59 protein-coding genes, 1 tRNA gene and 1 riboswitch (2 of these 61 only partly in view) are annotated in these 52250 nt (G+C 74.1%); of the genes, 21 read left to right on the top strand and 39 right to left on the bottom strand.

The annotated features are described in order from the left end of the window. Both crtI and ACPFP2_RS18525 read right to left on the bottom strand, forming a co-directional pair. Positions 1-1147: the 5' portion of a phytoene desaturase family protein gene (gene crtI / locus ACPFP2_RS18530; RefSeq protein ID WP_424090426.1), read on the bottom strand. Its footprint begins 335 nt before the window's first position; 1147 of the gene's 1482 nt are visible here — the first part of the coding sequence; its start codon is at positions 1145-1147; its stop codon lies off the left edge, out of view. Between the two features lie 28 nt (positions 1148-1175). Next, positions 1176-2330: a polyprenyl synthetase family protein gene (locus ACPFP2_RS18525; RefSeq protein WP_424090425.1), complete on the bottom strand. Its 1155-nt coding sequence runs from the start codon at positions 2328-2330 to the stop codon at positions 1176-1178. Between the two features lie 65 nt (positions 2331-2395). On the opposite strand from ACPFP2_RS18525, the gene ACPFP2_RS18520 reads away from it, so the two are divergent. Both ACPFP2_RS18520 and ACPFP2_RS18515 read left to right on the top strand, forming a co-directional pair. Beyond that, positions 2396-3313, top strand: coding sequence for a phytoene/squalene synthase family protein (locus ACPFP2_RS18520; RefSeq protein ID WP_424090424.1), 918 nt, complete (start codon positions 2396-2398; stop codon positions 3311-3313). After that, complete coding sequence (locus ACPFP2_RS18515; protein ID WP_424090423.1) at positions 3310-4632, top strand: cryptochrome/photolyase family protein; 1323 nt, start codon at positions 3310-3312, stop codon at positions 4630-4632. Before ACPFP2_RS18520 ends, ACPFP2_RS18515 begins: the two co-directional genes overlap by 4 nt. A 3-nt stretch (positions 4633-4635) precedes the next feature. Here the strand turns inward: ACPFP2_RS18515 and ACPFP2_RS18510 are convergent, their stop codons facing one another. Together ACPFP2_RS18510 and ACPFP2_RS18505 are read right to left on the bottom strand one after the other, a co-directional pair. After that, entirely contained in the window at positions 4636-5487 is an 852-nt protein-coding gene (locus tag ACPFP2_RS18510; protein WP_424090422.1) for a hypothetical protein, read from the bottom strand. A gap of 201 nt (positions 5488-5688) precedes the next feature. Further along, positions 5689-6789, bottom strand: coding sequence for a serine hydrolase domain-containing protein (locus ACPFP2_RS18505; protein WP_424090421.1), 1101 nt, complete (start codon positions 6787-6789; stop codon positions 5689-5691). Positions 6790-6881: 92 nt separating this feature from the next. On the opposite strand from ACPFP2_RS18505, the gene ACPFP2_RS18500 reads away from it, so the two are divergent. Then, positions 6882-8366, top strand: a complete 1485-nt coding sequence (locus ACPFP2_RS18500) for a dihydrolipoyl dehydrogenase family protein (protein WP_424090420.1) — start codon at positions 6882-6884, stop codon at positions 8364-8366. Between the two features lie 10 nt (positions 8367-8376). Here the strand turns inward: ACPFP2_RS18500 and ACPFP2_RS18495 are convergent, their stop codons facing one another. The 3 genes from ACPFP2_RS18495 to ACPFP2_RS18485 are packed head-to-tail and all read right to left on the bottom strand — an operon-like array spanning position 8377 to position 11068. Beyond that, entirely contained in the window at positions 8377-9723 is a 1347-nt protein-coding gene (locus ACPFP2_RS18495) for a hypothetical protein (RefSeq protein WP_424090419.1), read from the bottom strand. A 48-nt stretch (positions 9724-9771) separates the two neighbouring features. Beyond that, positions 9772-10539 carry a crotonase/enoyl-CoA hydratase family protein gene (locus tag ACPFP2_RS18490; protein ID WP_424090418.1) on the bottom strand — a complete coding sequence of 256 codons (768 nt, stop codon included), beginning with the start codon at positions 10537-10539 and terminating at the stop codon, positions 9772-9774. Positions 10540-10594: 55 nt separating this feature from the next. After that, positions 10595-11068 (bottom strand): hypothetical protein, encoded by a 474-nt coding sequence (locus tag ACPFP2_RS18485; protein WP_424090417.1) that lies wholly within the window; start codon positions 11066-11068, stop codon positions 10595-10597. Positions 11069-11196: 128 nt separating this feature from the next. Then, positions 11197-11396, top strand: a riboswitch (cobalamin riboswitch). Positions 11397-11429: 33 nt separating this feature from the next. Here ACPFP2_RS18485 and bluB point away from each other — a divergent pair. After that, the gene (gene bluB / locus ACPFP2_RS18480) at positions 11430-12056 is read left to right on the top strand and encodes a 5,6-dimethylbenzimidazole synthase (RefSeq protein WP_424090416.1); all 627 of its coding nucleotides are present in this window, start codon (positions 11430-11432) and stop codon (positions 12054-12056) included. Between the two features lie 118 nt (positions 12057-12174). Here the strand turns inward: bluB and ACPFP2_RS18475 are convergent, their stop codons facing one another. Then, positions 12175-13245: a DNA glycosylase AlkZ-like family protein gene (locus ACPFP2_RS18475; protein WP_424090415.1), complete on the bottom strand. Its 1071-nt coding sequence runs from the start codon at positions 13243-13245 to the stop codon at positions 12175-12177. 172 nt (positions 13246-13417) lie between these two features. Here ACPFP2_RS18475 and ACPFP2_RS18470 point away from each other — a divergent pair, with 172 nt between their 5' ends. The 3 genes from ACPFP2_RS18470 to ACPFP2_RS18460 all read left to right on the top strand — a co-directional run bounded on the left by ACPFP2_RS18470 (position 13418) and on the right by ACPFP2_RS18460 (position 15971). Further along, positions 13418-13933 (top strand): SigE family RNA polymerase sigma factor, encoded by a 516-nt coding sequence (locus tag ACPFP2_RS18470; protein WP_424090414.1) that lies wholly within the window; start codon positions 13418-13420, stop codon positions 13931-13933. Further along, complete coding sequence (locus ACPFP2_RS18465) at positions 13933-15051, top strand: hypothetical protein (protein ID WP_424090413.1); 1119 nt, start codon at positions 13933-13935, stop codon at positions 15049-15051. The genes ACPFP2_RS18470 and ACPFP2_RS18465 overlap by 1 nt, the downstream gene beginning before the upstream one ends. Positions 15052-15131: 80 nt before the next feature. Then, on the top strand, positions 15132-15971 hold the full coding sequence (locus ACPFP2_RS18460; RefSeq protein ID WP_424090412.1) for a Rieske 2Fe-2S domain-containing protein: 840 nt from the start codon (positions 15132-15134) through the stop codon (positions 15969-15971). A 49-nt stretch (positions 15972-16020) separates the two neighbouring features. Here the strand turns inward: ACPFP2_RS18460 and ACPFP2_RS18455 are convergent, their stop codons facing one another. From ACPFP2_RS18455 to ACPFP2_RS18400, 12 genes are all read right to left on the bottom strand, one after another. Continuing rightward, entirely contained in the window at positions 16021-17199 is a 1179-nt protein-coding gene (locus ACPFP2_RS18455; protein WP_424090411.1) for a LysM peptidoglycan-binding domain-containing protein, read from the bottom strand. A gap of 15 nt (positions 17200-17214) precedes the next feature. Beyond that, positions 17215-17646: a hypothetical protein gene (locus ACPFP2_RS18450; RefSeq protein WP_424090410.1), complete on the bottom strand. Its 432-nt coding sequence runs from the start codon at positions 17644-17646 to the stop codon at positions 17215-17217. Continuing rightward, positions 17643-18119 (bottom strand): TadE/TadG family type IV pilus assembly protein, encoded by a 477-nt coding sequence (locus tag ACPFP2_RS18445; RefSeq protein ID WP_424090409.1) that lies wholly within the window; start codon positions 18117-18119, stop codon positions 17643-17645. The genes ACPFP2_RS18450 and ACPFP2_RS18445 overlap by 4 nt, the downstream gene beginning before the upstream one ends. Continuing rightward, positions 18116-18514, bottom strand: coding sequence for a TadE/TadG family type IV pilus assembly protein (locus ACPFP2_RS18440; protein WP_424090473.1), 399 nt, complete (start codon positions 18512-18514; stop codon positions 18116-18118). Before ACPFP2_RS18440 ends, ACPFP2_RS18445 begins: the two co-directional genes overlap by 4 nt. A 95-nt stretch (positions 18515-18609) precedes the next feature. Next, positions 18610-18801: a hypothetical protein gene (locus ACPFP2_RS18435; protein ID WP_424090408.1), complete on the bottom strand. Its 192-nt coding sequence runs from the start codon at positions 18799-18801 to the stop codon at positions 18610-18612. A gap of 26 nt (positions 18802-18827) precedes the next feature. Beyond that, positions 18828-19685: a type II secretion system F family protein gene (locus ACPFP2_RS18430; RefSeq protein WP_424090472.1), complete on the bottom strand. Its 858-nt coding sequence runs from the start codon at positions 19683-19685 to the stop codon at positions 18828-18830. Beyond that, positions 19685-20629 carry a type II secretion system F family protein gene (locus ACPFP2_RS18425; RefSeq protein ID WP_424090471.1) on the bottom strand — a complete coding sequence of 315 codons (945 nt, stop codon included), beginning with the start codon at positions 20627-20629 and terminating at the stop codon, positions 19685-19687. Before ACPFP2_RS18425 ends, ACPFP2_RS18430 begins: the two co-directional genes overlap by 1 nt. After that, a complete protein-coding gene (locus ACPFP2_RS18420) occupies positions 20581-22113 on the bottom strand; it encodes a CpaF family protein (protein WP_424090407.1) in 1533 nt (510 codons plus the stop codon). The genes ACPFP2_RS18425 and ACPFP2_RS18420 overlap by 49 nt, the downstream gene beginning before the upstream one ends. Further along, a complete protein-coding gene (locus ACPFP2_RS18415; protein WP_424090406.1) occupies positions 22103-22903 on the bottom strand; it encodes a ParA family protein in 801 nt (266 codons plus the stop codon). The genes ACPFP2_RS18420 and ACPFP2_RS18415 overlap by 11 nt, the downstream gene beginning before the upstream one ends. A gap of 2 nt (positions 22904-22905) precedes the next feature. Further along, the gene (locus ACPFP2_RS18410; protein WP_424090405.1) at positions 22906-23553 is read right to left on the bottom strand and encodes an SAF domain-containing protein; all 648 of its coding nucleotides are present in this window, start codon (positions 23551-23553) and stop codon (positions 22906-22908) included. After that, the gene (locus ACPFP2_RS18405) at positions 23550-24497 is read right to left on the bottom strand and encodes a hypothetical protein (protein WP_424090404.1); all 948 of its coding nucleotides are present in this window, start codon (positions 24495-24497) and stop codon (positions 23550-23552) included. Before ACPFP2_RS18405 ends, ACPFP2_RS18410 begins: the two co-directional genes overlap by 4 nt. Continuing rightward, on the bottom strand, positions 24491-25054 hold the full coding sequence (locus ACPFP2_RS18400; RefSeq protein WP_424090403.1) for a hypothetical protein: 564 nt from the start codon (positions 25052-25054) through the stop codon (positions 24491-24493). The genes ACPFP2_RS18405 and ACPFP2_RS18400 overlap by 7 nt, the downstream gene beginning before the upstream one ends. 533 nt (positions 25055-25587) lie before the next feature. On the opposite strand from ACPFP2_RS18400, the gene ACPFP2_RS18395 reads away from it, so the two are divergent. After that, entirely contained in the window at positions 25588-26298 is a 711-nt protein-coding gene (locus ACPFP2_RS18395; RefSeq protein WP_424090402.1) for a prepilin peptidase, read from the top strand. A gap of 43 nt (positions 26299-26341) precedes the next feature. Here ACPFP2_RS18395 and ACPFP2_RS18390 read toward each other — a convergent pair whose 3' ends face one another. Beyond that, a complete protein-coding gene (locus tag ACPFP2_RS18390) occupies positions 26342-26962 on the bottom strand; it encodes a phosphatase PAP2 family protein (RefSeq protein ID WP_424090401.1) in 621 nt (206 codons plus the stop codon). A 168-nt stretch (positions 26963-27130) separates the two neighbouring features. On the opposite strand from ACPFP2_RS18390, the gene ACPFP2_RS18385 reads away from it, so the two are divergent. Then, positions 27131-29485: a glycoside hydrolase family 65 protein gene (locus ACPFP2_RS18385; RefSeq protein ID WP_424090400.1), complete on the top strand. Its 2355-nt coding sequence runs from the start codon at positions 27131-27133 to the stop codon at positions 29483-29485. Between the two features lie 198 nt (positions 29486-29683). Continuing rightward, entirely contained in the window at positions 29684-30169 is a 486-nt protein-coding gene (locus tag ACPFP2_RS18380) for a GNAT family N-acetyltransferase (RefSeq protein ID WP_424090399.1), read from the top strand. Here ACPFP2_RS18380 and ACPFP2_RS18375 read toward each other — a convergent pair. Beyond that, positions 30150-30620: a hypothetical protein gene (locus tag ACPFP2_RS18375; protein WP_424090398.1), complete on the bottom strand. Its 471-nt coding sequence runs from the start codon at positions 30618-30620 to the stop codon at positions 30150-30152. The genes ACPFP2_RS18380 and ACPFP2_RS18375 overlap by 20 nt on opposite strands. Before the next feature lie 108 nt (positions 30621-30728). Here ACPFP2_RS18375 and ACPFP2_RS18370 point away from each other — a divergent pair, with 108 nt between their 5' ends. Beyond that, positions 30729-31550 carry an SAM-dependent methyltransferase gene (locus ACPFP2_RS18370; protein ID WP_424090397.1) on the top strand — a complete coding sequence of 274 codons (822 nt, stop codon included), beginning with the start codon at positions 30729-30731 and terminating at the stop codon, positions 31548-31550. A 239-nt stretch (positions 31551-31789) separates the two neighbouring features. Here ACPFP2_RS18370 and ACPFP2_RS18365 read toward each other — a convergent pair whose 3' ends face one another. From ACPFP2_RS18365 to ACPFP2_RS18325, 9 genes are all read right to left on the bottom strand, one after another. Continuing rightward, a complete protein-coding gene (locus ACPFP2_RS18365) occupies positions 31790-32371 on the bottom strand; it encodes an FHA domain-containing protein (protein WP_424090396.1) in 582 nt (193 codons plus the stop codon). Next, positions 32371-34176: a protein kinase domain-containing protein gene (locus ACPFP2_RS18360; RefSeq protein ID WP_424090395.1), complete on the bottom strand. Its 1806-nt coding sequence runs from the start codon at positions 34174-34176 to the stop codon at positions 32371-32373. Before ACPFP2_RS18360 ends, ACPFP2_RS18365 begins: the two co-directional genes overlap by 1 nt. Positions 34177-34298: 122 nt before the next feature. Further along, on the bottom strand, positions 34299-34913 hold the full coding sequence (locus ACPFP2_RS18355) for a type II toxin-antitoxin system YoeB family toxin (RefSeq protein WP_424090394.1): 615 nt from the start codon (positions 34911-34913) through the stop codon (positions 34299-34301). A gap of 209 nt (positions 34914-35122) precedes the next feature. Next, on the bottom strand, positions 35123-35887 hold the full coding sequence (locus ACPFP2_RS18350; protein ID WP_424090393.1) for an ABC transporter permease: 765 nt from the start codon (positions 35885-35887) through the stop codon (positions 35123-35125). Next, positions 35884-36696: an ABC transporter ATP-binding protein gene (locus ACPFP2_RS18345; RefSeq protein ID WP_424090392.1), complete on the bottom strand. Its 813-nt coding sequence runs from the start codon at positions 36694-36696 to the stop codon at positions 35884-35886. Before ACPFP2_RS18345 ends, ACPFP2_RS18350 begins: the two co-directional genes overlap by 4 nt. Further along, a complete protein-coding gene (locus tag ACPFP2_RS18340; protein WP_424090391.1) occupies positions 36693-37073 on the bottom strand; it encodes a DUF1048 domain-containing protein in 381 nt (126 codons plus the stop codon). Before ACPFP2_RS18340 ends, ACPFP2_RS18345 begins: the two co-directional genes overlap by 4 nt. A gap of 2 nt (positions 37074-37075) precedes the next feature. Then, entirely contained in the window at positions 37076-37423 is a 348-nt protein-coding gene (locus ACPFP2_RS18335; protein WP_424090390.1) for a PadR family transcriptional regulator, read from the bottom strand. Positions 37424-37835: 412 nt separating this feature from the next. Next, entirely contained in the window at positions 37836-37970 is a 135-nt protein-coding gene (locus ACPFP2_RS18330; RefSeq protein ID WP_424090389.1) for a hypothetical protein, read from the bottom strand. A gap of 113 nt (positions 37971-38083) precedes the next feature. Continuing rightward, positions 38084-38155: transfer RNA gene (locus tag ACPFP2_RS18325), tRNA-Lys, on the bottom strand. Positions 38156-38292: 137 nt separating this feature from the next. Here ACPFP2_RS18325 and ACPFP2_RS18320 point away from each other — a divergent pair. The 3 genes from ACPFP2_RS18320 to ACPFP2_RS18310 all read left to right on the top strand — a co-directional run bounded on the left by ACPFP2_RS18320 (position 38293) and on the right by ACPFP2_RS18310 (position 40334). After that, positions 38293-38772, top strand: a complete 480-nt coding sequence (locus ACPFP2_RS18320; protein WP_424090388.1) for a DUF1772 domain-containing protein — start codon at positions 38293-38295, stop codon at positions 38770-38772. 134 nt (positions 38773-38906) lie between these two features. Further along, complete coding sequence (locus ACPFP2_RS18315) at positions 38907-39206, top strand: hypothetical protein (RefSeq protein ID WP_424090387.1); 300 nt, start codon at positions 38907-38909, stop codon at positions 39204-39206. A gap of 45 nt (positions 39207-39251) precedes the next feature. Further along, positions 39252-40334, top strand: a complete 1083-nt coding sequence (locus tag ACPFP2_RS18310) for an NAD-dependent epimerase/dehydratase family protein (RefSeq protein WP_424090386.1) — start codon at positions 39252-39254, stop codon at positions 40332-40334. Positions 40335-40452: 118 nt separating this feature from the next. Here ACPFP2_RS18310 and ACPFP2_RS18305 read toward each other — a convergent pair whose 3' ends face one another. The 3 genes from ACPFP2_RS18305 to ACPFP2_RS18295 all read right to left on the bottom strand — a co-directional run bounded on the left by ACPFP2_RS18305 (position 40453) and on the right by ACPFP2_RS18295 (position 43709). Further along, the gene (locus tag ACPFP2_RS18305; RefSeq protein ID WP_424090470.1) at positions 40453-41616 is read right to left on the bottom strand and encodes a hypothetical protein; all 1164 of its coding nucleotides are present in this window, start codon (positions 41614-41616) and stop codon (positions 40453-40455) included. A gap of 138 nt (positions 41617-41754) precedes the next feature. Further along, positions 41755-42939, bottom strand: a complete 1185-nt coding sequence (locus ACPFP2_RS18300) for a GNAT family N-acetyltransferase (protein WP_424090385.1) — start codon at positions 42937-42939, stop codon at positions 41755-41757. A gap of 50 nt (positions 42940-42989) precedes the next feature. After that, positions 42990-43709, bottom strand: a complete 720-nt coding sequence (locus ACPFP2_RS18295; protein WP_363870372.1) for a PP2C family protein-serine/threonine phosphatase — start codon at positions 43707-43709, stop codon at positions 42990-42992. Between the two features lie 202 nt (positions 43710-43911). Here ACPFP2_RS18295 and ACPFP2_RS18290 point away from each other — a divergent pair, with 202 nt between their 5' ends. Beyond that, positions 43912-45327: a benzoate/H(+) symporter BenE family transporter gene (locus ACPFP2_RS18290; protein ID WP_424090384.1), complete on the top strand. Its 1416-nt coding sequence runs from the start codon at positions 43912-43914 to the stop codon at positions 45325-45327. A gap of 109 nt (positions 45328-45436) precedes the next feature. Here the strand turns inward: ACPFP2_RS18290 and ACPFP2_RS18285 are convergent, their stop codons facing one another. The 4 genes from ACPFP2_RS18285 to ACPFP2_RS18270 form a co-directional block, all read right to left on the bottom strand. Continuing rightward, positions 45437-45811 carry a hypothetical protein gene (locus tag ACPFP2_RS18285; protein WP_424090383.1) on the bottom strand — a complete coding sequence of 125 codons (375 nt, stop codon included), beginning with the start codon at positions 45809-45811 and terminating at the stop codon, positions 45437-45439. 67 nt (positions 45812-45878) lie between these two features. Beyond that, positions 45879-46133 (bottom strand): hypothetical protein, encoded by a 255-nt coding sequence (locus ACPFP2_RS18280; RefSeq protein WP_088976929.1) that lies wholly within the window; start codon positions 46131-46133, stop codon positions 45879-45881. 80 nt (positions 46134-46213) lie between these two features. After that, complete coding sequence (gene mscL, locus ACPFP2_RS18275; protein WP_424090382.1) at positions 46214-46687, bottom strand: large conductance mechanosensitive channel protein MscL; 474 nt, start codon at positions 46685-46687, stop codon at positions 46214-46216. 39 nt (positions 46688-46726) lie between these two features. Beyond that, entirely contained in the window at positions 46727-47410 is a 684-nt protein-coding gene (locus ACPFP2_RS18270; protein WP_424090381.1) for a FadR/GntR family transcriptional regulator, read from the bottom strand. Positions 47411-47459: 49 nt separating this feature from the next. Here ACPFP2_RS18270 and ACPFP2_RS18265 point away from each other — a divergent pair, with 49 nt between their 5' ends. Next, complete coding sequence (locus tag ACPFP2_RS18265; RefSeq protein ID WP_424090380.1) at positions 47460-48776, top strand: MFS transporter; 1317 nt, start codon at positions 47460-47462, stop codon at positions 48774-48776. Between the two features lie 9 nt (positions 48777-48785). Here the strand turns inward: ACPFP2_RS18265 and ACPFP2_RS18260 are convergent, their stop codons facing one another. Then, positions 48786-49145: an STAS domain-containing protein gene (locus ACPFP2_RS18260; protein ID WP_424090379.1), complete on the bottom strand. Its 360-nt coding sequence runs from the start codon at positions 49143-49145 to the stop codon at positions 48786-48788. Between the two features lie 157 nt (positions 49146-49302). Between ACPFP2_RS18260 and ACPFP2_RS18255 the strand changes: the two genes are divergently transcribed. The 5 genes in view from ACPFP2_RS18255 to ACPFP2_RS18235 are tightly spaced (each overlapping or abutting the next) and all read left to right on the top strand, a layout consistent with a single transcriptional unit that may run on beyond the window. Beyond that, a complete protein-coding gene (locus ACPFP2_RS18255; RefSeq protein ID WP_424090378.1) occupies positions 49303-50157 on the top strand; it encodes an STAS domain-containing protein in 855 nt (284 codons plus the stop codon). Continuing rightward, the gene (locus tag ACPFP2_RS18250) at positions 50157-50573 is read left to right on the top strand and encodes an STAS domain-containing protein (protein WP_424090377.1); all 417 of its coding nucleotides are present in this window, start codon (positions 50157-50159) and stop codon (positions 50571-50573) included. Before ACPFP2_RS18255 ends, ACPFP2_RS18250 begins: the two co-directional genes overlap by 1 nt. Beyond that, entirely contained in the window at positions 50570-50986 is a 417-nt protein-coding gene (locus ACPFP2_RS18245) for an ATP-binding protein (protein WP_424090376.1), read from the top strand. Before ACPFP2_RS18250 ends, ACPFP2_RS18245 begins: the two co-directional genes overlap by 4 nt. After that, a complete protein-coding gene (locus ACPFP2_RS18240; protein ID WP_424090375.1) occupies positions 50983-51999 on the top strand; it encodes a SpoIIE family protein phosphatase in 1017 nt (338 codons plus the stop codon). The genes ACPFP2_RS18245 and ACPFP2_RS18240 overlap by 4 nt, the downstream gene beginning before the upstream one ends. Further along, positions 51996-52250, top strand: partial view of a sensor histidine kinase gene (locus ACPFP2_RS18235; protein WP_424090374.1) — the 5' portion only. It continues 1098 nt past the right edge of the window; 255 of the gene's 1353 nt are visible here — the first part of the coding sequence; it begins with the start codon at positions 51996-51998; the stop codon falls past the right edge of the window. Before ACPFP2_RS18240 ends, ACPFP2_RS18235 begins: the two co-directional genes overlap by 4 nt.

Below are 52250 nucleotides of genomic sequence, written 5' to 3'. Positions count from 1 at the left end.
CCCGCTCCAGGTTGGGCACCGGGGCGAGCACGTAGTAGGTGTGCCGCCCGGCCGGGGCGACCGCGGGGTCGGTCCGGCTCGGGTTGGTGACCAGCAGCGACGGATCGCTCATCAGCTCGCCGCGCCGGATCACCTCGTCGAAGGTGCCCTTCCAGGACCGTCCGAAGTGGATGTTGTGGTGGGCGATCTTGCCATACCCCTGCGTCGACCCGACGTGCAGGACCACGCAGGACGGCGAGTAGGTGAGCTTGCGCCGCCGGCCCTCGGGCAGCAGGTCGCGGTAGGCGACGGGCAGGTCCGGGTTGAGCACGACCACATCGGCCGGGATCAGCTCGCCGTCGGCGGTCACCACGCCGGTGGCCCGGCCGTGGGCGGTCTCCACCCGGGTCACCGTGGTGCCGTAGCGGAACTGCACGCCGTGCTTCTCGGCGGCGCCGGCCATCCCCCGGGAGACCGCGTGGATGCCGCCGCGCGGGAAGTACACCCCGGCCACCGAGTCGAGGTAGGCGATGACGCTGTAGATGGCCAGCGCGTCGTGCGGCGCGAGGCCGGCGTACATCGCCTGGAAGGAGAAGATGCGCTGGGTGCGGGGGTCGGAGAAGAACTGGTTGATCTTCGTCTGGAGCCGCCGGAACGCGCCGTGGGTCAGCAGCTTCACCAGGTTGGCGGTGAGCAGGTCGGTCGGCGCGTCCAGGTTGCGGTCGATGAAGTCGGCCCGCTCCCAGTGCCAGAGGTTGCGCGCGTAGTCGACGAAGCGCAGGTAACCGTCGGCCTCGCGGGGGCCGCAGACCCTGGCGATCTCGGCGGCCATCCGGGTGGTGTCGGTGATGACGTCCAGCGTCGAGCCGTCCGGGTAGTAGGCCCGGTACGCCGGATCGAGCGGGGTCAGGTCGAGCCAGTCGTCCAACTCCTCGCCGACCGCGCCCAGCGCCTCGGCGATCAGGTCCGGCATGGTGAGCACGGTGGGGCCGGTGTCGAACTCGTACCCGTCGACGCTCAGCCGCCCGGCCCGGCCGCCCGGCACCGGCTCGCGCTCCACCACGGTCACCTGCCGGCCGCTGCCGGCCAGGTGCAGCGCGCACGCCAGCCCGCCGAGGCCCGCGCCGACGACCACCACCCGGTCCGTACGTCCGTTCACGGTCCGCACGTGACCACCTCCCTCACGAAGTTGCCCATCATGCCCGCCGCTTGGTGGCGGCGGTGGCGAGACCGGTCAGCGCGGTGCGCGCGGTCTCGTCGATCGACGCGGTGTCGAGCGCGGTCAGCGCCTCGGCTACCCGGTCGGAGATCATCCGTTCGACCCGGGTGACCGCCCCGGTGTCGGCGACCACCTCCGCCAGCCGGGTCACCTCACGGGCCCCGGTCACCTTGCCGGCCCGGTCCAGCGCCCGTCGCTGGGCCGGGGTGGCGAGCTGCCGGGCCAGCATCAGCAGCGCGGTCGGCTTGCCGGTACGCAGGTCGTCGCCGGCCGGCTTGCCGGTGGTCGCCGGGTCGCCGTAGACGCCGAGCAGGTCGTCGCAGAGCTGGAACGCCTCGCCCACGGCCAGGCCGTAGCGGGTGTAGGCGGCGATCAGCGGCGCGTCGGCCTCTACCCCGGCCAGGCACGCGCCGAAGAGCAGCGGTCGCTGGACGGTGTAGCTGGCGGTCTTGTAGCGGGCCACCCGCAGCGCCCGGTCCACCGACCAGTTCGCCGCGTCGTGCTCGCCGAGCACGTCGAGGTACTGCCCGGCGACCGTCTCGATCCGCATCCGGTCGTAGCAGCGGCGCACCTCGAACAGCCGGGCCGGCGGCAGGGTGGCGTGGCTGAGCAGCCGGTCCGCCCAGACCATGCAGAGGTCGCCGATGAGCACGGCCACCGCCTCGCCGAACCGGTCCGGGTCGCCGGTGTGCCCGGCGGCGCGGTGCCGCGCGGCGGCGGCCCGGTGCGCGGTGGGCAGGCCGCGCCGGGTGTCGGAGGCGTCCATCACGTCGTCGTGCACCAGGGCGAAGGTGTGCAGCAGCTCCAGCGCGGCGAACGCCGGCAGCACCGAGGGCAGCGGTTCGCCGCCGCCCACCACCCCGCGCCAGCCCCAGTACGCGAAGGTCGGGCGGACCCGCTTGCCGCCGGCCAGCACGCAGTCGCGTGCCGTGGCGGCGAAACCACCCATCGCTGCGTCGATCTCGGTGAGCGAGTCGACCTCGGCGGCGAGGAACGCCGCCAGTGTCTCGTCGACCCCCTTGATCAGGTCCTTGGTGAACGCGGCCAGTACGCCGCGGACCGGATCGTCCGTCGCTCCCGGCTGTGCCGGCGCGACGCGGAGCGCGTTACCCGCAACTGCGTCGTTGGCCATGTGGGGGAGCGTACCCTAGGGTTACGAGTTGCGTCGATTGCTGCGTCGAATTTCGAGGAGGGCCGGTGGACACCGATCTCACCGCGGCCTACGCCCGCTGCCAGGAGCTGCACAGGCGACACGGGCGCACCTACTATCTCGCCACCCGCCTGCTCCCCGCTTGGAAACGGCGGCATGTGCATGCTTTGTATGGATTCACGCGCTACGCCGACGAGATCGTCGACCGCACCGAGGACCTCCCGCCGGCCGAGCGCGCGGCCCGACTCGGACAGTGGTCGTCCCGCTTCGTCGCCGGCCTGCACGGCGAGCCGGTCGACGACCCGCTGCTCCCCGCCGTGCTGCACACCATCGCCGTCTTCGACCTGGACCGGGACGACTTCGCGTCGTTCCTGCGCAGCATGGCGATGGACCTGACCGTCATGTCGTACCCGACCTACGACGACCTGCTCGACTACATGGAGGGCTCGGCGGCGGTCATCGGCACGATGATGCTCCCGATCCTCGGCAGCTCGGACCCGGCCGCCGCCCGCGAGCCGGCCCGCCAGCTCGGCTTCGCCTTCCAGCTCACCAACTTCATCCGGGACGTCTCCGAGGACCTCGACCGGGGTCGCACCTACCTGCCCGACGAGGACCTGGCGAAGTTCGACGTGACCCGCGAGGACCTGCTCGCGGCGAAGGCGCAGGGCCGCACCACCGGCAAGATCCGCGAGCTGATCGAGTACGAGGTGAGCCGCGCCCAGGCCCACTACGAGGCCGCCGCGCCCGGGATCGGACTGCTCAGCCCCGCCTCGCAGGCCTGCATGCGCACCGCGTACGCGCTCTACGGCGGCATCCTCGACGCCGTCGCCGCGCAGGACTACGACGTCTTCGTCCGCCGGGCGCTGGTGCCCCGGCGTCGCCGGATGGCGGTGGCCGCCCGTGCCCTGCTCACCCCGACCGGGAGCCCGGTCGCCCTACCCGGGCCGGCGCCGGTACGCCGATGAGCCGACGTACGGCTGTCGTGCTCTTCACCCGCGACCTGCGGGTGCACGACCACCCGGCGCTGGCGACGGCCTGCGCCGCGTTCGACCGGGTGGTCCCGCTGTACGTCCTCGACCCGGCACTGGCCGACCGCTCACCCAACCGCACCCGGTTCCTGCACCAGAGCCTCGGCGAGCTGCGCGAGGCGTTGCGGCAGCGCGGCGGCGACCTGGTGGTCCGCCGGGGCGACCCGGTCACCGAGACGATCCGGCTGGCCCGGGAGGTGGACGCCGAGGGCATCGGCCTCTCCGCCGACGTCAGCCGGTACGCCCACCGCCGCGAGCGCCGGCTGCGCGAGGAGTGCGACGGGCACCGGCTGTTCCTGCGGCTCTTCCCCGGCGTCACCGTCGTCGAGGCGGGGGCGCTGCGACCGGCCGGTGGCGACCACTACCGGGTGTTCAGCCCGTACCACCGCAGCTGGCTGGCCGCGAAGTGGCGGGAGGAACTGGCCGCCCCGGAGCGGGTCGAGTTGCCCGACGGCGTACGGGTCGGCCGGCTGCCCGCCCTGCCGACGGGCGGGTCGCCGCAGGCGGCGGAGGGCGGCGAGGGCCCGGGCCGGCGCCGGCTCGACCGGTGGCTGACCACCCTGGACCGGTACGACGACATCCACGACGACCTGGCGGGCGACGAGACCTCCCGGCTCAGCCCCTACCTACGCTTCGGCTGCCTGTCGCCGCTGGCGGTGGCGAACCGGGCCGGTGACCGGGCCGGACCCTTCGTCCGTCAGCTCTGCTGGCGCGACTTCTACTACCAGGTCACCGCCGCCTTCCCGGAGATCTCCACGAAGGCGTACCGGCGCGGCGCGGCGGAGGACTGGCGGTACGACGCCGAGGCCATGGCGGCGTGGACCGAGGGGCGGACCGGGATGCCGATCGTCGACGCCGGGATGCGGCAGCTCCGGGCGGAGGGCTGGATGCACAACCGGGCCCGCCTGATCACCGCCGGGTACCTGACCAAGGTGCTCGGGCTGGACTGGCGGCCCGGCGTCGAGGTCTTCTCCCGCTGGCTGCTCGACGGCGACGTGGCGAACAACTCCGGCAACTGGCAGTGGGTGGCCGGCACCGGTAACGACAGCCGGCCGTACCGCAGCCTCAACCCGGTCCGGCAGGCCGAGCGGTACGACCCCGACGGCCGGTACGTACGCAGGTGGGTGCCCGAGTTGGCGTCGGTGGCCGGCAAGGCGGTGCACCAGCCGTGGCGGCTGCCGGACGAACTGCGGCGGACGCTGGACTACCCGCCGCCGCTGGAGGTGCCCGGGGCCGACCCGGTGTGGCTCCGCTGAGCGCTACTTCTCCCAGACGGTGACCTTGACGATCAGCCCGCCGTCGCCGACCGAGTTCACCGCCTGCACCCAGCCGGGACGCCCCTCGGAGGTGGTGAAGCAGTACTGCTGGTTGCCGCCACCGACGTAGTGGTGCGCGAAGCTCTGCCGGTCGTCCTCCCGGTAGGTCCGGCAGCGGGCGTCGGCGCCCTGCTCCGGGCCCTGGTTGCTGTCGTCGTACAGGGCGCTGTGCCGGACGCTGGAGTAGAGGACGTAACCCCAGTCCAGGTAGAGGTCGACGGTGGCGTCCTGGGTGGACCTGCGATCGGCCCGCCGGCCGTCCAGGTCGACGCCGGTCTTCTTGTCGAGCTGCACCACGTCGCTGAAGACGATCGGCGCGGCGGCGGTGGCGGACGGGGCGCCCGCCGCCTCGGAGCCGCCGGCCGTCGGGCCGCCGGCCGGCGGGGCACCGGACGCCGGAGCGGATGCCGGAGCGCCGGACGAGGGGACGCCGGCCTGCGGGGCGGTGGGCTTCGCGACCCCGGCCGGCTGGCGGCCCGGCTGCCGGGAGACGGCGAGCAGCCCGCCGACCGCGCCCAGGACCAGCAGTACGACGAGGCTGACCCCCACCGCCCGCCAGTTCCGCTTCCGCACCTGGTACGCGATCAGACCGACGAGGACGAGCGCGCCCAGCGCGATCCAGAACAGCCACAGCGCATCGGTGCGGAGCAGCTGGACCATGGTCATCAGCCCCGTCACGGCCGAGATCACGTTGGTGGCCACGCTGGACCGGTCCCCCAGGAGGGCGGGGGCGGCGGGAGCGGGTGGACGGGTCGACCGGCCTTCCCGGCCGGCGGCGGGCGCTTCGTTCTCCACGAACCAGGAAGCGTACGGACGGTGAGTGCGCCGCGACAGCGCCGACGCGCCCACCGGCCGGTCCGCTATCCGTCACCGCCCGGGAATGGACACCGGCCGGTCCGCGCGGTACGACGCCGTCGGCGGGCCGGCCAGCGGGACGGACGGCGATGGCGGCCGGGCGGGTGGCCCCGGCCCCCTCCCGACCGGGGAGTCCCGGCGTCACAGGCAGGAGTGCAGGGCCTCCACCAGCTCCTCCACCCGGTCGTGGTCGGCCAGCCGGGCCGTCGCGTACGCGAAGACGTAGCCGCGTTCCGGATCGGCCCAGGCGCTGCTGCCGCCGATCCCGCCCATGCCCCAGCTCCCGTCCTCCTCCCGCTGCATGCCGAGCGTCCAGCAGGTCCGGCGGTCCAGCAGCAGGTCCGGGCCGTCGTACTGGGTCCGGGTCGCCTCGGCGACCAGGTCGGGGCCGAACAGGCGGACCCCGTCGAGAGTGCCGCCGGCGAGCAGGCCCGCGTAGAGCCGGGCCAGCCCGGACGCGGTGGCGTGCAGGTTGACCGCGGGCACCTGCGCGCCCCGCCACAGCGGGCTGTTCACCACCGCGACGTCCAGGCCGCCGGCGGGGTTGCCCAGCGCCCGGGCACGCAACGACCCCGGCTCGCCGAGCATCCGCACCGGCCACTGCGGATCGCCGTACGACAGGTCGGCGCAGCGCCGCTGGTCGGCCGTGTCCAGTCCGAAGCCCAGGTCGAGTCGCCACGGGCCGGCGATCTCCTCGGCCAGGAACCGCCCCACCTGCCGCCCGTCCACCCGGCGCACCAGCTCGCCCACCAGGTGCCCGTACGTCCAGGCGTGCTCGCCCGCGACGGAACCCGGGTCCCACTCCGGGTCGGCGGCGGCCAGGTCGGCGCAGAGCAGCGCCCAGTCGGCGACCGCCTGCGCCGGCCGGGGCACCGGGAAGGCCGGCAGCCCGGCGGTGTGGCTGAGCAGCTGCCGGACCGTGGCCGGCGTCCGGAACTCCGGCCAGTACGCCGCGACCGGCGCGTCCAGCTCCACCCGTCCCCGGTCGACCAGCGTGAGCAGGCAGAGCGCCGCCACCGGCTTGCCGACGGAGTAGACGTTCACCAGCGTGTCCGGCCGCCACGGATCGCCCGCCTCCGGCGAGAGCGCGACCACGCCGGGTGCGACGGCCGAGCGGGCGCCGCCGACCAGGTCGACCACGGGACGGCCGTCGTACCAGATGGCCAGGCCGGCACCGGTCTCCCGGCCGGCGGAGAGCAGGTCGTGGAAGCAGTCCCGGACCGGAGCGAAGCGTGCGTGCACCCGGCCACCGTAAGCCGCGCAGAGGTGACCGGCGCGGGAATTCCGGTGCGGAACGGTGGCCGCCGTCCCCGGCGTTGGAGGATGCTGGCCAGATGGCGGAGCCGGAGATCGTGGACGTGGTGGTGGTCGGGCTCGGTGTCGGCGGCGAGGAGGTGGCCGGGCGGCTCGCCGAGGCCGGCCTCACCGTGGTCGGCGTCGAACGGAACCTGGTCGGCGGGGAGTGCCCCTACTGGGGGTGCATCCCCAGCAAGATGATGATCCGGGCGGCGAACGCGTTGGCCGAGGCGCGGCGCGTCGACCAGTTGGCCGGCACGGCACAGGTCCGCCCCGACTGGGCGCCGGTCGCGAAACGGATCCGCGAGGAGGCCACCGACACCTGGGACGACCAGGTCGCGGTGGACCGGTTCACCGGCAAGGGGGGCAGGTTCCTGCGCGGCAACGCCCGGCTCGACGGCCCCGGCCGGGTGGTCGTCGGAGACCGGGTCCTCCAGGCCCGGTACGGCATCGTCGTCGGCACCGGCACGAGCCCGTCGGTCCCGCCGATCGACGGGCTGGCCGACACTCCGTACTGGACGAACCACCAGGCGGTCGAGGTCGAGCAGCTGCCCGGATCGCTGCTGGTGCTCGGTGGCGGCGCGATCGGGCTGGAACTGGCGCAGGTCTTCGCCCGGTTCGGCGTCCGGGTGACCGTGATCGAGGCGGCGGACCGGGTGCTCGCCATCGAGGAGCCCGAGGCGTCGGAGATCGCGGCGGCCGCGTTGCGCGCCGACGGGGTCCGGATCCACACCGGGGTGAAGGCCGACCGGGTCAGCCACGACGGTGCGACGTTCACCGTGCACGCGGGCGAGGAGTCGTACACCGCCGAGCGGCTGCTGGTGGTCACCGGCCGCAAGGCCCACCTGGAGGAGTTGGGCCTCGACTCCGTCGGCGTCGACTGCGCGCAGCGCTACCTGCCGGTCGACGACCGGATGCACGCCACCGACGGGGTGTGGGCGGTCGGCGACATCACCGGCGAGGGGGCGTTCACCCACGTCGCCATGTACCAGGCGTCGATCGTGGTCGCCGACCTGCTCGACCACGTCCGTCGGGCCCGGGGCGGCCCGGACGCCAGCGGCACCGCCAGCGTGGTCGGCGGCGCGATGGGCACGACCGACGCCGTCGGCGGTACGACGGCCGGGTCCGGCCAGAGCGGTGTGGCCGGCACCGTCCCGCGCGCCGACTACCGGGCCCTGCCCCGGGTCACCTTCACCGACCCTGAGGTCGGCGCGGTCGGCCTCACCGAGCGGCAGGCCCGGGAGCGCGGGATCAACGTGCAGGTCGGCCTCGCCCAGCTCCCGTCGTCAGCCCGGGGCTGGATCCACAAGGCCGGCAACGAGGGCCTCGTCAAGCTGGTCGCCGACGCCGACCAGGGCGTGCTGATCGGCGCGACGTCGGTCGGTCCGGCCGGCGGTGAGGTGCTGTCAGGGCTGGTCGTGGCGGTGCACGCCGCAGTGCCGCTCAGCCGGCTCCGCCACATGATCTACGCGTACCCGACGTTCCACCGGGCGATCGAGGACGCGCTGCGCGACCTCGGCTGAGGATGCCCGGTCAGCTCCGGCCGAGGGTGCGCAGCAGGGCGGCGGTGACCGTGGTCGCGAGCAGCCAGCCCGCCGCGATCAACAGGTAGGCGGACCACTGGGTGAGCGGATCACCGGGGGCGAAGGCGCGTTCCTGGCCGATGCTCAGCACGGGCAGCAGCAGGTCCAGGGTGTAGAGCACCGGATTGAAGGCGATCCGGTCCTGGACGCGCAGCGGCGGGTGGTTCGCGAAGAGCGCGGTGCCCGCCGCGAGCAGGCACAGCAGCCAGGCCAGGGCCCGGCCGGGCAGGTACCCGTAGCCCACGGTCCAGTCCTGGAGCAGCCCCCACACCCGCGACAGGCTCGGCAGGGTCGCCCGCCGTCGCCGGTTGCGGGCCAGGAGCACCCGCCGTGCGTCGGCGTCGTGCCCCAGCCGGCGGTACGCGACGGCGAGCTGCTCGTACGGCCGGGGCCGGTAGCCGTCCGGCTGGCGGCCGAGCCACGCCAGCCTGGCCGGCGCCGGCACCAGCGGGTCCAGGGCCTCGTAGACCAGCCCGTCCAGGTGCAGGACGCCCGCCGAGTCGACGGGATCGTCGCGCAGCAGCCGCACCCGCGCGTGCCGCAGGTCGGTCGTGCCGGTCACCGGCCCGAGGTGCAGCACGTCCGCCTGGACGCCGGTCAGCCGGACGTCACCGGATGCGGTGAAGCCCCGGTCGCAGAACAGCCCCCGCCCGACGACCAGGCTGCCGGCGTCGAGGGCGTGGCCCGCGGTGCTGGCCGGCCGTGCGCCGGAGAGCACCAGGTCGCCGCCGACGTGTGCGCCGAGCAGGCGGATCTCGCCCTCGGTCCGGAGCTCGCGGCAGAACATGTTGTGCCCGACCTTCAGCTCGTCGGCGAGGAGGGCGGGCCCGTCGGCGTACGCCAGCCGCGCCCCGGCCAGGTCCAGCAGGCCGGAGACGGTCGTCCGGACAAGGCGTACCGGGCCGGCGACGTGACAGCCGTCGAGGACGAGGTCCCCCTCCACGGAGCAGCCGGCGAGGTCGACTCCCGGCAGCCTCGACCGGGAGAGGCGCAGCCGCCGCGTCCTGGCGCCGGAGAGGTCGAGTGGCTGGTCGAACTCGCAGTCGACGAGCTCCACCGCAGCGGTGATCTCCGCGTCCCGCAGGTCGACGCGCCCGACGACGCGGGCACCGCTGACGGTCAGCCGGGCCACCCTTCCGGGTTCCTTCTCCGCCGTGTCGAGCAGCAGCGCGACCAGGAATTCGGCGCGTACGGCGGCGGCCTCGTCGTCGGCGTGCCGGCCGCTCAGGTCGACCGGCGCCCCCCGGAGGTACGCCTCCCGGACCCGTCGCTCGACGTCGGTCGGATCGAGTCGCATGCGAGCCTCCCCGTCGGCGGCAACGCCCACGAGTGTGCCGGACCGCGGCTAACCGGCGGCGTCCCGGCCGTGACGGCCGGCGCCGGCCGCGAAGCGGGCCGCGCCGGCCACCGCGTCCGTGGCGAGGGAGTCCAGACCGTAGGCCAGTTCGGTGGCCATCGCCTCCGGCTCGGGCAGACCCGCGCCGGCCAGCACCGAGGCGCGGTCGTTGCGCAGGCACGCCTGCGGGTGGCGGGCGATGTCGGCGGCCAGCCGCTCGGCCTCCGCCCGCGCCCCACCCGGCGGGACCACCCGGTTGACCAGGCCCATCGCGTACGCCTCGTCGGCGCTCACCGGGCGGCCGGTGAGGATCAGGTCCATCGCCCGGCTCTGGCCGATCAGCCTCGGCAGCCGCACCGTCCCGCCGTCGACCAGCGGTACGCCCCACCGCCGGCAGAAGACCCCGAGCACCGCGTCCGACTCGGCGACCCGCAGGTCGCACCAGAGCGCCAGTTCCAGCCCGCCGGCGACGGCGTACCCGGAGATCGCGGCGACGACCGGCTTGGACAGCGACATCCGGGTGGGACCCATCGGACCGTCGCCGTCGGACTCGACCCGGTTGCCGCGCGGCGTGCCGATCGCCTTGAGGTCGGCTCCCGAGCAGAACGTGCCGCCCGCGCCCCAGAGCACCGCGACCCGGGCGTCCGGGTCGGCCTCGAAGGCGCGGAACGCGTCGGCGAGGGCCCGCGCGGTCGGCCCGTCGACGGCGTTGCGGGACGCCGCCCGGTCGAGGATCACCGTGGTCACCGGTCCGTCGTGCGCCACGTGTACGGCCATCGGCACAGCATGCCCTCCGGCGGCGCCGGCCCGCCAGGGGCCGGCGCCCGGTGGGTCAGTTGCCGCAGGCGGCGTCGACCGCCTTCAGGGTCGGGTCCAGGTCCGGGGCCTCCACCTTGGTGGCGTCCGGGCCGGTGAGCCGCTTCTCGACCGCGCCGGCCAGGTTCTCCAGGGCGGTGCGCACCTGCGGGTCGGCCGCCTTGGGCGCCTCGGCGCGCAACCCCTCGGCGATCGCGGTGTAGTTCGCGCGGACCTTCTCGCCCGCCTCCTTGGCGCTGACCGGCTTGTCGATGGCCGCGATGGCGTCGTCCGCCATCGCGACGAAGTGCTTCTTGACCAGGGCGAGGCTGGCGTCGCAGACCTGCTTGCTGTTCGCGGCGACGTCGACCGTCGGGCTGGGCGCGGTGGACGCCGACGGCGCGGCGGCCGGCGCGGCCGACTTCTCCTCGCCCTGGCAGCCCGCCGCGAGGCCGGCGGCGACGGCCAGGGTCAGGGCGGTACGGACGACTCGGGCAGGCGTACGCGTCATGGTGTTCCCCCGTGGATGTGCGGCCTCGGCGGTCGGTTCGACCGGGTCACGGGCCGGAGTCCGACACTGTAGACGGCAGCCGCCCCGGCGTGCCTGCCGGCTCCACCCGTCGGGCCGCTAGCATCGCCGACGGCACGATCATGCGAGGTGCCCCGCGGCTGCGGGGAGAATCTGGGAAGCCGGTGCGAATCCGGCACGGGCCCGCCGCGGTGACCGGGGAGCCACCGTCCACGCGCACGCAGCGCAGCCACTGGCCGTACGGCTGGGAAGGCGGACGGTCAGGCGTCGATCCGGGAGTCCGAAGACCGGCCTCGCGTCGACCGCCCACCTGCCGGTGGGCCGAGCGCAGCGGGAGCCTGCCATGGACCTCTACACCGCCATCCACCGTCGTCGGGACGTCCGCGCCGAGTTCACCGGCGAGCCGGTGCCGGACGACACCCTGCACCGGGTCCTCGACGCGGCGCACGCCGCGCCCAGCGTCGGCTACTCGCAGCCGTGGGACTTCGTCCTGGTCCGGGACGCCGGGATCCGCCGCCGTTTCCACGAGCACGTGCAGGTGGAGCGGGACACCTTCGCCGCCACCCTGGACGGCGAGGCGGCTGCCCGGTTCGCCCGGATCAAGATCGACGGGGTGTTGGAGTCGACCCTGTCGATCGTGGTCACCTACGACCCGTCCCGGGGTGGCCCGGCCGTGCTCGGCCGGCACGCCATCGCCGACGCCGGCCTCTACTCGGTCTGCCTGGCGATCCAGAACCTCTGGCTCGCGGCCACCGCCGAAGGGCTCGGCGTCGGCTGGGTCTCCTTCTACCGGGAGCCGTTCCTGGCCGACCTGCTGGGCATCCCGGCGGGGATCCGTCCGGTCGCCTGGCTCTGCGTCGGGCCGGTGACCCACCTGGAGTCCGTCCCTGACCTGGCCCGGCACGGGTGGCGGCAGAAGCGCCCGCTGACCGAGGCGCTGCACGCCGACCGCTGGACCGCCTCCCGCTGACGTCCGCGCCGCCCGGAGGCTGGTCCGGCGGCGGTCGGCTTGACGGCGATACGGCGGTATCTGGCTGGACGGACACCGCCGTATCGCCGACACGGAGTCGATCTGCGGTCGGAGCGGGTCAGCCCTCCGCGAAGCTGACGTCGGTCAGCCCGAGCCACGCGGCCAGCGCGGCCAGCTCGACCCGGACCGCGGCTGCCGTCTCCCCGTCGAAGGGAACGTCCTCGTGGACGGCGTGCACCCGCAGCACGCCCGCCTTCCGGTCGGCCGTGGCGTCCACCTTGCCGACCAGTCGGTCGTGGTGCAGCACGGGCAGCGCGAAGTAGCCCCAGCGCCGCTTCGCTCTCGGCACGTACATCTCCAGGACGTACTCGAAGTCGAACAGCTCGCGCAGCCGTTTGCGGTCGTGGACCAGCCGGTCGAAGGGCGACAGCAGCGCGGTACGCCCGGCGAACGGCCGATCCGGCGCCGCCGGGTCGACCCGCCACCCGCCCGTGGTGCCCTCGATCTCCGCCGGCTCACCGGCCTCCCCGACGACCGACGCCCGGGCGACGCCCAGTGAGCGCAACCGCCGCTCGTCGCGGGTACGCCGGGCCTCGTCCGCCGGCACGACCCTGGTGTCCGCCGGGTGGACCCGCTCGGCCAGATCCCACCGCCGCTGCCGGCCGACCCGGCCGGCGATGGCGACCTCGCCCCGGGCGGCGAGGAACTCCAGCATCCGGGTGACGTTGCGGTTGTTCGTCCAGCCCGTCGACGGCCACGGCACCACACTGCGGTCCGGCACCTCGCGGGACAGCAGCGGGCCGGAGTCGCGCAGCAGGTCGAGCACGTACCGGCGGAAGGAGTCGTTCGCCGCCAGCCAGGCGTGCGCACGGCTGCCCTCCGCCGGCCAGGCCGCCATCTCGGCCAGGTGCAGCCCGAGGTCCGCCATCGGCCGGACGTAGGCGTTGTGCTCGTACAGGGTGCGATCCCGCTCCAACGCCTGCTGCAGGTGCGCCGGCCGGTACCCGGCACCGAGGCGGCACCACGCCACGAGGTCGGCGCTGGGCGCCACGGCGGCCGTGGGGTCGAGTTGGAGGAAGGTCAGCTGCTCCACCGCCGCCAGCAGATCCGACGGTGGTCGCGCGTCGAGCAGTTGCGCGCGTACCGCGACGCGTCGGGCCTCGGCACGGGAGATCCGGTGGGGACGCATCCCGGGAGGCTAGCCCACACCTCGTCGCTCGGGCCGACCTCGACGGCGACCGTCGTGGGCCGGCCAGCCGGCGTGTCCCGAACGGCGCGACGGAAAATCCTGCGTCGCACCCAACCCGAACGGCGGCCGGGTCCGTCAGCGGGGTGGAGTCGTTCACGGACGGGGTGGGTGGATGCGGGCGGACCTGGAACGTGAGTACGTCGAGTACGTGACGGCGCGGCTGCCGGCGCTGCGCCGGATCGCCTGCCAGCTCACCGGGGACGCCCACCGTGGCGACGACCTCGTGCAGACCGCCGTCACCCGGGTCTACGTCAACTGGCGCCGGGCCCGCGCCGCCGACAACCTCGACGCGTACGTCCGCACGGTCCTGGTCCGGGTCTTCCTCGACGAGAGACGCCGGCTCTGGTCCCGGGTACGCCTGGTCGACACGCCGCCGGAGCCCGTGCCGGTCCCCGCCGGCGACACCGTCGAGGACCGGGAGCTGCTGCGCGCCGCCCTGGCCCAGGTGCCACCCCGGCAGCGGGCAGTGCTGGTGCTGCGTTTCCTGGACGACCGACCGGTGGACGAGGTTGCCGCGATCCTCGGGTGCGCCGCCGGCACCGTCAAGAGCCAGACCTCCCAGGGCCTCGCCCACCTGCGCCGCCTGCTCGGCACCGCCGCCTACGCGATCACCGGAGAGGGGAAGTGATGGAGGAGAAGCTGTTCACGCCGCTGCGGGAGGTGTCGCTCCCCGCATCGGGGGTGGACCTCGGCCGGGCCGTACGCGACGGTCGCCGGACGGTGCGGCGGCGGCGCGTCGCCGCGACGGTGGCCGCAGGGATCGCGGCGGTGACGGTCCTCGCCGCCGTTCCCACGCTCGTCGACCACGCCGCCGGGCGGGGGCGAGCCGACCCGGCAGGTCCGGCCGTCGGCTCGAGCCCGCCCCCGGTCTCCGTCGCCCCGATGCCGGACCGTGCCCCGGCGGCCTTCGACCCCGCCCGGCAGTACGCCGACTTCGGCTGGCTCCCCGACGGACTGACCGACCGTTCCGTGCTCGCCGGCGTCGACGGGCTCACCGTGCAGGCGGCCACGCCGACGAGTCCGACGGCCAAGGCCGCCGGAACCGTGGCCGACCTGCGGATCGTCACCGCCGGTCACGACATCGCCCTCGACATGGCCCGCGACTATGCCGTCGCCTCCGGCACGGCGGGCCCGGTCGGACTGGAGCCGGCCGAACCCCTCAACGGCCGGACCGCGCGCTGGAACACGGCCGTCGCCCCCGTTCCCGATGCCGCCGCACTGCGCTGGGAGTACGCGCCGAGCGCCTGGGCCGAGGTGGCGGTGCAGTCCGTACCGCCGGGCACCGACCCCCGCGCGCTGGCCCGCCGGATCGCCCTCGACGTGCGGTACGCCGTGGATCGTCCGGTCCGGTTGCCGGTGCGCTTCGAGCGGCTCCCCGCCGGGCTGAGGCCGATGCTCCACCGGGTGGGCATGTCGGCGGACGGCAGCTGGAACGTGGAGCTGTCGTACGGCGCGGGAAAGCGCACCAAGTACGGGGACTGGCCGCTGGTCGTGCTGGTCGTGCCGCGCAGGTCCACCTCGGGCGACAACGGGGTGATCGGCGATCCCGACTCGACCATCGACGGCCACCCCGCCCGCCGCCGGTCCTCCCTCGACGGCGGGGCGAGCCTCCAGGTGTACGGCGTCCAGGGCCTCTACGTCGAGCTGGCCGCTCATGACAAGGCAACCCTGCGGGCGCTCGGCGGCAACCTGGACGGGCTGTTCCGCAGCGCCACCCTCCATCCGAGGGTCGAGGACTGGCGCTGACGTCCCCCGTGCGGGGGATCGTGCCACCCGCCCGGTTTGCGACCGCGCCTGCCGGGAAGTCGGAGAAGGTGCGAGCGCTGATGACGAAGATCGAGCAGAACGCGAAGCTGGACCGGATCGGTGACCGGCTGCAACGCGCGGTGCAGGGGACCCTGCGCCCGCAGCGGGTCCGCGATTTGTTGCACGGTGTCTGGCTGGGCCACCCGCTGCACCCGGCGATGGTGCAGGTGCCGGTGGGCGCCTGGATCAGCGCCGCCGTGGTGGACCTGCTGCCCGGGCAGCGCCGGGCGGCGACCACCCTGGTCGCCCTCGGCACGGTGAGCGCCGTGCCCGCCGCCGTCGCCGGGCTGAACGACTGGGCCGCCCTCGCCCGCGACCAGCGCCGGGTCGGGCTGGTGCACGCCGCCGCCAATTCCGTCGGGTTGGCGCTCTACGCCGGTTCGCTCGCCGCCCGGCTCAGCGGCCGGCACGGGACAGGTCGGACGCTGGCGTACCTCGGGTTGAGCGCGGCGAGCGCCGGGGCGTACCTCGGCGGGCACCTGGCGTACAAGCAGGGCGCGCAGGTCAGCCAGAGCATCTCCGAGCTGCACCGGATGAGCGACGAGTGGAAGGCGGTCGCCGACCTGGCCACCCTGCCGCAGCGCAAGCTCGTCACCCGCGAGGTGGACGACGTCTCGGTGATCCTCTACCGGCACGGCGACGAGGTCACCGTGATGCTGGAGCGCTGCCCGCACCAGAGCGGCCCGCTCGGCGAGGGCGAGGTGCAGGAGATCGACGGGCACGACTGCGTGGTCTGCCCGTGGCACGGCTCTGCGTTCCGCCTCAACGGCGGCGAGGTCGTGCACGGGCCGTCCCCCAACGACCAGCAGCTCCTGCCCACCCGGGTGGTCGACGGCGTGCTGCAGACCAAGCTCCCCTGACCCTGCGGGTCGGTCCCGGCGGTGCCGTTCGGTGTGCGACGCGCCCCGGTCAGTCGCGGCGGTGCCGCCCGGTGACCAGCGCGCGGGCAGCGGCGGCGGTGGCCCGGGCCGGGCGGCGGCGCAGCCCGAGCACCGCGCCGATCTGCGCGCCGACGATGCTCGCCACGGCGAGCACCGCCGAGACGGCCAGCGGCCGGTTGATCCCGTCGTCCCCGGTGGCCCGGGACGCCCCGGCGGCCAGCGCCGGCGGCACCCCGACCGGGTCCTCCCGCTGCGGCAGCGGCTGCGTCTGCTGCGGCACCGGCTGCTCCGGCGATCGCGGATCGACCCGCTCGTCCGGGGTCGCGCGGGTGTCGGGCCCCGGCGCGCCCGGCGCGGCCGTCTCCGGTGACCCCTGTGGCGTGGTCGGGGTGGCCGCCGGCGGGCGCGGCGACGGCTTGCGGGGCGGGGTCGCCACCAGGCGACCGGTCGCGTGCTGGCGGGTGCCGCCGTCAGTGGCCTGCGCCGGCAGCTTGATCAACTGGCCGGGGCGGATCCGGTCCGGGTCGGGCAGCCGGTTGAGCCGGGCCACCTCCCGGTAGCGGTCGAAGTCGTCCAGGTATCGCTCGGCCACCTCACCCAGGTAGTCGCCCCTGGCCACCTTGTAGACGGGCGGGGCCGCCGGCGGACGGGCCGCCTCGGACCCGCTGCCCTCCGGCACCGCGCCCGCCGTCGTGGTCGGCGGCGCTTTCACCGTGGTGGCCGGCAGGGCCACGGTCGTCGCCGGGTACGCCACCGTGGTCGTCGCCGTCGCCGGGTACGCCGTGCTCGTCGCCGGGTACGCCACGGTCGTCGCCGCGCTGGCCGCCGGGGCCGCCGCGACGATCAAGGCGACCGACCCGACCAGGGCCGCCGCCGCCCGCTGCTGCCGGCTCATCCCGGGCAGCCGGGGCGCCGGTCGCCGCGCCGCCTGCGCCCCCAGCTCCACCAGGACGGAGAAGGCGAACGTCGCCCAGCCGAACCAGCCGAGGACCGCCAGCGCCCGCAGGAAGAGCCGGCCGTCGTCGCGGCTGGTCAGCGCGGTGCCCACCTCGCCGAGGCTGGGCAGGTGGTCGGGGAGCGGGTTGCCGGCGAAGGCGAGCAGCGCCACCGGGGCGCCCGCCAGCAGCGCGATCAGCACGACCAGCGATCCGAAGCCGGTGAGCAGCTGGCCGGTCCGCCGGACGGCGGACCCACGTGGTGCGGTCATGGCGGCCTTCCCTTCCTACGGTGCCTCGGTGAGGGCGCGTGCGGTGGCCTCGCCCGAGACGGTGACGGTGCTGTCCATGCCGAACAGGCCGAGCATGTGCCGGTGGTAGGTGACGGTGACCCGGACCTGGATCTGCTTCTCGCCGCCGACCACCGGAAAGGTGACCTGGTACCGGGTCACGCCCGCCGCCGCGAGGTAGTCGCGGACGGCGGCCCGGGCGTCGGCCTCGTCGATCTCCTTCGGGCCGCCCTCGATCGCCCGGGCCCGGTCGACGGCCTGGCCGCCGCTGCGGGCCGCCTCGGCGGCGAGGTTGTCGGCGCGTTGCAACGACCGGAGCTGGCCGGCGCCGTCGTACGCGACCCCGATGATCGCCAGCACGCCGGTCATGGTGACGGCCAGGAACAGGCTGACCCGTCCCTCGTCCCGCCGCGGCCCGCGCGCCCTCATCCCCGGCTCCGGTACCGGTCCAGCGGCGAGGTGAACGTCGCCGAGGCGGTGGTGCGCAGCGGCACGCCGGGCAGGCCGGGGGCCTGCAGGTCGGCGTGGGAGACCACGCAGGTGATCGCGACCGTGACGCTCGCCGGCTGCCCGACCGGGCTGCGGTACGCCGCGTCGAAGCCGGCCGGCCGGCCGCGCACCGAGCCGCTGAAGGTGATCTTCGGGGCGCCCTCGCAGTTCAGGCGTCGCCAGTCGAGCTGGCGGCGGGCGGCGTCCCGGGCGGCGGCGCGGGCGGTGGCGGCGTCCCGGGAGATCGAGGCGGCCCGGGCGGCGTCGTGCGCGGCCGACTCGACCGCCTCGTCGGCCACCGCCGTCCGCCCGGTCACCCCGGCCAGCACGATCAGCGCGATGAACGCCGGGGCCAGCACGGCCACCTCCACCGAGACCGAGCCCCGGGCGCGACGGTCCACCGGGGCGTTCACGGGGTGGTCCAGCGCTCGACGGTGCCGTGCGCGGTCTGCCGTACGCCGAAGCTGACGCCCGGGACGACCGACAGGGACCGGCCGGTGACCGTGCAGGTGACCTCGGTGGTTCCGGTGACGCAGGTCGGCTCCGCGCCGATCAGCCAGTCGCCGGCGCTGCCGAGGAACCGGGCGGCGCGGGCCTCACCCGCGCCCGCCGGTGCGTGCAGCGTCCGCTGGGCGTTGACCCCGCTCTGCGCCGCGTGCAGCGCGGTGGAGCGGGCCACGAACCAGACCGCCACCTGGACGGAGGCGAAGAGCAGCAACAGCACCGCGGGCATCACGACGGCCAGCTCGACCGGGTTCGCGCCCCGGTCCGTACCCCCGGCGGTGAGGCGTCGCCGGACGGCCCGCACGGCGGCGCGGGCGCCGGGGACGCGGGAGGGCGTGCCGCGGGACCGGACGGCGGCGGCCGTCCGGTCCCGGGGCGCGACGGCGGGACGGAGGCGGATCACTTGGTCGGGATGCCGTCCATCCACGCCTTGGCCTTGGTCGCGACCAGGGCGGTGACGGTGATGCCCGCCGCGACCAGCCCGGCGATGATCACCGCGGTGGGGACCGGGCTGTCGCCCCGGTCGGCCTCGCGGCGCAGCTCGGACAGGCGGGCCACCGTGGCGACGTACAGGAAGGTGAGCAGTTGCATCGGGGTGCTCCTTGTCGGGGGAGGGACTACAGGCGGGCCACGAAGGGGTAGAGGATGAAACCGAGCAGGACGAAGACCAGCAGCGAGCCGGGGATGTCGAGGCGGCTGGTGACCCCCTCGGCCCGGGCCAGGTTGTCGGTGCGGATCTGGTCGCGCAGTGAGTCGGCGCGGCTGCGCAGGGTCTCGTGCACCTGCGCGCCCTCGCTGCCCGAGTTGCGCATGATGGCCCCCACGTCGCCCAGTTCCGGGATGCCGATCCGCTCGGCCAGCTCCTGGAGCTCGTCCCACGGGGAGTGCATCTGCATCTGCGCGATCCGCAGCGACTCCTGGATCCGGTCGAAGACCCAGCCGTCGCAGACCGCCGCCGCGCGCTCCAGCGACTGCACCGGGCCGTGCGCCGCCGAGAGCTGCAACGCCACCAGGTCCAGGTAGGTGCAGACCGCCTGGCGGAACTCGTCGCGGGCGGCGTCCGCCTTCGCCAGCACCGCGCGGTGGGCGAGCAGCGCGCAGACCATCGCCATCCCGATGCTGCCCAGCACCGGTACGGCCACCGGCAGCCGGACCCCGCCGAGGAAGAGCACCGCGCCGAGCACGGTCGGCGCGGCCAGCCCGACCAGCCCGGAGAGGAGCACGGAGAGGGCGTACTGCTCGGGGGTCTGGTCGATCAGGGCGAGTTGCCGATGCGGCGGGCTGAGCCAGCGGGAGAAGCCGCCCAGCCAGTCCGGCCCGCGCGCCGGGGCGACGGTGCCGGGCGGCTGGTGCAGCCGGCGCAGCGCGGGACCGAGCGCCGGGGACGCCGGCAGCGCCTCACGGACCAGCAGGAACAGGCCCAGTCCCACCCCCGCGCCGCCGAGCACGGCGACCGCGAGCTGCCAGTTGAGCATCATGCGACCGCCTCCTGAAGGTCCGGGGCGGGCAGGAAGCGGGCCGGCGGCGGGGGCTGGCTCATCGACCGCACCCAGACCAGCAGCCCGATGAAGGCCGCGCTGAGCACCGCCATCACGAGCTGCCCGAGGACGCTGCCGTACGGGCGGACGTAGTCGGTGTTCAGCAACCCGTACGCGAGCACGACCAGGGTCATCCCGGTGAGGAAGCGGACCGCGAACCGGGGCTGGGTGCGCTTGGCCTCCACCTCGCGCCGGGTGGCCACCTCGGCGGCGGCGGCCGAGGCGATCGAGCCGAGCACGTCGCCGAGGCGCTCACCCCGGTCGGTGAGGTGCAGGATCAGCGCAGCCACCACCTGGTCGCAGACCGGGTCGCCGATCTCGTCGGCGAAGGCGAGCAGGGCGGCGCGGGCCGTCCAGCCGGCCTGGAGGCGGGCGGCGAGCAGCCGTACCTCCTCCTGGATCTCCTCCGGGACGGTGGCGATGGTGCCGATGATGGCCTGCTGGAGGCCCTGCCCGGTGGCGGAGACGTCCTTGAGCCGGCGGGTCCACTCACCGACCGCCTCGATCCGGGCGATGGTCCGCTGCTCGGCCCTGCCGACGGCGAAGAGCCACGGCACACCGGGCACCGCCACCGCCACGATCAGCCCCACCACCGGCAGCCCGCTGAGCAGGAACGTCACCGCCCCGGCGGCCACCGCCACGGCGAGGCGCGCCTGGTGGATCCGGCGTTCGCGCCGCCCGGCGCCGGAGCCGACCCAGATCCGGCGCAGGCCCCGCCCGGCGGCCGGCCGGGGCCGGACGGGCGCGCGGGTGCCGGCCACCGCGACCACGGCCAGGACCAGCCCGGCCACGCAGGCCGCCCCGGAGACGACGGCGATCAGCTCGATGTCGGTCACCGTCGCACCGCCGGGCCGAGGCGACTGTGCCGGGGGCGACGCCAGGCGCCGGCGCCGGCCTCGATGAACCGGGTCAGCAGCCGGGCGTCGTAGCCGACCCGCAGCAGGTGGTCGCGGATGCGTTCGGGCAGGTGGCGGGGGACCGCCCGGCCGTCCGGGCCAGGGCCGAAGACGGACGTGGTGATGATCCGGTTGCCCTCGCCGACCCCGATCACCTCCTCCACGTGGGAGACGAAGCGGTGCTTGCGGCCGCCGATCGCGGTCTCGTCCTCGACGGTCACGTAGACGATCAGGTCGAGGGCGTTGCCGGCCATCCGGCGGGCCTGGTCGACCGTCATCTCCCGGCCGTGGGCCAGCGCCAGCTCGATGATCCGCTCGCTCACCCCGGCCGGGGTACGGGCGTGGATGGTGCACATCGACCCGCGGCTGGTGGTCATCGCCTGGAGCATCGGCACGATCTCCCGGGACCGCACCTCGCCGACGATGATCCGCAGCACGCCCATCCGCAGCGACACCGGGATCAGGTCGGCGATGCTCACCTCGCCGGCGGGCCGCCCGTCCAGGCCGCGCTCGCCGTGCCCCTCCCGGGACTCGAAGCTCATCACCGCGCGGTGCTTGTGCCCGCGCCGGGCGGGCAGCAGCTCCCGGCTCTCCTCCAGCAGCACGTACGGCTCGTCCGGCGGGATCTCGTCCATCAGCGCCCGGATGACGGTGGTCTTCCCCGCCCCGGCCAGCCCGGCGACCATGATGTTCAGCCCGGCCCGCATGGACGCGCGGAGGAAGTCGCGCAGCAGCGGGTCGATCATCTCGTCCAGGTCGGGGCGGGTGCCGCAGATGTCCTCCAGGCTCACGTCCAGCGTGTTGTGCTTGCGGATCACCGCGTACGGGCGGTGGCTGACCAGGAAGACCGCCGCGAGTCGGCTGCCGTCGGGCAGTTGCAGGTCCAGCGTCGGCTTCGAGGTGGACAGCGAGCGTTCGGTGGCCCCGGCCCGGCGGGCCGCCGCCTGGAGGATCTCCACCAGCTCCTCGTCGCTGTCGGCGATCGGCTCGGCCCAGTCGACGCCGCCGCCGTGCCGGGTGATCCGTACCTGGTCGCAGCCGAGGATGTGCACCTCCTCGATGGAGTCGTCGACCAGCAGCGTCTGGAGCCGTCCCAGCCCGACCAGTTCGGCGGTCACCTGGTCCAGCAGCATCCGCTCCTCGTCGGCGGTGAGCGGGGTGCCGGCCCGGCGTACCGAGTCGGCGTAGCCGGAGACGACGGCGACCGCGAGCCGGGCCCGTTCGACCTCCTCCTCGTTGGCGTCGAAGTCCCGGCCGCGCTGCCACTGGGTGAGCCGTTCGCTCAGTTCCCGCCGTAGCTCGCGGACCACGGCGAAGTCCACCCTCGGCCGGGGCGGCGGCGTCGGGGCGGGCGGGGCGACCGGCGGCGCGTGGTGGTGACGTCCGTTCGCCGGGGGCAGCGGCGGCATCGTCGAGGTCGCGCCCGGCTGCTGGCGGCGCGGGTCGTGGTGGACCGGCTCAAACCGCATCGGGGACCTCCTGCGTCGCCGGCCAGGCCAGCCGGGCCCGGCGGCGGTCCAGCAGCGCCCGGACCGGCATCTCCAGCCCACCGGCCGCGCGCATCAGCGGCCGTCCGGCGCGCACGGTGCCGCCGAGGCTGAGCACCTGCGCGGTACGCCGGTCCTCCGGCATCCGGCCGATCACCGGCACCCGCAGCGCCTTGCTGATCTCGCCCTTGCCGTGGCCGTCGCCGACCACCAGCAGCCGCAGCGTGCCCGGGGGCACCCGGTGCTCGGTGAAGTCCCGCTCGATCGCCCGGATCATCGACCGGGTGGCCGACAGGTCCGGCAGTTGCGCCCGGGTGACCAGCAGCACCACCGCGGCGGCGCGCAGGATCGGCCACGGTGGACCGGCCACCTGGAGCCGTCCGCAGTCGACGATCACGTCGTACGCGGGTTGCCCCTTCTCCAGGTCGCCGAAGAAGTCCGCGAAGCGCTGCCAGAGCGGGGTGACGCTGCCGGCCTGGGCCGGGTCGACCACGCCGGGCAGCAGCAGCCGTTCCCGCTTCGGGGCGTCCAGGTCGACCAGTTGGGACCAGAACGCCGACTCCAGGTTGCCGTCGCGCAGTTCGCCGACGGCCAGTTCGCCGATGCCCCGGGGCCCGTCCAACGCGCCGCCGAGGTAGCCGGCGAGGACGGTGCCGCCGGCCGGGTCGCACTCGGCGAGCACCAGCCGCCGGTGCCAGCTCAGGGTGCAGGCCAGCGCGGACGTGGTGACCCCGGGCGAGCCCTTCGCCGAGACCAGCGCGATGATCGCCATGCTCAGGCCGCCTCGACCAGCACCAGGGCGATCCGCTCCTGCGCGGCCAGCACCACCACCGCCGGCACGTCGCGGGTCGGCAGCGCCACGTAGACCACCACGTCCTCGTTCTCCGGGGTGGCCGTGTCGATCACCGTGCCGGTGAACCGGGTGCCCGGCGCCTGGCTGTCGTCGGCGGCGGGGGTGCTGACCAGCAGCACCTTGTCGCCGGGGTGCAGCTTGCGGGCCGGCACCTGGCTGGGCTCGAGCCCGAGCGCGATCTGCTGCTGCCCCGGGCCGAGCAGCGGGGCGTCGGTGAGCTGCTCCATGGTCAGCAGGGTGCCGGGGGTCAACCCCACCGCGGCCCGCTTGCCGACCACCTCGTCGAGCTTCTTCGCCGGCACCGGGGACAGCCCCGCGCCGCCGGAGACCTGCACGCTGACCAGGTCGTCGGCGCTGAGCGTCCGGCCGACCTCGACCGGGCGGGCGACGGCCAGGTAGCTGCCGGTGGCGCGGACCGAGGTGACGGCGAACGCCGCGCCGAGGCCGCCGAGCGCGATCAGCAGCACCGCCAGCCCGAGCAGGCCGGGACGGGTCCGGCGCTGCCGGACCACCTTGGGTGGGGCGACCGGCGCGTCGACCGGGGTGCCGTTGCGGGTGACCAGGCTCATCGGGTAACCACCTGAAGCTCGTCGATCTCGATCGGAATCGTGCCGCTGGTGCGGGTCTGCGGGATGACGCCGCTCTCGCCGCCGCCGCTCCAGGTCACCGTCCAGTACGTGGTGGCGCTGACCCGGTACGTGCCGGCCTTCGGATAGCCGGAGTCGTAGCCGCAGTCGGGCGAGGTCTTCCCGGCGCGCGGCCCCTTCGCGTCGTACGGGGTGCCCTCGTCGGAGCAGGTGACCTTGACGCCGTTGCCCATGTTCCAGACGATCCGGTCGAACCGGGCGGTGAGCTCCACCCGCAGGCCCCGGTCCTCCTCGGATTCGGTGATCGTCGGTCCGAAGTAGTTCCGGCCGCCGCTGGCCCACATCCAGACCGGCAGGCCGACCAGGCCGGGGCCGGTGCTGCGGCGGGGCGCCATCGCGATCCGGGGCGGCAGCATGGAGATTCGGGCCAGCGCCCGGCGGGCCAGCTCCTCCGGGTCGGGCGGGCTGCCGAAGCCGGGCGGCGGGCCGTCGCGCAGCACCACGGTCTGGGTGCCCAGGTCACCGCCGTTGCAGGTCTGCACGTACCACTGCTGGCCCTCGGGGGCCTCGGGCTGCGGTTCGGCCAGCTTGTAGTAGCAGCCGTCGCCGTTGTTGAACCAGCCGAGGAACTCGTTGTAGCAGGGCAGCGGCTTGCCGTTCCACTGGCACTTCGGGGCGGTGCCGCCCCCGCCGGTGCTGCCGCCGTCCCCGCCGCCGCCCGGGTCGCCCGGGGTGCCCGGGTCGTCGTCCCAGATGGTGCAGTCGTTCTGGCCGGGCGGGCACTCCGGTCCCGGGCCCTCGGCGGCGGCCGGCAGCGGCGCGAGGACGGCTACCAGCAGCGCCAGCAGCGTGCCGGCGAGCAGCCTGCGGGGCGTCCCGGCCCCGGTTGCCGGAGCCGGGACGCGCCCTTCTCCCCAGGTCAGCACGGCTGGTCCTCGTGCGCTGCGCCGGTGCTGATCAGCCACCGGCCGTCCGGGTAGCGGGTCGCGGTCGCGGTGGCCAGGTGTCGTCCGCCGCCGGAGCCGGGGACCACCCGCTTGTCCTTGGCGTAGATCAGGCGGTACGCGGTGGCGTCGAGGCAGTCCTGGATCTCCACGGTCGGCGGGGCGGTGTCCAGGCTGACCGAGGTCACCGTGGGGTCCGAGCGGAGCGTCCCGGTGCGTACCGCGCCGTGCCGGCGGGCCTGGTCGAGGGTCACCCGGACCCGGGTGAGCAGTGGGTCGGCCAGGAACCGGGCGAGCGCGGGATGACGTGGGTCGCTGGCCCGGCTCGCCTCCCGGGAGGCGTCCAGGTAGCCGGCGTACGCCTTCAGTGCCGCCTGTTCGGCGGCCCGTTCGTCCGCGCTCGACTGCCGTGGGTCGGTGGCCTTGCGGGCGGGTGGCCCGGCGGCCGTTCCCGACCCGTCGCCGCAGCCGGCGGCCGCTCCGGCCACCGCGGCGATGACCAGGCAGGTTGTCCAGCGGCGGGGATGCCGTGTGCGCATCGCCGTGCCCTCCTCGGTGCCGCCCGACGGCCGGATCCCGGCGGCGTCCGGGCATGCGGCAGCGCGCCCGGAGGTTGTCGCCCGGACCTGGGATCAGTGCTGCCGCATTTACCTGTGTGGATCTGTGGTGAGACGTGCGGCCGGTTGCCCGGCACCTGCTGACGGGGGTTGCGTCCTACCCAAGGGGCGAGCATAGGCTGACGTCCGCCGATGCAACAGAGGCAATTCAATCGAACACGGTGCGTGATGATCGGAGGTGGCCGGGGGTGGACGACGGCAAGTACGGCACGCCCGGGCGGCTGGCACTCCCCGATCGGGGGTCGGCAACCGACGGGCGGGCAGCCGGCGGCGTCGATCGTGTCGTACCGCCCGGGGATATGGCACCTGTCGATGCGTATGGTCCGATCCGTCCCCCGGTCGCCGATCCCACCGCCGACAATTCCTCACCGGGCGACGCGTCCGTTTCCGGTCACCTGCCGCGCCTCTCGTCGACACCGGACCGTCACCCGACACCGCTCGCGAAATTACTCTCCGTGCGGTCTCTCGCCGCCCTGGCCCTGACCCCGCCGCTCCGCCTCGCCGTCGCCCGGTACGCCGTACCCCCCGGGTCGCCGGCCCGGACCGGGTGCGACGGCTGCGGTGCGCCCCTGGGCCCGGGTGGGCCGGGGACCGGCCCGGCGGCCCGCTGCCCGCGCTGCCGGGCGCGGATCGGGGCGCCGCCCGGCAGCGTGGAGGTCGGCCTGGTCGCCGCCCTTGCGGTGCTGGCGCTGGTCGACGGGACGTTCGTCGAGCGCGCCGCCGTCGCCTGGTGGCTCGGCTGGGCGCTCCCGCTGGCCCTGATCGACCTGGCCGTCCGCCGGCTGCCCGACCGGTTCACCGGGCCGGCCGCGGCGGGAGTGGTCGCGCTGCTCGCGGTGGCCGCGCTGACCGGGCCGGGCGTCGGTCCGTGGCTGCGCGCGGTGGCGGCCGGGGTCGGGCTCGGGCTCGCCTTCGCCACCACCACGCTGCTGCTCGGCCGGCGCGGCTTCGGCCTCGGCGACGCCAAGCTGGCAGTCGGCGTCGGTGCGCTGCTCGGCTGGTACGGCTGGCCGGTGCTGCTGGCCGGTGTGGCGCTGACGTTCGCGTTCTCGGCGGTGACCAGCCTCGGGCTGCTGCTGGCCAGGAGGGTGACCTGGTCGACCCACCTGCCCTTCGGCCCGTTCCTGGTCCTGGGCACCTGCGCCGCCCTCCTCCTCACCCCCTGACCGCCCATCACCCACGCGGCGCGCCCGGTCGTTCGTGGGCCGGTCAGTGGCGCTCGGCGGTGAGGGGGAGCCGGGTGGTACGGGTGGAGCGGCGGGTCAGCAGGTCGGCGGTGGGGCGGGCGGCCAGGAGCGTGACGGTGAGCGTCACCGCCGCGCCGAGGAGCAGGCCGGCGGCGACGTCGTGCGGGTAGTGCACGCCGACGAAGACCCGGGAGAGCGCGGCGAGCAACGCCAGCGGTACGGCGAGCAGCCCGAGCCGACGGGAGCAGAGCAGCGTGGCCACGACCAGCGCGCCGGCGATGGTGCTGTGGTTGCTCGGGAAGGACCAGTCGCCCGTTGGTGGGCACTGCGCGGCCACGATCCGGACCGCGTCGCGGCAGGGCCGGTCCTGGTCGAAGACCGTCTTCAACCCTTCGCTGCACCCGTAGGCGAGGACCACGGCGACCGGCGCGACCAGCGCGACGGCCCGTTCCCCGTGGCCACCCCGCAGCAGCCGGGGCGCGGCGGCCAGCAGGAACAGCGCGCCGAGCAGCAGGATCGCACCTTCGGTGAAGTGCCCCGCGAACCACTGGACGGGTGTCGGGCTGGCGGACGCGACCTCGACGATGTCGCGGTACCACTCCCCGCTGATATCCGGAACATCCGTCCTGCCGGTCTGAATCATGTCTCACCTCACCAAATGTTCATACCCCGTTTACCTGGTCCAGACGCTACGAATCACGGATACAGGCGACATCGTGCGATGATGAGGGTTTGTCCCTGACCTTCGTCTCAGCCAACTCACAGCCCGGGACTGATTCGGCCCCTGCGCGGAGGGGGTAACGGGAGTGCCGTGCACGACGACGAGAACTGGCGGATCCGCCGTACCGACGCCGACCTCGAGCGACTCGGCGAGACCGAGTCGCTCTTCGCGCTGGGCAACGGCTGGATCGGCTGGCGCGGCACCCTCGACGAGGGCGAGCCGGTCGAGATGCCCGGCAGCTACCTCAACGGCTTCCACGAGCGACGTGAGCTGACCTACCCCGAGGACGGGTACGCCTTCCCGCAGCTCAGCGACACCGTGGTCAGCGCGCCCAACGCCGCCCTGGTCAAGCTCTGGGTGGCCGGCGAGCCGCTGGACGTGCGCACCGGCACCCTGCGTACCCACGAACAGGTGCTCGACCTGCGGGCCGGCGTGGTGGAGCGGCGGACCGAGTGGATCTCGCCGGGCGGGCACGGGGTGCGGATCCGCAGCACCCGGCTGGTCTCGCTGCCCCGGCACGCGGTCGCCGCCGTCCGCTACGAGGTGGAACCGCTCGGCGACGACCCGGTGGAGCTGCGGGTCTGCTCCGACGTGCAGGCCAACGAGCGGGTGCCGGAACGCGGCGACGACCCGCGCGCCGCCACGGTCGTCCACGACCCGTTGACCGCCGAGGCCCGCCGCTGGAACGGCTGCTCCGGAGTGCTGGTCCACCGCACCGGACGCAGCGCCCAGCGGGTCGCCGTCGCGGTGACCCACGAGACGGAGACGCCCGACGGCTTCACCACCTCGGACGACTGCACCCCGGACCGCCTGCGGCTGAGCGTGGATGGCCGGCTGCGCCCCGGCCGGCGGCTGCGGATCACCAAGTTCGCCGCGTACGAGTGCGCGCCGGTCGACGGCACTTCGCCCGACGACCTGGCCGACCTGGTCACCACCGAGGCCGCCGCCGCGAGGGAGCACGGCTTCGACGCCCTCCTCGCCGACCAGCGGGCCACCCTCGACGCGCTCTGGACGACCGCCGACGTGGAACTCGATGGCGACCCGGAACTCCAGCAGGCCGTCCGGTTCGCCGTCTTCCACCTGCTCCAGGCCGGCCGGGCCGACGGCGACCGGACCATCCCGGCGAAGGGACTCACCGGCAACGGCTACGACGGTCACGTCCTCTGGGACACCGAGAGCTACGTGCTGCCGGTGCTGACGTACCTGGCGCCGGAGGTCACCCGCTCGGCGCTGCGCTGGCGGCACGCCCACCTGCCGGAGGCCCGGGAACGCGCCGCCGAGCTGCGGCTGCCCGGGGCCACCTTCCCGTGGCGGACCATCGGCGGCCGGGAGTGCTCCGGCTACTGGCCCGCCGGCACGGCCGCCCTGCACGTCAACGCCGACGTCGCCGACGCGGTGCTGCGCTACGTCGCGGCCACCGGCGACGAGGAGTTCCTCACCGGGGCGGGGCTGGATCTGCTGGTCGAGACGGCCCGGCTCTGGCACGGCTTCGGGCACTGGTCGGACGACGGCGCCTTCCACGTCACCGGCGTCACCGGCCCCGACGAGTACGCCGCCCTGGTCGACGACAACCTCTTCACCAACCTGATGGTCCGACGCAACCTGCGCGGCGCCGCCGACGCCGCCGAACGACACCCGGGACGCGCCGCCGAGCTGGGTGTCGAGGCCGCCGAGGTCGCCGGCTGGCGGGCCGCCGCCGACGCGGTCGCCGTCCCGTACGACCGCAAGCGCGGTGTGCACCAGCAGGCCGCCGGCTTCACCGAGCAGCCCGAGTGGGACTTCGCCGCGATGACCGACGACGACTACCCGCTGCTGCTGCACTTTCCCTACCTGGAGCTGTACCGCAGGCAGGTGGTCAAGCAGGCCGACCTGGTGCTGGCCATGCAGCGCTGCCCGGGCGAGTTCACCGCCGAGGAGAAGGCCCGCAACTTCGCCTACTACGAGGCCCGCACCGTCCGCGACTCGTCGCTCTCCGCCGGCTCGCAGGCGGTGCTCGCCGCCGAGGTCGGGCACCTGGACCTGGCGTACGACCTCTTCGCCGAGGCGGCCCTGCACGATCTGGCCGACCTTGGCGACAAGACCACCGACGGACTGCACCTGGCCGCCCTCGCCGGCGCCTGGACGGCGGTGGTGGAGGGCTTCGGCGGGCTGCGCGACGACCGGGGCTACCTGTCGTTCGCGCCCCGGCTGCCGGACCGGATCCGCCGGCTCGGGTTCAGCCTGCGCTGGCGGGGGCAGCGGCTGCGGGTCACCCTCACCCGGGACGAGGCCCGCTACGAGCTGCCCGACGACCCGGACGGGGCGGTCGAGCTGCGGCATGCCGGCGAGCCGGTGCGGGTCACCGGCGCGGCCCCGGTCGTCCTGCCGATGCCCCCGGTGCCCGACCCCGGCCCCGAGCCGCCCGCTCCGCCCGGGCGCCGCCCGCAGCGCCGCAGCCGCCCCTGATCCCACCCCCGCCCTGATCCGGCCTCCGTCCGGTGTCCGGGCCCGGGCCTGCCCCGGGCAAGATCGACGCGCCGTTCGGTGCCGGGCTCGTCTGCATGATCGACACCATGACGCCGGAACGGCGGCATCGCGGCACCCGGGACACCGCCGTTCCGGCGCAACGGAGGCAGGGCTGGGTCGGGCGGGTAGGGTGGCGCGGTGCCCGATCTGCAACGGCTCGCCGAACGTCACGCGGGCGCGGTGCTGCGGTTCGAGCGGGCCAACCGGGCGTGGTTCGCGCGGACCGTGCCGGACCGGGGCGACGACTACTTCACCGGCTTCGACGCCCGGCACGCGGCGCTCCTCGCCGAGCAGGCCACCGGCCGGTGCCACTTCCACGTCCTGGTCGACGACGACGGCGAGGTGCTCGGCCGGTTCAACCTGGTCGACGTCGCCGACGGAAGCGCCGAGCTGGGCTACCGGGTCGCCGAGCGGGCCGCCGGGCGCGGCCTCGCCACCGCCGGCGTACGGCAGGTCTGCGACCTGGCCCGGGACGAGTACGGCCTGACCCGGCTCACCGCCGACACCACGCGGGACAACCTCGGCTCACTGGCCGTGCTGCGACGCACCGGCTTCACGTCGGTCGGTGAGGTGCTGCTCGACGGCCGGCCGGGGCTGCGCCACGTCAGGGAGCTGACCGGCTGACCCCGCCGTCCATCCGCTCCAGCACGGCCTCCAACGCCTCGAAGGCGTACGCCCAGTTGTGGCACTTGAAGCTGCGCAGACCCTCGATCGGGGTGTGGCAGTCCACGCAGTGCACCCCGGCGATGGAGTCCGGCACCTCGGTGTTGACGTACTTGCGCTCACCGAGGATGACCGTGGCGACCATCGCCCTGTCGTGCACGCCCTTCAGCGCCGAGGAGACGATGTCCAACCAGGTCTGCCGCCGGCCGCACTTCGGGCAGTCCGGCTCGTCGCCGCTGACCCACAGCGGGGCGCCGATGCTGCGCGCCGGCATGCCGAGCAGCTTCTCGATCCGGCGTACGTCGTGCTCCGGGGTGACCCAGCGGTGCCGGCCGGGCAGCGAGGCGGGCGAGTCGTACACGGCGCGGAACAGCACCGGGTCGACCTCGACGGTCTCCCGTGGACGGGTCATCGCGTACCTCCTCGGCGGTCGGTGCCCTCGTCGTACCGCCGGAGCGCCCGGCGCGCAGCCGGATCACCGACACGACGGGTCAGCGTAACGTCGCTGCGGGTGCTAGACATGCAGGCGCGACCGACGTCCGCAGGGAGGGGAGTGCCGGTGACCGCGCCGACCGATGCGGAGCACGCGCCCAACGTGGCCCGGATGTACGACTACTTCCTGGGCGGCTGCCACAACTTCGCGGCCGACCGGGCCGCCGCCGAGAAGATCCTGGAGATCTTCCCCGACACCGGCATCGCCGCCCAGGCCAACCGCCACTTCCTGCGCCGGGCCGTGCGCCACGCCGCCGAGCGGGGGATACGCCAGTTCCTCGACATCGGCGCCGGGCTGCCCACCCAGGGCAACGTGCACGAGATCGTCCGCCAGGTCGCTCCCGACTCGCGGGTGGTCTACGTCGACCACGACCCGGTCGCCGTCGCGTACGCCCGGCGGCTGCTGCCGACCGACGACCGCACCGTCGTCGTCCACGCCGACCTGCGCCGCCCCGACGAACTGCTCGCCCACCCCGACGTACGGGCTGCCATCGACCTGGACCGGCCGGTGGCGGTGCTGCTGGTCGCGGTGCTGCACTTCGTCACCGACGCCGAGGACCCGCACGCCGCGGTCGCCCGGCTCCGCGACGCCACCGTCCCCGGCAGCCACCTGGTGGTCTCCCACCTCACGATGGACGGCGCGCCGCCACTGCCGGCCCAGCAGGGGCAGGCGGTCTACCGGCGCAGCAGCGCCCCGCTGGTGCCCCGCACCCACGCCGACGTGCTGCGCTTCCTCGACGGGTACGACCTGGTCGAACCGGGCCTCGTCCCGGTGGCGGAGTGGCGGCCGGACGGTGAGCCGCAGGAGCGGATCTCGCACGGCTACGGCGGGGTCGGCATCCGCCGCTGAGCCGGGGGCCGGAAAACCTCCCCTTTTCGACACCTGCCCGGACGCGCGGCGAGCTGGTGTGATTCGTGGCGGGCGCCGCCGGCCTCGTCCTCCGGCCTCGGCCGCCCGGGTACGCGCCCGCACGGTGCGCGCCGTCACCGTCGTCGGGCTCCGGTCGACCTGGGGCGCGACGCGCAGGAGGAAACAGGGGGGTGTGTCCTCCGGGTCGCGTGGGGCGCGGCCCGGAGGGCACGCGTACGTCAGGCCCCGGTCGCGCCCCGACGGACCGCCTCGCCGGCCAGCCGGGACCGCCGCCGCTCGTCGTTGCTGACCAGGCCGAACTTGTCGTACAGGTTGGCCAGGTGCTTCTTCACCGCGCTCTCGCTGACCCCGAGCGCGGTGGCCAGCGCCCGGACCGTCGGCGGCTCGGGGAAGGCGGTGCCACCGGAGACGTACGGGCGGCAGAGCACCTCGACGAGTTCCTGCTCGCGCCGGGTCAGCGTCGGGGCCGGTGGCGGTGGCTCCACCCCGACCGTGCGGGTGCCGGTGAGCTGGGGCGCGTGGAACACCAGCCGGGCCGGGCCGATCTCCACCCGGTCGCCGTGCCGCAGCAGTCGCGCCTCCCGCACCGGCAGGCCGTTGACCGTGGTGCCGTTGGTGCTGCCCAGGTCGCGGATCGTCCAGCCGGACGGGAAGCGTTCCACCAGCGCGTGCAGCCGGGAGACCAGCTTGCTGTCGACGGTCACCTCGTTGCCCGGGGCCCGCCCGATGGTCAGCGCGTCGGCGGTCAGCGGCACCAGCCGGACGCCGCCCACCCCGTGGACCTCGAAGTAGCCCTCCATCACCGGTCGCAGTACGGCTCGGTGGTGGCCGACGTCGCCGCCTTCGTCCGGTCGGCGGTCACCGTCGCCGACGCGGTGGTGCAGCCGCCCGCCGACCGGTGCGGCTCGGTCCACAGCTCGTACGGCTGCCCGACCGCGCGCTGCCGGGTCACCGGCCGATCGGTACGGACCGCCAGGCCGACCGTCCAGGTGCCGCCGTCGACGGCGACGTTGTCGCGGTACTGCTTCCACACCCAGACGTACGCCATGGTCGCCCGGCAGCTCGGCGACCAGTACTGCTTGACCGAGATCGCCTTCAGGCCGCCCGCGTACCCGTAGGCGGACGCGCCGACCTGGTAGGCGTCGGCGTAGCAGGGGCCGGGCGGGGCGTCGTCCCGGCTGGCCCGGCGCGGCTGGGCGGCGCCGGTGAGGGTGGTCGACACCGGTCGGCCCGCGGCGGTCAGCTCCAGCGACGCCCGGATCGGGCCGGTGGTCCGCGGGACGGCGACCACCCGCACCTCGCAGCGGCCGCCCGGCCCCACCGGTCCGGGGCTGCACCCGTCGCCGACGATCCGCAGGTCGGCCCGGGACGGCCCGGTCAGCGTCACCCCGGTCACCCGGACCGGCCGGTCGGCGCGGTTGCGCACCGACACCACCTGCTCGTCGGACTCGGCGTAGAGCTCCAGCTCGCCGAGGGCCAGGGTGACCGGCAGCTCCACCGGGGCGGGCGTCGGCAGCGCCTGGGAGTAGCCGGTGGCGAGCACCGCCGCCAGCGCGACGAGCAGCCCGAGCGAGCGCAGCAGCGTACGCGGGCGTACCCGGGACGGCTGCCGCCCGACGGTGGCGGACAACTCCAGGGCGGCACGGCGGCGATCGGTCAGCGACAGCGACGCCGCGCCATCGTCCGGCTCGTCCGCCGCCGGCCCGCCGGCGTCGCCCGCGCCGAGGACGAACGGGGTGACCGGCACCCCGGCCGCCGCCTGCGCCGCGCGCAGCTCGTCGGCGAACTCGGCGGCCGTCGCGGGCCGCCGCGCGGGGTCCTTCGCCATCGCCCGCTCCAGCGCCGCGCACACCCCGTCGGGTACGCCCTGCGTCCGCAGGTCCGGCACCGGGTCGACGGTGACGCGGCGCAGCAGCGACTCCAGCGACTCGCCGGCGGCGGGGGTGAAGGCGGGCGTGCCGTTGATCCAGTGCAGCACCGTCGAGGCGAGCGCGTAGACGTCGGCGGCGACCGAGGCCGGCGCGCCGCGCAGTACCTCGGGTGCGGCGTGCAGCACGCTGGCCGTGACCCTGCCCCGGGGGTCGGTGCGGTCCGCCGTACTGGGACGCGCCTGCCCGAAGTCGGCCAGCTTCGGCTCGCCGTACCCGGAGATCAGGATGTTCTCGGGTTTCACGTCGCGGTGCAGCACACCGGCCCGGTGCGCGGTCTCCAGGGCGCCCGCCACGCTGATCCCGCCGGCGACGGCCTCCCGCCAGTCGCCCGCCGCCCCGCCGCGCAGCCGGTCGCCGAGCGAGCCGCCCTCCTCGTACGCCATGAGCAGGTAGGGATTGCCGGCGGCGGTACGGCCCGCCTGGTGCAGGGTGACGATGTGCGGGTGGTCGGAGAGCCGACCCAGCATCCGCAGTTCCCGGTCGAAGCGGGCGCGGGACGGGCCGTGCCAGTCGGCGGCGAGCACCTTGACCGCCACCCAGCGGGAGAAGGCCGGCTGCCAGGCCCGGTAGACGACGCCGAAGCCGCCCCGCCCGACCTCGACGGCGTCGGTGCAGCCGTCCACCCCGAGTACGGGGTGCGGGCTCTGTTCGACCGACTGCTCGCTGTGGACCATCGCCGCTGAATGCTACCGATGGCTCGCGACATCGCCGTCAGCCGTTCGTGCTCCGCGCCGGGACGTCCCTTTCGTGCGGGTCGGCGTCGGTGGGGCGGATCGCGCCTCTGTGCCGATTGCTGTCAGCGCTGCTGTCGCCGGCCTGGCCGACGCAGCGGGCTCACCGCGTCCCGCCACATCATGCCGACCATCTGCCGGCGCGGATTCAGGTCACGAGGCATGGACCCGCTGACGTACAGCAGCACCGTCCCGGCCATCATGAGGAGCGCGCCGGGTATCAGCGCGAACGCCGGGCACACCGTCAGCACCGCCGCCAGCGGCGGATACCCCACCCGTGTCGCCGCCGCCGTGAGAGCCCCCGACGTCATTGCGAACGGCCAGCAGCGCATGGCCCACACGACGAACCAGTAGCCCCGGGTGAGCCGTAGTGGCACGGCCTTCCTGCCTGTGCCACCACCGATGCCTCCCCGTCCCGATCCGCTACCTGTCGCCATGGTGGTACCGGCAGGCGATGATCTCGACATCGTCCTTCGTGATCCGATACAGCAGCCGGTGTTCGCGATCGATGCGGCGGGACCAGAAGCCGGACAGCTCCCCCCGGAGGGGTTCCGGCTGCCGATGCCCTCGTATCCGTCACGCATCACGGCCGCGATGAGGTCGTTGATGCGCTTGACCAACTTGCGATCCGTGTGGCTGAGGTACTGATTCCAGGCCGTCGCGGTGAAGACCAGCCTCACGCGACGTCCCGGACGGTGGCCGGGTCGACCAGGTCCCGCTCGGCCCCCTCGCCGGGCAACTGGAGCTCTCAGGTGACTGGGGCTGGCCATCCGCCTCGTGGTGCGACGCGAGAGGATTCCGCTCGGCCTGGTGCCACGCGCAGGGTGGCAGACCTGCTCGGAGGAGAGCGCCGCGTCCATGCGGATGCGGCGCTCTCCCCGTGCATCACCTAGCTGGTCTTCGTGTGGTAGATCGCTGTCGCGGCGGCGTACGCGGCCACGAGCATGCCGGCGCACCAAGCGAGGGCGATCCAGATGTCGTTGCCGACGGGTTGCTGCGCGAACAACGTGCGGAGGGTGTTCACGATGGACGTTACCGGCTGGTTCTCGGCGAACCACGCGACCGGCCCGGGCATCGAGTCGGTGGGGACGAACGCCGAGCTGATGAAGGGCAGAAAGATCAGCGGGTAGCTGAAGGCGCTCGCGCCGTCGACGGTCTTGGCGGACAGGCCCGCTATCACGGCGATCCAGGTGAGGGCGAGGGTGAACAGGATCAGGATGCCGGCGACGGCGAGCCAGTCGGCTACGGATGCGCCGGTGCGGAACCCCATGATCAGCGCGACGCCTGTGACGATCACGATCGAGGCCAGGTTGGCGACGAGTGAGGTCAGGACATGCGCCCAGAGCACGGAGACTCGGGGGATCGGCATCGACTGGAAGCGCTCGAAGATGCCGCCCTGCATGTCGAGGAACAGGCGGTACGCCGTGTAGGCGATGCCGGATGCGATCGTGATGAGCAGGATGCCCGGGAGCATGTAGTTGATGTACGACTCGTCGGATCCGGTGTTGATGGCTCCGCCCAACACGTACACGAAGAGCAGCATCAGCGCGACCGGGGTGACCGCTGTGGTGATGATGGTGTCCGGACTGCGGAGGATGTGACGCAGGGATCGGCCGGTGAGGTTTCCGGTGTCGCTGAGGACGTGGGCGGTCATCGGGATTCCTCTCCTGCCGACATGGCGGCCTCGTCGGCGGTGTCACTGGTGTCGCCGACGAGGGCGAGGAAGACGTCCTCGAGGGTCGGCTGCTTCTCGACGTACTCGACCTTGGCGGACGGGAGGAGCTGCTTCAGTTCGGCGAGGGTCCCGTTCTGGATGATCGTGCCTCTGTGCAGGATCGCGATCCGGTCGGCGAGTTGCTCGGCCTCGTCGAGGTACTGGGTGGTCAGCAGGATGGTCGTGCCATCCTTGGCGAGCTGCTTCACCGTCTGCCAGACCTCGATGCGGGCTTGCGGGTCGAGGCCGGTGGTCGGCTCGTCGAGGAATACGACCGGCGGGTTGCCGACAAGGCTCATCGCGATGTCCAGCCGCCGGCGCATGCCGCCCGAGTACGTCGCCGCCCGGCGGTTCCCGGCATCAGTGAGCGAGAAACGGGCGAGCATGTCGTCGGCGATCGCACCCGGGTTCTTCAGGTGGCGGAGCTTCGCGATCAGGATCAGATTCTCCCGGCCGGTGAGCACGCCGTCGACTGCGGCGAACTGGCCGGTCAGGCTGATCGACTTGCGTACGTCGTCCGGAGCCGAGGAGACGTCGAAGCCGTGGACGGTCGCGGTGCCGGTGTTCGCTTTCAACAACGTCGACAGGATCCGCACCAGCGTGGTCTTCCCGGCGCCGTTCGAGCCGAGCAGAGCGAAGATGCTCCCGGCTGCCACGTCGAAGTCGACGCCCCGCAGCACGTGCAGGTCCTTGTAGGACTTGGTGATGGCCCGCACCCTGATCGCGGGTTCACGCGTCATGGTGGTCATGCGCTCGTTTCCTCGCCGTTGTCGCCGGCGGCGGCGTCGATCGCCGTCCGGAGGCGCTCGCGTTCCTTGTCTATCCACTGCTTCCCGGAGTACGCCTGCAGGAACGTCTCGGCGAACTCGACCGGGTCGTCGCCGACGATGGCGCGGACCGGCGTGCCGTCGGCGACCGCGCGCTCCCAGAGGTCGACGAAGTCGCCGAGCATCGTGATGAGCGTGTCGCCGTCGAGGATCCCTCCGTGGTACATGAAGTACCGCTGAAGAGCCTTGGCCGCGCTGCGATAGGGCCCCGGCAGGGCCTCGATCCGGGCCATGTGGCGCTTGTACTGCTTCTTCTGCTCGAGCGACCCGACGAGCGTCTCGATCCACTTCGCGGCCATGCTCATGCTCCTTCGTCGTGCTGGTTGTCGTCGTGGTGGAGTTGCTCGATGCGTTCCGCGAGGACGCTCCACGTCCTCCAGAACTCGGCGAGTTGGTCTCGCCCCTTCGCGTTGAGCGAATACACCTTCCGCGGGGGCCCTTTTTCGGAGGGAACCTTCTCCACGTCCACGAACCCGCGCTGCTCGACGCGGACGAGCAGCGCGTAGATGGTGCCTTCCGCGATGTCCGAGAATCCGCGGTCGCGCAGCCACGCGGTGATCTCGTAGCCGTATGCGGATCTGCGGGCCAGGATCGCCAGGACGATGCCTTCGAGAGTGCCCTTCAGCATCTCCGTCATCTGGTTGCCCATGCCATCATCCCCTCGCTACCAAGCGACGCTGACTACTGGTAGACAGTAACACTAGGTACCGGTAGATAGCAACGCTGAATACCGAGAGGTTCCCGAACGGGCCAGTCGGCGCCGGAGTCCAGATCACGCTGATCCGTTTGCACTGCACAGCTGGGTGGACGAGGTGACCATCAGTGCCGGAACGATCGCGGGCGGTCCAGGCGCATGACGCTCGCCGCAACGAGCTGTCTCTCGAACTCGGCTCCCAGGCCGCTACGACTCCGGCTCTCCGCGTGACCGTCGGCTACGCCTCGAGCCGGTGTTCACGATCGATCCGTCGTCGGTGTGCAGGACACCGGTGTGGTGGTCTTCGTCGCCCAGGGCAGAGACCCTGTCGCGGGGGGCGGGACGTCCCGCCCCCCGCGACTTCCGGCTATCGGGCGATGAGGAGCAGCAGTGCCCGACCACCCAGGGAGTACGTGGTGGAGGCGCCACCGATCCAGGCCGTGAACCATTCGAGCTGGCCCAGGCCGTTACCGTTGGTGTCGGCGGCGGTGTGGAAGTTCACCGGTCGCAGGGCCGGATGCGCCTTGCGGAAGGCGAGCAGCCGACGGGTGAAGGCTGCGATCAGCGGCCTACCCGATGATCTTCAACCAGGCCGTCGGTCGGCTGTTTCAAGAGTGGGCCGCCAGGGACTCGAACCCTGAACCTATGGATTAAAAGTCCACAGCTCTGCCATTGAGCTAGCGGCCCGCAGGCCCTCAGGTTACCGGACCTTGACCGGCAGGGCCTTCCGGCTTCCGGCCGATCCGGCCCCGCCTGGACGCCCACGCATGCACCCGAGCCTCCCGGCCATGGCCGACGGCGGCGCGAACGGGTGAGCTGGAGGCATGAGAACCCTCTCCCTCGCCGCCGCCACCGTCGCCACCGGTCTCATGGCGGGGCTCTTCTTCGCGTACGCCTGCTCGGTCGTGCCGGGCCTGGCCGCGGTGGACGACCGAACCTTCGTCGGGACCATGCAGTCGATCAACCGGCGGATCCTCAACGGCTGGTTCGTCGCGGCGTTCCTCGGCGCGGTGCTGCTGATCGGCCTGGCGGTGGCGCTGCACGTCACGGTCGGCGGCCGGGTGCTGGCCTGGACGGTCGCGGCCCTGGTGTCGTACGGCGCCACGCTGCTGATCACCATGCGGTGCAACGTGCCGCTCAACGACCGGCTCGACGCGGCCGGGCCGGTGGACCGGATCGCCGACCTGCGGGTGCTGCGGGACGGCTTCGAGGTGACCTGGGCGCGGTGGAACCTGGCCCGTACGGTCACCACCGTCGTCGCGTTCGCCTGTCTGGTCGCCGCGCTGGCCACCGGGCGGTCCTGAACCGGGAATGATCGACTCCGGTTGCGGCGAACGGGGGTGTCCGGGTCGCGAGGACACCGCGACACGCCGCAACCGGAGTCGATCACGGCGCGGACCGGGCGCATGGGGTCGCGGGAGCGGGGAACCGTGACGGCATGAGGATGACCAGCACCCCGGCCGTCGCGGCGTCGAGCGAGGAGACCGGGCCGGACGGCGTACGGGAGCCGGGCGGCGAGGTGCACGCCTGGCAGCCCGGCCAGAACTCGACCGTCTGCGGCCTCCAGCTCAGCCGTACCCGGCTGCGCCGGTTCCCGCACGTGCGGTTCGACTACACCTCCACCGACGTGCTCACCGGGGCAGACCCGGTCGGGTTCGTCTGCCCGCGCTGCCTCGCCGCCACCCAGGGCCGCCGCCGGCAGGAGAAGTCCTGGGTACGGCAGTCGCCGCGGCCTTGAACGGTCCGGGGGTTGGAGTCCGTTTCAACGGGTACCGCAGCCGGCATGCGGATCGTGATCGTGGGCGCCAGCGGCAACGTGGGGACGGCGCTGCTGCGCCGGCTGCGTCAGGAGTCGGGGCGGGAACTGCACGGCGTGGCCCGGCGGCTGCCCGGTGCGGACGCCGGTGAGCCGTACGACGGGGTGCGGTGGCACTCCTGCGACGTCGGGGCGCCGGATGCGGCCGGGAAGCTCGCCGCGATCTTCGCCGGGGCCGACGCTGTCGTGCACCTGGCCTGGCAGATCCAGCCCAGCCACGACCAGCGCACCCTGCACCGGACCAACGTCGGCGGCAGCCGCGCGGTGACCGCGGCCGTCGTCGCGGCCGGCGTCCCCGCCCTGGTGTACGCCTCGTCGGTCGGCACCTACGCGCCCGGCCCGAAGGACCACCCGGTCAGTGAGCGCTGGCCCGCCACCGGGGTGCACGGGTCGTCGTACAGCCGGGACAAGGCCGAGGTGGAGGCGATGCTCGACACCCTCGAAGCGGAGCACCCCGAGCTGCGGGTGGTCCGGCTGCGCCCCGGACTGATCTTCCAACGGGACGCGGGCACCGAGATCAGCCGGTACTTCCTCGGCCCGCTCGCCCCCGTGCGGCTGCTGCGCTTCGGGCGTATCCCGGTCGTACCCGCCAACCGGCGGCTGCGGATGCAGGCGGTGCACGCCGACGACGTCGCCGACGCGTACGCCCGGGCGGTCCTGGGTGACGCGCGCGGCGCCTTCAACGTCGCCGCGGACCCGGTGCTGACCCCGGAGTTGGTGGCCCGGCACTTCAAGGGCTGGACGGTCCCGGTGGCCGTCCCGGTGCTGCGCGCCGCCGCCGCGCTGACCTGGCGCGCCCGCCTGCAACCGGTCGACACCGGCTGGGTCGACCTGGCGTTGAACGTCCCGCTGATGTCCAGCGAGCGCGCCGAGGCCGAACTCGGCTGGCACCCGAGGGTCGACGCCGTCACCGCGCTCAAGGAACTCTTCGCCGGCATGGCGGAGCACGCCGGCACCGACTCCCCGCCGATGAGCACCGCCCCCGACCTCCCCGGCCGCCCCGCCGCCCTGCTCAAGGCCCGCGCCCCCGGCACCGGCAACCCCTACTGACAGCCCACCCCTGGCCCCACTCTCCGCCGAGTTGACCAAGAGTTTCCGTCCTCCGGAAGCGCATTCCGGGACGCAGACTTCTTGATCAACGGGACGGGGTGGGGTGGTGGGGTGGTGGTCAGGTGAGTTTGGCGGAGGCGCCGAGGAAGAAGATGCCGGGCAGGCCCCTGGTCTCGAAGCCGGCGCTGGGGTTGCGGCGCAGCGTCGAGTCCTCGATCCGCAGGGTGCCGGTGCGGTTGTTGCTGACGAAGAAGATCGCGCCGCCGCCCTCGTTGGCCCGGTTGTCCCGGATCACCGTGCCGGCGATCCGCACGGTGAACTCGTTGCCGTCGCAGTAGATCGCGCCGCCGCTGCCGCCGCCGGGGGTGCCCGCCCGGGCCGGGTTGGCGCCGGTGCCGACCGCCCGGTTTCCGGTGAAGACGCTGTTCAGCACCGTCCAGGAAACCCCGATGCTGCTCAGTGCCGCCCCGTTGGCGCAGGTGCCGCCGGTGAACGTGCTGCCCACCACGTACACCGGGCGGTTGTCGTGCTGGCTGAGCACCCGCAGCGCTCCGCCGCCCAGGTCCTGCCCGGTCCGGTCGCAGCGGTTGCCGGTGAACCGTGAGTTGACCACCTTCACCCGGCCGCCGCGTACGAAGATCGCGCCCCCGCCGCCGCCCTCGGCCTTCTCGCCGGTGGAGTTCCCGTCGGCGAAGGTCAGGTTCTGTACGGTCAGCGTGGGGTGGTCCTGGTTCTGGCAGTGCGAGGTGGTCCAGCCCTGCGCACCGTCGCAGGTGTTCATGTAGAGGATCCGCCGCTCACCGCCGCCGGAGAGGGTGACCTTGCCGCCGCCGTCGAGCACGACCCGCCCGCCGACCTTGTTGCGGACCTTCGCGGTGGCCGTCATCCGGATGGTCACCGGCGCGGGGCCGCAGTCGAACGTGATGATCCCGCCGGCCGCCACCGCCTGCACCACCGCGGCCGAGGTGCAGCTCGCCGGGGTGCCCGTGCCGACCGTCCTGGTCGGACGGGAGGTGTCCACCGCCCCCGCCTCGACCGGGACGGCCGCGCCACCGTCCGGGTTGCCGGCCGTGAACGCCGGTGCCGCCTCGGTGGGGCTCGGTGACGGGCTCCCGCCCGGGGTGCGCCGGTCCGCCGGGGTCGACGCCGCCGAAGTGGCCGGCCCGCTCGCCGGCGCGGCGACGGGGGTCGCCCACCGGGCGTCGTCGGGGCGCTCCCCGCCGCAGGCCGGGAGGCCGGCGGCGGCGACACCGAGGACGAGCAGGACCACAGCGGACGGCATGCGCACCCGCACGATGCTAGGGACCGTCCACCGGTCCCGCCGCATCCGCCGCCGAGGATTAACCCAGACCTAAGCCGGCCGCCGGTGCCCGCCGAAACCGAACGCCCCGGGCACTGGACGCCCGGTGCGGCGAACAGCTCAGAAGTCGGCGAAGAGGTACGGCAGTTCGCGCGGGAAGAGCCGCCGCAGCTCGGCCGCCGCCTCCGGGCCGACCGAGCCCAGCCCGCGTACGGCCACCTCGGCCGGGTCGAGCACCCCGTACACCAGGGCGGAGAGGCCGGCGGCGGTGAGCGTCGCCGACGGCGCCGGCCCGCCGGAGGTCAGCTCCAGCTGGCCGGTGGCGCCGTCGAGCAGGTGGGTGCCGCCCAGCCACCGGTCGTCGACCAGCTCCACGCGGACCCGGCCCGGACCGGCCGGCAGGCCGGTGAGCGCGTCCACGGAGAGCAGCCGGGCCATCGGGGCGGGCGAGCCGGGGCGGGACACCCGCGCCTCCACGTGCACGGCCAGGTCGGTCAGCCACAGCTCGGGCAACTCGTCGGCGGGCACCTGGAGGCTGATCCGCTCCACCTGGTCGACGTGCCGGGCGAGGAACTGCAACAGCAGCGCCCGCGCGTACGGGTCGCCCACCAGCAGGTCGTCGCCGTGCAGCTCGCCGCCGTGGTCGTCGATCCGGTAGGTGAGCACGCCGAGGGTCGTGCCGTCGATCCGGGCGGTGACCAACCAGCGGTCGTCCCGGTCGCGCAGCCCGACCGCGCGGAAGTCCGGGAAGATCGCGAAGCCGTGCCGTTCCCGCAGGCACCGCTCGGTGAACGCCCGGTACCCGGGGTAGCCGGCGCCGATCCGCTCCCAGGTCACCTCGCCCGGCAGGTCCGTGCGCAGCAGCGGGCCCAGGTCGGCCGGGGAGAACCGGACGGTACGCGCCCGGGGCAGCCCGACGTAGCCGAACCGCTCGTAGAAGCCGGCCCGGAACGGGTACAGCGCGCTGAGCGGGTGCCCCTCGTCGCGCATCTCGTCGAGGAGCTGGTGCAGCAGCGCCCGGACGTGCCCCTGCCGGCGGGCCAGCGGATGGGTCGCCACCCCGGCCACCCCGGCCATCGGCAGCACCCGCCCGCGCAGGTTCTGTCGCATCGGGATCGCGCTGGCCGCCGCGCGGGTCTCGCCGCCCTCCTCGACGACCAGCGTCCGGTTGCCCTTGTTGTACGGCAGGTAGCGGTGGAACGACTCCACCCGTTCCCCGGTCAGCGGGGACGCCTCGAAGGCGTACGCCTGGAGCGGGAAGCTGGTGGTCAGGCGTTCTTCGGCGGCCAGCCGGCGGATGGGCATCCGTCCATCCCAACCCGGCCGGCTCCACGCCGCAACCCGGTTGGCCGGGCTCAGACCTCGACCAGGTCGGAGACGACCACGGTGACGTTGTCCGGCGCGCCGGCCTGGTGGGCCAGCTTCACCAGCTGCTCGCCGCACTGCTGCCGGTCGCCGTACGTGGTCAGCGCCGCCTGGATGGCCGTGTCCTCCACGTAGTCGGAGAGCCCGTCGCTGCACAGCAGCAGCCGGTCGCCGACGAACACGGTCAGCACCCCGATCGCCGGGGGCGCGTCCGCGCCCTGCACGGCCCGGGTCACCAGCGACCGCTGCGGGTGGTGCCGGGCCTGGTCGGGGGAGAGCGCCCCCTGGTCGACCAGCGCCTGGACGAAGGTGTCGTCCCGGGTGAGCTGGGTCAGCTCACCGTCGCGCAGCAGGTAGCAGCGGGAGTCGCCGACCTGGGCGAGGACCAGGGCGTCCCCGGCGAGCAGGCCGGCGGTCAGCGTCGTACCCATGCCGTCGCGGGCGGGATCGGCGGAGATCGCGGCGCGGATGCGCTGGTTGGCGGTGGCGACGACGGCGCGCAGCGCCCCGGCGGCCTCGTCGGGGACGGTCGGCGGGACCAGCTCGTCCAGGATCCGGATGACGATCTCGCTGGCCACCTCGCCGGCGGGGAGCCCGCCCATGCCGTCCGCCACCGCCACGAGGCGCTCACCGGCGAGGGCGGAGTCCTCGTTGTTGGTGCGGACCAGGCCGACGTCGTTGAGGATGGCCGAGCGGAGGATCAGCGTCATGCGACAAGCTTGCCGGAAACACCCGGCCGGCGTCTCTACCGCCCCGGCGGGTGGAGTGGGAGAAATGTGCCCGGTGGGTCGGGACGGAGGTGTCCGCCGGCCGCTCGGCGGCCCGGTCCCGGCCCGTGGGCTGCGGATCGACGCGTGACGCGACCGTCGGGGCGGCCTGGTTAGGGTGACCGGCGACGACGGGGGGTGCACGGTGGCGGAGCGACTGCAACCGGTGCTGGCCGGCGTGGTGACCGCCCTGGTCGGCTTCGCCAGTTCGTTCACCGTGGTGCTCGCCGGGCTGCGCGCGGTCGGCGCCAGCGAGGCGCAGGCCGCCTCCGGGCTGCTCGCGGTGAGTGTCGCCGCCGGGTTCTGCGCCCTCTGGCTGGGGCTGCGGCACCGGATGCCGATCGCGATCGCCTGGTCCACCCCCGGTGCCGCGCTGCTGGTGGCGACCGGTCCGGTCCCCGGTGGCTGGCCCGCCGCGGTCGGCGCGTTCCTGGTATGCGGGGTGCTGATCGTGGCCGCCGGGCTCTTCCCCGCGCTGGGCCGGGCGGTTGCCGCGATCCCCGGTCCGGTGGCCGCGGCGATGCTGGCCGGGGTGCTGCTGCCGCTGTGCACCGCCCCGGTGCGGGCGCTGGTCGAGGTGCCCCGGTTGGCCGTGCCGGTGATCGTCACCTGGCTGGTGCTGCACCGGTTCGCCCGGCGGTGGGCCGTGCCGGCGGCGCTGGTCGTGGCGGTGGCGGCGATCGCGGTGACCACGTCGGGCGGGGGTGTGGGCAGTCTCCGGCCGGTGGTCGAGCTGACCCCACCGGCCTTCACCGTGCCCGCGGTGGTCGGGCTGGCGCTGCCGCTCTTCCTGGTCACCATGGCCGCCCAGAACGTCCCCGGCACGGCTGTGCTGCGCGGCTACGGCTACCGGCCGCCGCTCGGGTCGGCGCTGCGGGCCACCGGGCTGGCCAGCGCGCTGGGTGCGCCGGTCGGCGGGCACGCGGTCAACCTGGCCGCGATCACCGCCGCCCTCGCCGCGGGGCCGGACGCCCACCCGGACCCGGACCGCCGCTGGATCGCCTCGGTCACCGCCGGGCTGGGCCTGGCGCTGCTCGGCCTCGGCGCGGGGGTGGCGACCGCCCTGGTGCTGCTCTCCCCGCCGGTGCTGATCGAGGCGGTGGCCGGGCTGGCGCTGCTCGGCGCGCTGGCGACCGCGGTCGCCTCGGCGGTCGCCGACCCGGAGAGCCGGGAGGCCGCCGTGGTGACGTTCGTGGTCACCGCCTCCGGGGTGAGCCTGTTCGGGGTGGGCGGCGCGTTCTGGGGCCTGCTCGCCGGCTGGCTGATGCTGCTCCTGTTCCGTCGCCGCCGTACCCGGGAACCCGGGACCGCCGGTGGGGCCGGCGACAGGACGCCGGCGGCCGGCTCCGGCGGCGCGCTGCCGCGCGACGGCGACGTGACGAGGCCCCCGTCGGGCGCGGGCGGCGGCGACGCGAGGGTGCTGCGGGACGCGGGCGGCGGGGACGCGACGGTCCCCTCGGCTGGTGACGGTGGCGACGCGACCGTGCCCCGGGGGGACGCCGACGGCGGGGACGCGCCGGGGCGCGACGACAATCAGGCGGCGCAGGTCACGCGGCGCTGAGGGCGGGCCACGGGCCGATCCATCTGTGCCATCAGGTCGGTAGCGTCCGACAGACAGGCGAGGCGCACGCGGCGAACCTGGCAGAGGGCCACCCCGGCGGGCAGGCGCGTCACTCCTCCGGGGGCAGGTCGCCGACGGGGACGTCGAGGCGTACCTGGCCGTCGGCGACCGTGGCGATCTGGTCGGCCAGCACGTAGACCGCGCCGGTGCGGGTCAGCTCGGTCGAGACCTTCAGGTAGCCGGTGCGCAGCAGGCGGGCGGCCAGGTCGGCGGGCACCTCGGGCTCCTCGACCGCCGCCGCCTCGATCAGCTCGTCCAGGCTGCTGCCCGGGTCGGCGGTGGGCGCCTGCACCGTCACCGCGTTGGGGTCGCCGCGCTGCACCAGGTCGACGGTGCCGACGTCGACGCCCTCGGCGTCGACCACCCGCATGCCGGTGGTGACCCGCGAGATGACCGTCTGCTCTCGGATGCCCTGCTGCTCCATGTCCGGGCGGTTCCCGGCCCCGCCCCGCGCTAAACGCGCTGCGCCGGCCGCGCGCCCCGGGGAACGGTCAGGGTGCGGTCGGCGGGGCCCAGGCGCTGGGCGGGCGGGGGGACAGTTCACGCCAGGCGTCCGTGCCCTCCAGCAGCGCGCGTACGGTCTCCTCGGCCTCCTCCGCGCTGGCGTACTCGTAGAACTGGGAGACGCCCTCCGCGCCGCCGGCCCGCTGCTCGACGTGCCAGCGGTCGCCGTCCACCCGGAGGAAGACGTCCCGCCGGGCCAGCCGCCCCCATTTACCGTTCCACCAGTGCCTGCGCTGTTCCATGGCGGGACTCTATCGAACATGTGTACGACACGGGTCGGCCCCTGTGGGATTCCCACAGGGGCCGATGTGCATGCGTCGCGTCAGCGCGGCGCCGGCGGCTCCGTACGCCGGCCCAGCACGTCGTCCAGCGCGCCCCGCTGCTGCCCGGGGGTGGTGTGCCCGGCGGCGACCAGTGCGTCGCGGATCTCGGTGAGCAGCCGGACCTCCTCGCTGGGGGCCTTCGGCGGCGGCTCCTCGCCGCGCTTGCGGCGCTCGGCGAGCCTGTTCATCGGGAAGACGACCAGGAAGTAGAGCGCCGCCGCGGTGAGCAGGAAGGTGATCAGGGCGTTGACGAAGGCGACCCAGTCGAAGGCGATGCCCCGGAACGTGGGCGCGGTGCCCGCCAGGCCCTTGTCGCTGCCGGTGATCAGCAGCACGAACACCCGGATCAGCGGTTCCAGGAACGACTTGGTCAACTGGGTGACCACGCCGGTGAACGCGGCACCGATGACGACACCGACCGCCAGGTCGACGACGTTGCCGCGCATGATGAACTCTTTGAAGCCCTTGAACATCCGCACTCCCGTGCTGTCCGATTCTGCGTCCGGGACAACCTATGCCCCGGAGGGTGGCTCCAGAAAAGCGCCGGCCTCGATCGCCGCCCGCGCCGGGTCGCCGGCCCGGATCGCCTCGACGAGCCGGCCGTGGTCGACGTACCGCTCCGGCGCCAGCGTGTCGCCCATCGCCTGGGCCACCGTGCTGCGCAGGGCCGCGCCGACCGAGGCGTAGAGCTCGGCGAGCATCCCGTTGTGGGCGGCGGCGACCACCGCCGTGTGCAGCGCGGCATCCGCCTCCACGAAGTCGGTGACCCGGCCCGAGCGCCAGGCGGCCTCCCGGGCGGCGAGCGCGCCGTCGAGCACCGCCAGGTCCTCGGGGGTACGCCGCAGCGCGGCCAACCGGGCCGCCTCGACCTCGAAGGCGCGCCGGACCTCGACCACCTCGGCCATCCGGTCGTCAGTGAGCCGGCGGGCCACCACCGGGGCCAGTTCGTCGGTCGACACCACGTACGTCCCGGAGCCCTGCCGGCACTCCAGCACCCCGGCGTGCACCAGCGCCCGGACCGCCTCGCGGACCGTGTTCCGTCCGACCCCGAGCGCGGCCACCAGTTGCGGCTCGGTCGGGATCCGCCCGCCGACCGGCCACTCGCCGCCGAAGATGCGGGCCCGCAGCTGCGCGATGGTCTGTCGTACCCGGTGCCCGCGCGGGGGCACGGCGACGGAATCGACGGCGGGTGTCACCGGTTACACCTCCTGCCGAAATTCATCCCATGATTGTAGGTTCGAGGTCATGACCCCGCCACCCACCGCCTGCGCCGAGGCTCCCGCCGGCGCCCGTACCGACGCCGTCGCGGTCGCGCCGACCGCCGACGTCACCCCCGGGCCCGCACCGGCGGCCGCCCCCACGGCGGCGTCGGGCCCGGCCACCGGTGGGCTGTTGGTGCTGGTCGGGATGCTGCTGGTCGCGCTCAACCTGCGCGCCGCCGTCACCAGCCTCGGCGCCCTCCTCGACGAGGTACGCACCGGGCTGGCGCTCTCCGGCACGATGGCCGGCTTCGTCACCACGCTGCCGACCATCGCCTTCGCCGCACTCGGCGCGCTCACCCCCTGGCTGGTCCGCCGCTGGCCGGCCGCCCGGGTGCTGATCCTCGCGATGATCGCCCTCGCCGTCGGCCAGGTGCTCCGGGTGCTCACCGACTCGGCGGTGGTCTTCGTGCTCACCAGCGCGCTCGCCCTGGCCGGCATCGCGGTGGCGAACATCCTGCTGCCGATGCTGGTCAAGCAGCACTTCCCGCACCGCACCGGGCTGGTCACCGGGGCGTACACGATGGCCCTGACCGTCGGCACGACGGTGGCCGCCGCCTCGGCGGTGCCGGTCGCCCACGCCTTCGGCTCCTGGCGGGCCGGGCTGGGCGTCTGGGCCGGGCTGGCGGCGGTGGCCGTACTCCCGTGGGTGCCGCTGGCGCTGCGGGCGCGCGCCGCCCGGCGGGCCGCGACCACGACGGCGGCACCCGCGCCCCGGGTGCGGATCCGGCCGGAGCGCACCCGGCTCGGCTGGGCGATGGCGGTCTACTTCGGGGCGCAGTCGCTCAGCGGGTACGCGATCATGGGCTGGCTGGCGCAGCTCTTCCGCGACGCCGGCTACCGCGCGGAGGCCGCCGGGCTGCTGCTGGCCGGGGTCACCGCGCTCGGCGTGCCGGTCGCGCTGCTGATGCCCACCCTGGCCGGCCGACTGCGGACCCTGCGCCCGCTGGTGCTCTCGCTGACCGCCTTCTCCGCGGCCGCCTACCTGGGCCTGGCCCTGGCGCCGCACGGGCCGGCGCCGCTGTGGGTGCTGCTGCTCGCCCTCGGGCAGGGCGCGTTCCCGCTGATCCTGACCACCATCGGCCTGCGGGCCCGCACCGCCGAGGGCACCGTCGCGCTCTCGGCGTTCGCGCAGAGCACCGGGTACGTGATCGCCGCGCTCGGCCCGCTGCTGGTCGGCATCCTCTACGAGACCACCGGAGGGTGGACCGCCCCGATCGGCTTCCTGCTCGGCGCGCTCGCCGTGCAGACGACCGCGGGCATGGTGATCGCCCGTCCCCGATTCATCGAGGACGAGCGCTGAGGGAACCGGTCAGGAGGAGGAGGCCGGCGTGGGGTCGCCCGCGACGGCCTGATCGACCGTCGGGTAGGTGTGCAGCACCTCGACCAGACCGCTGACCTCCAGGATGCGCAGCACCCCGCGCTGCGGGGCGGCCAGCCGCACCACGCCGCCGGCCTCGTCGCAGCTGTTCTTGGCGCGGACGAAGACCGACAGACCGGTCGAGTCGCAGAACGACACGTTCGCGAGGTCGAAGACGAGGCGGCTGCGGCCCTTGTCGAGCAGGTCGGTGATCTGGTCCTGCAGCTGCGGCGCGGTCGCCATGTCGAGCTCGCCCGCGACCGACACGACGACGACGTCGCCGCGCTGTTCCGTGTTCACCGTCAAGGACATTCGGACCTCCTGTTATCGGTGGAACGGTATCCCACGAACGGGGTCGTACGCAGAACGGGAGCCGGTTCCGGTGGGCCTGATCATTCCTTTGCCTCGCGGCAAGTAAGTCGGCAGGTCCCGGTGATAGAGTCCGCCCGTCCAGCTCAGAGGAGGGACCATGGCCCTGACCATCGAGGAAAGTGGCCGGCTCGTCGGCCTGCTGGTCGAGCACGCCGAGCGTGTCGTCCAGCGCTGGACGGAGACCGTAGCGGCGTCGCTGCGCGGCCGGCTCAGCCACGCGGAGTTGCGCCTCCAGGTGCAGGAACTGCACCGTAGCATGATCGAAGTCGGCGCCGAGGGGTTGACCGACGTCCAGTCCGAGCGCGCCACGGAGGTGCGGGCGGTGCTCGCCGAGCTCTCCCGCGGCCGGGCCCGGCAGGGCTTCTCCGCCACGGAGACGGCGATCAGCATCTATGCCCTCAAGGACGTGCTGGTCGAACTCGCCGAGTCCGGCGACGTGGAACTGCGCGACGTCATCGCCTTCAACGCCCTGATCGACCAGATGGGCCTGTTCACCTTCGAGACCTACGTGCAGACCCGCGAGGGGCTGATCGCCGACCAGGCCGAGCAGCTGCTCGAACTCTCCACCCCGGTGGTGAAGATCTGGGACGGCGTGGTGGCCGTGCCGCTGGTCGGCACGCTCGACTCGGCGCGCGCCCAGGTGGTGATGGAGCGGCTGCTGCAGACCCTGGTCGACACCGGCTCGCCGTACGCGATCATCGACATCACCGGTGTGCCGGCGGTGGACACCCAGGTCGCCCAGCACATCCTCAAGACGGTGGTGGCCGCCCGGCTGATGGGCGCCGACTGCATCATCTCCGGCATCCGGCCGCAGATCGCGCAGACCATCGTCGCCCTCGGCATCGAGTTCGGCGACATCGCCACCAAGGCCAGCCTGGCCGACGCGCTGCGCCACGTGCTGCGCCTCACCGGGGTCGAGACCGCCCGCCGCCACGCGCGCCGGGAGGCGTGATGGAGCGGGTGCCGGTCCTCAAGATCGGCGACATCCTGCTGGTCTCCATCCAGATCGACATGTCCGACCAGACGGCGGTCACCCTCCAGGAGGACCTCGCAGAGCGGATCGTCGCGACCGGCGCGCACGGCGTCATCATCGACATCACCGCGCTGGACATCGTCGACTCCTTCGTCGGGCGGATGCTCTCCACCATCGCCTCGATCTCCAAGGTGCTCGACGCCGAGACGGTGGTCGTCGGGATGCGGCCGGCGGTCGCCATCACCCTGGTCGAGCTGGGCCTGTCGCTCAACGGCATCCGGACCGCGCTGAACGTCGAGCGCGGCATGGAGCTGATCGCGGCGACCCGCGAGGACGACCTCGGCTTCGACGAGGCCGAGGACGCGGAGTCCGGATCGGCGGCGACATCCGCATGACCGCGGGCCTCGACCTGGGCCCCAAGGCGCAGGCGATCGGCAGCGACGAGGACGTCGTCCGGGTCCGACAGCTGGTGCGTACCGTGGCCGTGGCGGTGAAGCTCTCCCTGGTGGACCAGACCAAGCTGGTCACCGCCGCCAGCGAGCTGGCCCGCAACACCCTGATCTACGGCGGGGGCGGCAACGCCGAGGTCAGCGTCGTCGACGACGGGCGTCGCCGTGGCGTACGGATCGTCTTCGCCGACTCCGGTCCGGGCATCGCCGACCTCGACCTCGCGCTCACCGACGGTTACACCACCGGCGGTGGCCTCGGGCTCGGCCTCAGCGGCGCCCGCCGACTGTGCGACGAGTTCGACATCCGGACCGCCGTGGGAGAGGGCACCCGGATCACGGTGACCAAGTGGTCCCGGTGAGCGCCGAGACCGTCCCCGCGGCCGGCACCTGGTTCCGGGTCGAGTCCGGCAGCGCGGCGAGCGCCGTCCGCCGGGCCGCCGAGCGGCTCGGCACCCAACTCGGTCTCGGTGCGAACCGCGTCGCCGAGCTGGCCATCGTCACCGCCGAACTCACCAGCAACCTGGTCAAGCACGCCCAGGAGGGCGTCCTGCTGCTGCGCCCGGTACGGGCGGACGGCGAGGCCGGCGTGGAGCTGGTCGCCGTCGACGCGGGCCCCGGCATGGCCGACTTGACCGTCTCCTCCCGCGACGGCCACTCCACCACCGGCACCCTCGGCATCGGGCTGGGCGCCATCGCCCGGCAGGCGACCTGGTTCGACGCCTGGTCCCGGGTGGGCAAGGGCACCGTCACGACGGTGCAGGTGTGGCCGAAGGGGGTGCCCGCCCCGCCGGTCTGGGCGGCCGGGCTGACCCGGCCGATCACCGGTGAGCAGGTCAGTGGCGACGGCTACGCGGTACGGGTGGCCGAGGGACGGCACCAGACGCTGGCCTGCGACGGCCTCGGGCACGGGCCACTCGCCGGCGCCGCCGCCGAGGCCGCGCTGGCCGCGTTCCGCTCCGCGCCGGCCGTCCCACCCGCCGCCGTGGTCGGGCACCTGCACCGCTCGATGTCGCACACCCGGGGGGCGGCGTTGGCCGTGGCCGAACTGGACCCGTCGGCCGGCCTGCTGCGCTACGCCGGGATCGGCAACATCGCCGGGGTCGTCCTCGGCCCGGACGACGGCCGGAAGGGACTGGTCTCGCTGCCCGGCATCGCCGGACACCAGCGGCCGGTGATCCGGGAGTACGACTACCCCTTCCCGGCGGGCGCGACCCTGGTCATGCACAGTGACGGGGTGGTCGACCGCTGGCGGATCGAGGACTACCCGGGGCTGACCCGCCGGTCGCCGCTCGTGGTCGCCGCCACCCTGCTGCGCGACGCCGGTGTCCGCCGCGACGACGCGTGCGTGCTGGTGGCGAGGACGCCGGCATGAACCGGCCCGAGCCGCTCCTGCGGATGGCGCTCCGGGTCGAGCAGGACATCTTCACCGTCCGGCAGCGGGGCCGGGAGGTCGCCGACGCCGTCGGGCTGGAGCACCAGGACCAGATCCGGGTCGCCACCGCGCTCAGCGAGGTCGCCCGCGACCTGTTGCGTACCGCCGAGGGGGCGGACGTCGCCTTCTTCGTGGTGGACCGCCCGGACGGTCGTACCGCCCTGCAGATCGACCTGTCCCCCGCGCGTCCG

This window comes from Micromonospora citrea (genome assembly GCF_049629545.1).
Lineage (GTDB): Bacteria > Actinomycetota > Actinomycetes > Mycobacteriales > Micromonosporaceae > Micromonospora > Micromonospora citrea_A.
This window is presented reverse-complemented; position numbering and strand designations above follow the sequence as displayed.

Bases quoted from the DNA above. Each gene is read 5' to 3' on its own strand.
- ACPFP2_RS18340 (WP_424090391.1), bottom strand. From the start codon at position 37,073: ATGGCCGCGAAGTGGATCGAGACGCTCGTCGGGTCGCTCGAGCAGAAG.
- ACPFP2_RS18370 (WP_424090397.1), top strand. From the start codon at position 30,729: ATGCAGGCGCGACCGACGTCCGCAGGGAGGGGAGTGCCGGTGACCGCG.
- ACPFP2_RS18435 (WP_424090408.1), bottom strand. From the start codon at position 18,801: ATGCAACTGCTCACCTTCCTGTACGTCGCCACGGTGGCCCGCCTGTCC.
- mscL (WP_424090382.1), bottom strand. From the start codon at position 46,687: ATGTTCAAGGGCTTCAAAGAGTTCATCATGCGCGGCAACGTCGTCGAC.
- ACPFP2_RS18470 (WP_424090414.1), top strand. From the start codon at position 13,418: ATGCGGGCGGACCTGGAACGTGAGTACGTCGAGTACGTGACGGCGCGG.
- ACPFP2_RS18255 (WP_424090378.1), top strand. From the start codon at position 49,303: ATGGCCCTGACCATCGAGGAAAGTGGCCGGCTCGTCGGCCTGCTGGTC.
- ACPFP2_RS18415 (WP_424090406.1), bottom strand. From the start codon at position 22,903: ATGGCGATCATCGCGCTGGTCTCGGCGAAGGGCTCGCCCGGGGTCACC.
- ACPFP2_RS18295 (WP_363870372.1), bottom strand. From the start codon at position 43,709: ATGACGCTGATCCTCCGCTCGGCCATCCTCAACGACGTCGGCCTGGTC.
- ACPFP2_RS18285 (WP_424090383.1), bottom strand. From the start codon at position 45,811: ATGGAGCAGCAGGGCATCCGAGAGCAGACGGTCATCTCGCGGGTCACC.
- ACPFP2_RS18525 (WP_424090425.1), bottom strand. From the start codon at position 2,330: ATGGCCAACGACGCAGTTGCGGGTAACGCGCTCCGCGTCGCGCCGGCA.
- ACPFP2_RS18350 (WP_424090393.1), bottom strand. From the start codon at position 35,887: ATGACCGCCCACGTCCTCAGCGACACCGGAAACCTCACCGGCCGATCC.
- ACPFP2_RS18485 (WP_424090417.1), bottom strand. From the start codon at position 11,068: ATGACGCGTACGCCTGCCCGAGTCGTCCGTACCGCCCTGACCCTGGCC.
- ACPFP2_RS18345 (WP_424090392.1), bottom strand. From the start codon at position 36,696: ATGACCACCATGACGCGTGAACCCGCGATCAGGGTGCGGGCCATCACC.
- ACPFP2_RS18460 (WP_424090412.1), top strand. From the start codon at position 15,132: ATGACGAAGATCGAGCAGAACGCGAAGCTGGACCGGATCGGTGACCGG.
- ACPFP2_RS18390 (WP_424090401.1), bottom strand. From the start codon at position 26,962: ATGATTCAGACCGGCAGGACGGATGTTCCGGATATCAGCGGGGAGTGG.
- ACPFP2_RS18430 (WP_424090472.1), bottom strand. From the start codon at position 19,685: ATGCTCAACTGGCAGCTCGCGGTCGCCGTGCTCGGCGGCGCGGGGGTG.
- ACPFP2_RS18410 (WP_424090405.1), bottom strand. From the start codon at position 23,553: ATGAGCCTGGTCACCCGCAACGGCACCCCGGTCGACGCGCCGGTCGCC.
- ACPFP2_RS18420 (WP_424090407.1), bottom strand. From the start codon at position 22,113: ATGCGGTTTGAGCCGGTCCACCACGACCCGCGCCGCCAGCAGCCGGGC.
- ACPFP2_RS18280 (WP_088976929.1), bottom strand. From the start codon at position 46,133: ATGGAACAGCGCAGGCACTGGTGGAACGGTAAATGGGGGCGGCTGGCC.
- ACPFP2_RS18360 (WP_424090395.1), bottom strand. From the start codon at position 34,176: ATGGTCCACAGCGAGCAGTCGGTCGAACAGAGCCCGCACCCCGTACTC.
- ACPFP2_RS18495 (WP_424090419.1), bottom strand. From the start codon at position 9,723: ATGCGACTCGATCCGACCGACGTCGAGCGACGGGTCCGGGAGGCGTAC.
- ACPFP2_RS18250 (WP_424090377.1), top strand. From the start codon at position 50,157: ATGGAGCGGGTGCCGGTCCTCAAGATCGGCGACATCCTGCTGGTCTCC.
- ACPFP2_RS18515 (WP_424090423.1), top strand. From the start codon at position 3,310: ATGAGCCGACGTACGGCTGTCGTGCTCTTCACCCGCGACCTGCGGGTG.
- ACPFP2_RS18490 (WP_424090418.1), bottom strand. From the start codon at position 10,539: ATGGCCGTACACGTGGCGCACGACGGACCGGTGACCACGGTGATCCTC.
- ACPFP2_RS18265 (WP_424090380.1), top strand. From the start codon at position 47,460: ATGACCCCGCCACCCACCGCCTGCGCCGAGGCTCCCGCCGGCGCCCGT.
- ACPFP2_RS18300 (WP_424090385.1), bottom strand. From the start codon at position 42,939: ATGCCCATCCGCCGGCTGGCCGCCGAAGAACGCCTGACCACCAGCTTC.
- ACPFP2_RS18400 (WP_424090403.1), bottom strand. From the start codon at position 25,054: ATGCGCACACGGCATCCCCGCCGCTGGACAACCTGCCTGGTCATCGCC.
- ACPFP2_RS18450 (WP_424090410.1), bottom strand. From the start codon at position 17,646: ATGAGGGCGCGCGGGCCGCGGCGGGACGAGGGACGGGTCAGCCTGTTC.
- ACPFP2_RS18465 (WP_424090413.1), top strand. From the start codon at position 13,933: ATGGAGGAGAAGCTGTTCACGCCGCTGCGGGAGGTGTCGCTCCCCGCA.
- ACPFP2_RS18310 (WP_424090386.1), top strand. From the start codon at position 39,252: ATGCGGATCGTGATCGTGGGCGCCAGCGGCAACGTGGGGACGGCGCTG.
- ACPFP2_RS18260 (WP_424090379.1), bottom strand. From the start codon at position 49,145: ATGTCCTTGACGGTGAACACGGAACAGCGCGGCGACGTCGTCGTCGTG.
- ACPFP2_RS18335 (WP_424090390.1), bottom strand. From the start codon at position 37,423: ATGGGCAACCAGATGACGGAGATGCTGAAGGGCACTCTCGAAGGCATC.
- ACPFP2_RS18365 (WP_424090396.1), bottom strand. From the start codon at position 32,371: ATGGAGGGCTACTTCGAGGTCCACGGGGTGGGCGGCGTCCGGCTGGTG.
- ACPFP2_RS18320 (WP_424090388.1), top strand. From the start codon at position 38,293: ATGAGAACCCTCTCCCTCGCCGCCGCCACCGTCGCCACCGGTCTCATG.
- ACPFP2_RS18455 (WP_424090411.1), bottom strand. From the start codon at position 17,199: ATGACCGCACCACGTGGGTCCGCCGTCCGGCGGACCGGCCAGCTGCTC.
- ACPFP2_RS18315 (WP_424090387.1), top strand. From the start codon at position 38,907: ATGAGGATGACCAGCACCCCGGCCGTCGCGGCGTCGAGCGAGGAGACC.
- ACPFP2_RS18475 (WP_424090415.1), bottom strand. From the start codon at position 13,245: ATGCGTCCCCACCGGATCTCCCGTGCCGAGGCCCGACGCGTCGCGGTA.
- ACPFP2_RS18305 (WP_424090470.1), bottom strand. From the start codon at position 41,616: ATGCCGTCCGCTGTGGTCCTGCTCGTCCTCGGTGTCGCCGCCGCCGGC.
- ACPFP2_RS18500 (WP_424090420.1), top strand. From the start codon at position 6,882: ATGGCGGAGCCGGAGATCGTGGACGTGGTGGTGGTCGGGCTCGGTGTC.
- ACPFP2_RS18375 (WP_424090398.1), bottom strand. From the start codon at position 30,620: ATGACCCGTCCACGGGAGACCGTCGAGGTCGACCCGGTGCTGTTCCGC.
- ACPFP2_RS18245 (WP_424090376.1), top strand. From the start codon at position 50,570: ATGACCGCGGGCCTCGACCTGGGCCCCAAGGCGCAGGCGATCGGCAGC.
- bluB (WP_424090416.1), top strand. From the start codon at position 11,430: ATGGACCTCTACACCGCCATCCACCGTCGTCGGGACGTCCGCGCCGAG.